The 45058-nt window shown below is 41.2% G+C and carries 33 protein-coding genes; 12 read left to right on the forward strand and 21 right to left on the reverse strand.

The annotated features are described in order from the left end of the window. Positions 1-331: 331 nt before the first annotated feature. The 4 genes from BV372_RS19140 to BV372_RS19150 all read right to left on the reverse strand — a co-directional run bounded on the left by BV372_RS19140 (position 332) and on the right by BV372_RS19150 (position 3490). Entirely contained in the window at positions 332-778 is a 447-nt protein-coding gene (locus tag BV372_RS19140) for a tellurite resistance TerB family protein (RefSeq protein WP_086688084.1), read from the reverse strand. 177 nt (positions 779-955) lie between these two features. Beyond that, positions 956-1093 (reverse strand): hypothetical protein, encoded by a 138-nt coding sequence (locus BV372_RS36455; protein ID WP_166507518.1) that lies wholly within the window; start codon positions 1091-1093, stop codon positions 956-958. Between the two features lie 703 nt (positions 1094-1796). Continuing rightward, positions 1797-2717, reverse strand: a complete 921-nt coding sequence (locus BV372_RS19145) for a histone deacetylase (protein ID WP_086688085.1) — start codon at positions 2715-2717, stop codon at positions 1797-1799. A gap of 278 nt (positions 2718-2995) precedes the next feature. Then, entirely contained in the window at positions 2996-3490 is a 495-nt protein-coding gene (locus tag BV372_RS19150) for a hypothetical protein (protein WP_086688086.1), read from the reverse strand. A 164-nt stretch (positions 3491-3654) separates the two neighbouring features. Between BV372_RS19150 and BV372_RS19155 the strand changes: the two genes are divergently transcribed. The 3 genes from BV372_RS19155 (at position 3655) to BV372_RS19165 (ending at position 11267) form a co-directional block, all read left to right on the forward strand. After that, positions 3655-5586, forward strand: a complete 1932-nt coding sequence (locus BV372_RS19155) for a serine/threonine protein kinase (protein ID WP_086688087.1) — start codon at positions 3655-3657, stop codon at positions 5584-5586. A 282-nt stretch (positions 5587-5868) separates the two neighbouring features. Beyond that, entirely contained in the window at positions 5869-7560 is a 1692-nt protein-coding gene (locus tag BV372_RS19160) for an adenylate/guanylate cyclase domain-containing protein (protein WP_086688088.1), read from the forward strand. Between the two features lie 437 nt (positions 7561-7997). After that, positions 7998-11267, forward strand: a complete 3270-nt coding sequence (locus BV372_RS19165) for an EAL domain-containing protein (protein WP_143845197.1) — start codon at positions 7998-8000, stop codon at positions 11265-11267. Positions 11268-11331: 64 nt separating this feature from the next. On the opposite strand, the gene BV372_RS19170 is transcribed toward BV372_RS19165, so the two are convergent. From BV372_RS19170 to BV372_RS19185, 4 genes are all read right to left on the reverse strand, one after another. Further along, positions 11332-14169 (reverse strand): collagen binding domain-containing protein, encoded by a 2838-nt coding sequence (locus BV372_RS19170; RefSeq protein ID WP_086688089.1) that lies wholly within the window; start codon positions 14167-14169, stop codon positions 11332-11334. Positions 14170-14333: 164 nt separating this feature from the next. Then, a complete protein-coding gene (locus BV372_RS19175) occupies positions 14334-16715 on the reverse strand; it encodes an OmpA family protein (protein WP_256973320.1) in 2382 nt (793 codons plus the stop codon). A gap of 74 nt (positions 16716-16789) precedes the next feature. Beyond that, positions 16790-20608 carry a hypothetical protein gene (locus tag BV372_RS19180; RefSeq protein WP_256973321.1) on the reverse strand — a complete coding sequence of 1273 codons (3819 nt, stop codon included), beginning with the start codon at positions 20606-20608 and terminating at the stop codon, positions 16790-16792. Then, positions 20605-21531, reverse strand: coding sequence for a DUF11 domain-containing protein (locus BV372_RS19185; protein WP_086688090.1), 927 nt, complete (start codon positions 21529-21531; stop codon positions 20605-20607). The genes BV372_RS19180 and BV372_RS19185 overlap by 4 nt, the downstream gene beginning before the upstream one ends. A 1336-nt stretch (positions 21532-22867) precedes the next feature. Here BV372_RS19185 and BV372_RS19190 point away from each other — a divergent pair. After that, on the forward strand, positions 22868-23140 hold the full coding sequence (locus BV372_RS19190) for a hypothetical protein (RefSeq protein WP_086688091.1): 273 nt from the start codon (positions 22868-22870) through the stop codon (positions 23138-23140). A gap of 48 nt (positions 23141-23188) precedes the next feature. Here BV372_RS19190 and speD read toward each other — a convergent pair whose 3' ends face one another. Beyond that, entirely contained in the window at positions 23189-23548 is a 360-nt protein-coding gene (gene speD / locus BV372_RS19195; protein WP_086688092.1) for an S-adenosylmethionine decarboxylase, read from the reverse strand. 172 nt (positions 23549-23720) lie between these two features. Between speD and BV372_RS19200 the strand changes: the two genes are divergently transcribed. Beyond that, on the forward strand, positions 23721-24536 hold the full coding sequence (locus BV372_RS19200) for a DUF1838 domain-containing protein (RefSeq protein ID WP_086688093.1): 816 nt from the start codon (positions 23721-23723) through the stop codon (positions 24534-24536). A 32-nt stretch (positions 24537-24568) separates the two neighbouring features. On the opposite strand, the gene BV372_RS36460 is transcribed toward BV372_RS19200, so the two are convergent. The 5 genes from BV372_RS36460 to BV372_RS37750 all read right to left on the reverse strand — a co-directional run bounded on the left by BV372_RS36460 (position 24569) and on the right by BV372_RS37750 (position 29826). Next, positions 24569-24718 carry a hypothetical protein gene (locus BV372_RS36460; RefSeq protein ID WP_179198148.1) on the reverse strand — a complete coding sequence of 50 codons (150 nt, stop codon included), beginning with the start codon at positions 24716-24718 and terminating at the stop codon, positions 24569-24571. Continuing rightward, complete coding sequence (locus BV372_RS19205) at positions 24719-25507, reverse strand: SDR family oxidoreductase (protein WP_086688094.1); 789 nt, start codon at positions 25505-25507, stop codon at positions 24719-24721. A 101-nt stretch (positions 25508-25608) separates the two neighbouring features. Further along, positions 25609-26391: a class II aldolase/adducin family protein gene (locus tag BV372_RS19210; protein WP_256973322.1), complete on the reverse strand. Its 783-nt coding sequence runs from the start codon at positions 26389-26391 to the stop codon at positions 25609-25611. Between the two features lie 160 nt (positions 26392-26551). After that, a complete protein-coding gene (locus BV372_RS19215) occupies positions 26552-26770 on the reverse strand; it encodes an RRXRR domain-containing protein (RefSeq protein WP_086688096.1) in 219 nt (72 codons plus the stop codon). Between the two features lie 989 nt (positions 26771-27759). Beyond that, the gene (locus BV372_RS37750) at positions 27760-29826 is read right to left on the reverse strand and encodes a pentapeptide repeat-containing protein (protein WP_086688097.1); all 2067 of its coding nucleotides are present in this window, start codon (positions 29824-29826) and stop codon (positions 27760-27762) included. A gap of 667 nt (positions 29827-30493) precedes the next feature. Between BV372_RS37750 and BV372_RS19225 the strand changes: the two genes are divergently transcribed. Continuing rightward, positions 30494-30688 carry a hypothetical protein gene (locus BV372_RS19225; RefSeq protein WP_086688098.1) on the forward strand — a complete coding sequence of 65 codons (195 nt, stop codon included), beginning with the start codon at positions 30494-30496 and terminating at the stop codon, positions 30686-30688. A 177-nt stretch (positions 30689-30865) separates the two neighbouring features. On the opposite strand, the gene BV372_RS36465 is transcribed toward BV372_RS19225, so the two are convergent. Further along, complete coding sequence (locus BV372_RS36465) at positions 30866-31027, reverse strand: hypothetical protein (RefSeq protein ID WP_179198149.1); 162 nt, start codon at positions 31025-31027, stop codon at positions 30866-30868. On the opposite strand from BV372_RS36465, the gene BV372_RS19230 reads away from it, so the two are divergent. The 5 genes from BV372_RS19230 to BV372_RS19250 all read left to right on the forward strand — a co-directional run bounded on the left by BV372_RS19230 (position 31026) and on the right by BV372_RS19250 (position 37598). Then, complete coding sequence (locus BV372_RS19230) at positions 31026-32885, forward strand: NAD(P)H-quinone oxidoreductase subunit F (protein ID WP_086688099.1); 1860 nt, start codon at positions 31026-31028, stop codon at positions 32883-32885. The genes BV372_RS36465 and BV372_RS19230 overlap by 2 nt on opposite strands. A gap of 183 nt (positions 32886-33068) precedes the next feature. Beyond that, positions 33069-33788: a carbonic anhydrase gene (locus BV372_RS19235; RefSeq protein ID WP_086688100.1), complete on the forward strand. Its 720-nt coding sequence runs from the start codon at positions 33069-33071 to the stop codon at positions 33786-33788. A 102-nt stretch (positions 33789-33890) separates the two neighbouring features. Next, positions 33891-35390 carry an NADH-quinone oxidoreductase subunit M gene (locus BV372_RS19240; RefSeq protein ID WP_086688101.1) on the forward strand — a complete coding sequence of 500 codons (1500 nt, stop codon included), beginning with the start codon at positions 33891-33893 and terminating at the stop codon, positions 35388-35390. A gap of 192 nt (positions 35391-35582) precedes the next feature. Then, positions 35583-36194 carry a CDP-alcohol phosphatidyltransferase family protein gene (locus BV372_RS19245; protein WP_086688102.1) on the forward strand — a complete coding sequence of 204 codons (612 nt, stop codon included), beginning with the start codon at positions 35583-35585 and terminating at the stop codon, positions 36192-36194. Between the two features lie 84 nt (positions 36195-36278). Then, positions 36279-37598 carry a CO2 hydration protein gene (locus BV372_RS19250; RefSeq protein ID WP_086688103.1) on the forward strand — a complete coding sequence of 440 codons (1320 nt, stop codon included), beginning with the start codon at positions 36279-36281 and terminating at the stop codon, positions 37596-37598. A gap of 347 nt (positions 37599-37945) precedes the next feature. Here BV372_RS19250 and BV372_RS19260 read toward each other — a convergent pair whose 3' ends face one another. From BV372_RS19260 to BV372_RS19285, 6 genes are all read right to left on the reverse strand, one after another. Continuing rightward, positions 37946-39127 carry an AbrB family transcriptional regulator gene (locus BV372_RS19260; RefSeq protein WP_086688105.1) on the reverse strand — a complete coding sequence of 394 codons (1182 nt, stop codon included), beginning with the start codon at positions 39125-39127 and terminating at the stop codon, positions 37946-37948. A gap of 295 nt (positions 39128-39422) precedes the next feature. Then, the gene (locus tag BV372_RS19265; protein ID WP_086688106.1) at positions 39423-39761 is read right to left on the reverse strand and encodes a hypothetical protein; all 339 of its coding nucleotides are present in this window, start codon (positions 39759-39761) and stop codon (positions 39423-39425) included. Positions 39762-39883: 122 nt separating this feature from the next. After that, a complete protein-coding gene (locus BV372_RS19270) occupies positions 39884-40270 on the reverse strand; it encodes a nuclear transport factor 2 family protein (RefSeq protein ID WP_086688107.1) in 387 nt (128 codons plus the stop codon). A 244-nt stretch (positions 40271-40514) separates the two neighbouring features. Then, positions 40515-41354 carry a formate dehydrogenase accessory sulfurtransferase FdhD gene (gene fdhD / locus BV372_RS19275; protein WP_086688108.1) on the reverse strand — a complete coding sequence of 280 codons (840 nt, stop codon included), beginning with the start codon at positions 41352-41354 and terminating at the stop codon, positions 40515-40517. Between the two features lie 42 nt (positions 41355-41396). Then, a complete protein-coding gene (locus BV372_RS19280; RefSeq protein WP_086688109.1) occupies positions 41397-42095 on the reverse strand; it encodes a Uma2 family endonuclease in 699 nt (232 codons plus the stop codon). A gap of 53 nt (positions 42096-42148) precedes the next feature. Further along, positions 42149-44371, reverse strand: coding sequence for an FdhF/YdeP family oxidoreductase (locus BV372_RS19285; protein WP_086688110.1), 2223 nt, complete (start codon positions 44369-44371; stop codon positions 42149-42151). 304 nt (positions 44372-44675) lie between these two features. Here BV372_RS19285 and BV372_RS35300 point away from each other — a divergent pair, with 304 nt between their 5' ends. Beyond that, entirely contained in the window at positions 44676-44933 is a 258-nt protein-coding gene (locus BV372_RS35300) for a hypothetical protein (RefSeq protein WP_143845199.1), read from the forward strand. Positions 44934-45058: the final 125 nt, after the last annotated feature.

Here is a 45058-nt window from a genome sequence, read left to right on the forward strand (position 1 = left end):
GATTTGTTACTGGGATTCAATCATTTAATTGCCGCAATGAATCAATTTAAACCCTGTTATACTTCTGGATGATTTAGCTTCTTTACTACTTGCTTATTCCGGAAAGTGACAGAAGAGGGCTAAGCGTTTAAGGTAAATTTAGTATTAGATGGATTGAAAGAACTTCTAGGTGAGCGCTAAAAAGAGTTACACTTAAAGTATTTATATTATTTGTTAATAAATTGCATAATATGTAATTTTTTAAACTAATTACATTTAACAAACCGAGTTTAAATTCTTCTTTAATGATGAATTCACTTAGTTATTACGATAAGATGAATAAGAATTTATATTATACACAGTTTTTTATTACAATTACTTGTACTATTTGTATTGCCAGATCTCTGGGAATTTCTAAGGCTTGATACAGATCATTTAAAAAATTTGTTTCTTCGTCTGTAACCATACCCTTAGATAGTAACAAATCTGTAGCTACTGCGAATGCTGCTTCACGTAAGTCTTGAGTTAAGGATTCTTTGGCTGTATTGAATAAAACATTTAAACCATCCTGGCGCAGGATGCTGAGGATTTTTTCCAATAGTCTGGTTATCAGATCATTGGTATAATTTCTAAAAAGCTTCAACCGAGATAGAACTGAGGAGATACAACGCGCTTCATCATCTGAGAGATAACCATCTACAGATGTTGCAGCCAGTGTGAGAGCGGCAAAAGCTTCCGCTGGACTTAGTGTCGCTTGAGCCTGACTGTTTGTACCCAATACCGTGTCTAATGAACCCATTGTAGTTGCTCCTTGATTAAGGCCTCAATAGCGGTACAGTTGCTTGCACGTTCTATAACTTTCACGTGATTCTGCAACGCCGTGAGACTTTCATAGTTTAGTGTTCCCAGGATTTCTGGACAGCGAACACATACACTCAATAGGTTTTGAGTCAAAAGTAAAACGCCAAGTTGAAACTTAGCGTTCTCCTGTCTTTTCAATCGTTTCTATTACTGCCAAACCTATACCAGAAGCTGCTATTAGGACTATTGCTGATATCAAATAGGCGTTGGTCAGCATCTGGAGGGCATCATTGAAGAAAATGTAGGTGGTCATTACACTTCACCTCTATAACTCTGTGTTGCTAATGCTGTTTAATCTCTTCACACCCTGATTGGTGTATTTCGTTGAGAATTTACTAGCATTTGCATCTTAACAAAACTTTAGCTATTTAAAAACACATCTCAAACTTTTTCTTTTTGAAGTTTCTATAAATTTCCTTGGGATTTTGTTCAATACGTTACTGAAATAAATTAATGTCAAAAATAAATTAATACTAGCTATGTATTTATACTTAGATTGCATAGTAGCTGTAAATTATTATTTAAATTTTATTTAATTAAGATGTAAAGACAGATTTTTGAATCAATTCCTTACATAACCTATAGATGGAAAAAAGAAAAAGAAAAATTTTATAAGCAATGTTAGTAAATTTATTGGTTATTTATGTGCTTTTTTATCATTTACAAAATAAATTATAAAATTATTAGGAATCAGGTGTCAAAGCGGCAATATTGTCCTGCCAAACAGCCAACTTTCCAACTGTCATAGGCTAATCGGTGGCAATTTCCCTACTTTTATGCTTGTTTGAGTCATAGCTATGTCGCTAGGCTGAAATAAAACTTCACAGTGCTATAGTTAAGAGCTTTGAGATCCACCAGTTCCTTTCTAATAAACATTATTACTGGATGGCTGTTACTTGTATTAAGCTCCTAGACTTTAGATACTTTATAGGTCTAACTAGAAGAAAGAAGAAATTTTAAACTAAGCAGCGTCCGATTGTAGCCATTACTGATTGGGAAAGTGCTGGTAAATCATAACCACCTTCTAAACCAAAAAGAATTTTTCGAGTTAGCTCTAAACAATAATCCATGAATAAACCATAGTCTGCTGGTTGTAAATTAATACTTGCTAAAGGATCTGCGGCATTGCCATCGTAACCAGCGCTAATAATTAATAAATCTGCTTGGAACTTGGCTAAAAAAGGTACTACTATCTTCTCAAATAGCGGCTGATATACTTCTATATTGCTACCAGGAGGTACAGGCAAATTCAATATATTATTATGAAAACCACGTTCGGAGGCTTTACCCGTACCAGGATAGCAGGGATACTGATGTAGAGAACAGTAGGCAATTTGCGGCTGAGTTTCCACGATCGCCTGAGTACCATTACCATGATGTACATCCCAGTCGAGGATGGCTACACGGCTAATTCCAGGTTGTTGTAGAGCATAAAAAGCTGCGATCGCAGCATTAGAAAATAAACAAAACCCCATACCTGTATCGCTTTCTGCATGGTGTCCAGGGGGGCGAGCTAGCACAAAAGCCGGATTCTCTGTTGCCAAAACCGTATCAACTCCATCTAGCCAAGCACTCACTGCCAACAATGCCACATCATAACTGCGTGGAGAAACTGGCGTATCTCCATCCAAGTAACCCCCGCCAGTAGAAGCAATTTCCTTGACTTTGTTGATGTAATTTAAAGTATGAGCTTGTCCTAGTACAGACATTAGTAATGGCTTTTCAGATACTTGTGTGGGCGATTGCCAAGCAATTTTTTCTGCAAACTCAGCTTCCTTTAAAGCGTTGACGATCGCAGTCAAACGTTCTGGTCTTTCTGGATGGTAGTTTCCAGTCTTGTGATCCAGAAACTCATCGGAATAGATGATCGGTAGCATAGGGCGAAAAAATTGGGCAGCAATATCCTGAATGCCATTGTATCTTGACCAGTCTACCTACTTTTGGGCAAACTATGCTTGACTCAACTCAAGAATTTTTATAGCCTTACTAAATCAAGATTTTAAGCCTGTGATCGCCAGTTGTTACCGCAGGCCAACGGAGAAATCATCACTAAAGCTGGGATAGCTCCAAAACTAATGCCTTATCGTAGGCTATGAAATCTTGGCTCCCATAGTTTTTGATTACAGTCACACTACTAGAATTTTTACTGTGTACTTTACTCAGGTAAATTAGCAAATACCTGCACAACCAGATCTTTGGTTTTAGTTTCTAAATGCTGCCAATCGACTTCTCCCATCTCATCAATTAAACTAGTGTCAATCTCAGAGAAATCGGCATTAAAGATATCTGGGCTGTAGTTAATAAAACATACTTGGTAACACAGCTCCCACAAATCGATAGTTATCTGCTGCTCTTGACGCTGCAAACGTAGATGATATCCTGGATGGGGCATTGGCAGACGGGAAAGCGTTTCTCTGATTTCATCTGCTTGTTCGGGGGTTGCGGTTTCCATGTCTTGCAACAGCTGAGTCACAGTTGCTTTGGTTTCATCGGTGGTACTGGCAGGCCAAATCAATACATCATGATAAGTTCCTGTCCAAGAAGACACATCTAGTTGCTTGCGAATATTATCAACCACACGGATGAAAGCAGGCTGCATCAGGATTTCAGCCTGCTGCCAGGTGACAGAGTTGTTTATTTTGGGTGGCATTGCTAATCAAAAAAGATGTTGAAACAAAAATTAACAATCTATGTTTATTAAAAAAATTACATTTTTAGTTCAAATCTTTTCTCAAGATAGCGGATTTCATGGAGGAAAATTTGGAGATATTGATTAGCATCTGGAAAATTGGGTGTTAACACTGGGGAAAGAATATGATCGGCAAGCTACTAGACCATCGTTACCAAGTAATTAGAGTCTTAGCTCTAGGAGGATTTGGTCAAACCTACATCGCTCAAGATACTAGGCGGCCAGGCAATCCTATTTGCGTTGTCAAGCACCTGAAACCCACTAGTTCCGACCCCAGGATTTTTGACACAGCCAAGCGCCTGTTCAGCAGTGAGGCGGAAACATTAGAGCTTCTGGGCAAGCACGATCAAATACCTCGGCTTTTGGCTTATTTTGACGAAAATCAAGAATTCTATTTAGTACAAGAATTTATTGAAGGAAATACCCTGAGTGAAGAACTCTTACCAGGTAAGAGCTGGAGTGAAACTCAGGTTGTTCAACTGTTGCAAGAAGTGCTGGGTATTTTAGAATTTGTACACAGTCAAGGCGTAATTCACCGCGACATCAAGCCAGATAATATTATCCGTCGGGCTTCTGACAATAAATTAGTTTTAGTAGACTTTGGGGCAGTTAAACAACTACGTACACAATTGGTTGCGTCTGGGGGACAACCTACTGCTACGGTAGTTATTGGTACTCCCGGTTATATGCCTACAGAACAAGGGCAAGGCAAACCCCGTCCAAATAGCGATATCTATTCTTTAGGTATAATTGCTATTCAAGCTATAACAGGACTAACAGCGACAGCATTACAAGAAGATCCAAATACAGGCGAACTTCTCTGGCAGCATTTAGTAACTGTAAATTCCAAATTGGCAGCAGTTTTGAGCAAAATGGTGCGTTATCACTTTAAAGACCGCTACCAAAATGCAACAGAAGCACTGCAAGCTTGTAGAGAGTTGATGACTCCTGTTGCTGTCGCCTCTAAGCTAGAGGAATTTCGCCAAAATTCTAGCTCTCAGCAAAATCAAACTCCTACTCAAGTTTCTCGGCAGCAAACTGTCGCAGTTGCACCAGCGAATAAAGTGGTTGCTAAACCTGTCCGTCAAGACTCTAACAAACCTGACCCATTACCTTTAATAGTTGGGCTTTTATTAGCAGGCGGTGCTGCTGCTTTAGTCACAAATTTCTATCCAAGTGTGAAGAATTTAGCAGCTAATTTAACAGGTAATGATACTACTTTGGCTAATAACTGTTTAGCTGTTGTCGTGGGGAATTCTAATATTCGTTCTGAACCTAGTGACATCAATTCTGATAGTATTGTGCAAACAGTTAACAAGAATACTAAGTTTGAGGTCACTGGTAAACAAACAAAACTGGGTTGGGTAGAAGTAAAACTTAACTCAGGAAAATTGGCTTGGGCACACTCGGCTGTGATAGGAAATAATGAACAATGGAAGTCTTGTTTACGAGACAGAGGTATTGCAATTAGGACAGTAGATGATAATACTCTAATTGCTAACCGACCGCTGCCGAAACCAAAACCTAAATCTAGTAAGGTAGCAACTTCATCACCCAATAGTTCAGAGCCATTCCGGTCAGAACCATTTACTTCTGACTCGGAAAAATCAGAGCGATCGCAATCTACTGATAATAGCGCTCAGGTTTTGGAGGAAGCCAAGAAAAAATATGAATCAGGAGATTTACCAGGAGCGATCGCGCTGCTAAAATCGGTACCGAAAACGGCTTCTTTTAGTTTCAAAGAAACTGCTGTGATGATTGCCCAGTGGCAGCAAGATTGGGCTAAAGCAGATGCTTTATTTAATGACATTAATACGGCAGTAGCACAAGGTCAATGGGATAAAGTTTTGGATTATCAAAAACACCCAGAAAAGTTGCCTAACATTAAATATTGGCAAAATAAATTAGAACCATTATTTAAACAAGCTGCGGAAAATATAGCCAAGCAAGGACTATCTCAAATCGAGAAATATGGTAACAAGCATTTACCAAACCAGGAAAAACCAAATACGATGAATAACTCAGTCCCCCAAAAAACCGATAATAATAATTTGTAAGATTTTTTATATTGTTAAAGTTGGTCCATCATGTTCCAAAGCCAGGGAGTATTCTCTAGCAAGGTTGCTAGCTAACTTGTGGTAAGCCCTATTCAGCTTATATAAATTCATCGTGAACTTGCATAATTCTCTCCCAACTTTCTGAGATATTTAAATATATATATGGTTTAGTGCGAAATTTTTATTGGGCACAGTGAATCTTATAGTATCTAATGGTCGTGGGGTGTATCCTTTGATTCAGCAAAGCAATTTTCAAGATAAGTGGAAAGGTGAGGGTGGAACATGCCATATTTAATCTACGCCCCTAACACTCCTCAAGAAAGACCTCATCAATTGAAGTTTGGTCTTAACACTATCGGACGTAGCGGTGATAACACCATTGTGCTTACAGATGAGAGCTTATCTCGTTATCATGCAGAAATTATAATTGCTGAGGATCGGATCGCCATTAAGGATCTGCAAAGCCTTAATCACACTTTTGTCAATAATGCCAAAATTGATCAATACGAACTTAAGGACGGAGATTTAATTAATTGTGGCAACGTGGAGTTAAAATTTGTTGACAAAATTAACGCTACACCCACACCTTCTAGTATTAACTCTAAACAAGCATCTATAAGCGAACAAGACTGTCAAATAACTATTCCTGAGACGATTGTTAAACAATTCTCCACTGAGCAAAGCCGCTTTAAAATGCAGGACTTACTGGATTCTCCAGGGAGAGGAGATTCACTTCTACGGCTTTCACATCGGGGTAGTAATCAGCGGACAGTAGATAAATTAAAAATCTTGCTAGAGGTGAGCAAACAGCTTTCTTCTCCTGAGGAGCCTGACCGACTGTTAGAGAAGATTCTCGATTTACTATTTGAGATTATCAATGTAGACCGAGCGGTAATCTTGATGGTGAATGAAACAACAAAGCAGCTCGAACACAAAGCTGTAAAGTTGCGCTCAGGAATTTCTAGTGAGAATCAATTTTATAGTAAAAATATTACAAATTATGTATATAAAAATGGCACTGCAATTTTAACTACTGATGCCTGTCTCGATCAACGGTTTAATGATTCAGAGTCTGTTTTTGTACAAACCATTCGTGCTTCAATGTGCATTCCTCTCAAACCAAGAGAGGAAGTGATTGGGGTATTATACGTTGATAATTTGTCTTTGTCGGATGTTTACTCTGACGAAGATGTGGAATTTCTGACTGCTTTAGCTAACCAGGCTGCGATCGCTATTGACAACGCCAATCTTTACAAGAAAATTGAAGCTGAAGCAGTCATGCGTAATAAGCTAGAGCGATTCTTTCCCGAAGCTGTTAGGAAAAAGCTTAAGGAAGAAGTTAACTTGGGAATTGTCGACACAGAAGTAACAGCTCTGTTTGCTGATATTACTAATTTCACAAAAATGTCTTCTACAATGCAGCCGCGTCAAGTGATTGCGATGCTGAATGAGTACTTCGAGGTCATGGTAGAGGAGATTGTCTTTCAATATGAAGGCACTTTGGAGAAATATATTGGAGATGCCTTATTCGCTATTTGGGGTGCTCCTTATCGTAAGCCCGATGATGCAGAAAGAGCCATACAAGCAGCAATTGATATGCAGTGGGCAGTACAGCGGCTCAATCAACAATGGGTGCAGCAGGGTAAGCAACCGATTCAAATCCACATTGGGCTGAATACGGGAAAAGTAGCAGCAGGCAATATCGGCTCAGACAAACTTATTCAGTACGCTACTATTGGTGATACAACAAATGTCACCAGTAGAATATGTAATGTTGCCCAAGCTGGAGAGATAGTTATATCTCAAACAACATTTGATCGTTTGAGGGCGATGAATTTGCCTTTTGAAAAAATGCCCCTTGTTCAAGTTAAAGGTCAAGATCAGCCTTTACAACTCTATCGCCTGCTCTGGAATTTATTGCCATCAAAGTATTCTCAAGGTGTAGGAGTTGTAAATATAGCTGTGTCAAGGTAGTCCAGCCTTTGCAGTCTAGTAGGAGGCATTAGCGTGTTTAGTAAAGAACGGTTGTATAAATCCTTGCTTAACTGCCTCTTCAAATATAAATTGCTTATGAAGAATATTTAAATCAGCACCGCTAATTTGAGTAGGATCGTCCCAAGAAAAACATATAGCGGATTTCAAGGAATGTGAAGTACAGATACTCAGTCTTAAACCCAAGCATAAAGACTGTTTTACTTCTGAATTCTGGATTTTGATACCTTTATTTTGCTATAAGTAATTCTCCTGAAAAAAGAAAACCTTGACAAGGTTTACTCATATTTAAGTTATTCATAGCTAGCTTCTTCATATTCTCTGAATTAAAAGTTTGGCAAATGTACTGTTTTAAGTACAGTGATGCAACGCGCATGATTGAAGTGAAAGTTTAAGAAATTCTAAATACCCTTGCACGAATGTTCATACCTTCTACTGCTTTGACAGAAGTTGAGCTGGAGTCAGCAATTATTCGCAACCCGCTGATAGTTTCGCCAGATACATCTGTGATGGCAGGGATCGCCCAGATGAGTGGTATTCGTGCGATGTGTTCATCTTCAAAAGAGGTAGATAGCGAAATTGAAGCTTTGCACCTTGAGGCACGGTCAAGCTGTGTATTGATAGTTGAGAATAATCAAATATTAGGCATTTTTACTGAACGAGACGTGGTTCGTCTCAGTTGTCAAAAGCGATCGCTAGAGAATTTGGCAATCGGGGATGTAATGACACATCCAGTTATTACTTTGCAGCAATCAGCATTTACCAATCTCTTCTTTGCTGTCAATCTGCTCCAGCAGTATCACATTCGGCACTTACCTCTGCTCAATGAGCAAAACCAAATCGTGGGGCTACTGACTCATGAAAGCTTGCGACAATTATCGCGTCCCATAGACTTGCTACAACTACGCCTAGTAGCAGATGTGATGTCTCCTCAAGTGATTTATGCTGCTCCCAATGTTTCTATGCTTGCTGTGACTCGTTTGATGGCAGAACATCAGGTAAGTTCAGTGGTGCTTGTGGAAGAACGAGTTCAGAAGACACAAGAAAAAGTTCTACAAATCCCACTCGGCATTGTCACAGAGCGAGATATTGTTCAATTTCACGCACTAGAACTAGATTTTGAACGTCTCCAAGCCCATGACGTCATGAGTACGCCAGTTTTCTCGGTTAGCCCAGAGGAATCGCTGTGGATTGTTCAACAAATAATGCAGCAATACCTAGTTAAACGGATAGTAGTAGTTGGAACTCAAGGAGAGTTATTAGGGATTGTTACTCAGACTAGTATTCTCAAAGTACTTAATCCTTTGGAGTTAACTTACTTAGTCGAAGTATTAGAACATCGAGTGTCTCGATTAGAAGCAGAGAAACTAGAACTGCTGCAAAATCGCAACGCCGAATTAGAGCAGCAAGTTCTTGAGCGTACAGCTATACTCAAAACAAAAGCGGAGCGAGAGCGGTTAATTACCACTATTGCTACTCAAATCCGTTCTTCACTTAATCTACAGAATATTCTCGAAACAACAGTTCAAGAAGTGCGATCGCTTTTAAACTGCGATCGCGCTGCTATCTGGCAATTCCAACCCGACTGGAGCGTAGTTGTAGTTGCAGAATCCGTAGCTGAAGGTTATTTATCTTACCAAGGTAGAAAAATTTACGATTCTTGTTATGCACCTGATTGGGTAACGAGCGATCGCAAAGAACGGACTCGCGTTGTCTGTGATATCTACACAACACAGATGAGTGATTGCCATCGCCAGCTACTGGAATCATTACAAACTCGGGCAAAAATTTTGGTGCCAATTATCGAAGGCGAAAATCTGTGGGGACTGCTGAACGTTACTGAAAGCCAAACTCCTAGGCAATGGCAAGCTGAAGAGATTACTCTTATACAACAGCTTTCAACTCAGTTGGCGATCGCTATCCAGCAGGCTACTGCTTATGAGCAATTGCAAACAGAACTAGCAGAACGACAACGAACAGAAGCACATCTACGGCAAAGCGAACAACGCTATGCTTCTTTAGCAGCCGCAGCGCCAGTTGGTATTTTCCGAACTGATGCTCAAGGAAACTGTCTTTACGTTAATGAACGCTGGTGCAAAATTACCGGACTAACTTCACAAGAAGCAGCCGAAGCTGGATGGGTTAAAGGACTTCACCCTAACGATCAAGAAAAAGTTTTAGCTGAGTGGTATTGTGCTGTTAAAGAAAATCGTTCTTTCCAGCTAGAATATCGATTTCAACAGCCTGATGGTACGGTGGCTTGGGTATTTGGGCAAGCTGTTGCAGAGCATGATTTAGTAGGACAGATTACAGGGTATATTGGCACAATCACTGATATTAGCGATCGCAAATATGCAGAAGAACAGCTAATTTACAACGCACTACATGATGCTCTAACTGACTTACCCAATCGGAATCTGCTGATGGAAAGGCTGGAATTAGCCATTAATCGAGCCAAACGAATTGAAAATTATCATTTTGCTGTGTTGTTTCTCGATATGGATCGGTTCAAAATCATTAATGACAGCTTGGGACATTTAGCTGGAGATCAACTATTAACTATCATTGCTCAGAGGCTAAAATCCAAAATTCGGGCAATGGATTTAGCGGCTCGCTTAGGTGGTGATGAATTTGTAATTTTGCTGGAAAACCTGGAAGGAATTGAAGAAGCAATTAGAGTTGCCGAGCGGATACTAGGAGATTTTCAAGCTCCATTAATGCTCAATGGATATAAAGTATTTATTACCACGAGTATTGGTATTGTTTTAGGCACAGAAAATTATCGCCAAGCCTCCGATTTGCTTCGAGATTCAGATATTGCAATGTATCAAGCAAAAACTCAAGGAAAAAGCTGCTATAAGATATTTGATGCCGAGATGCATACTCAAGCACTAATCCGTCTAAATTTAGAAAATGATCTTTGTAAGGCTTTGGAACGGCAAGAGTTTCTCGTTTACTATCAGCCCATTTTTGATATAAATAGTAATCATTTGATTGGTTTTGAAGCACTGGTGCGCTGGCAACACCCGATTCGGGGATTTGTGTCTCCCGGAGAATTTATTCCCCTAGCTGAAGAAACAGGGCTGATTGTGCCTTTAGATAGCTGGATACTTGACACTGCCTGTCAGCAACTTGCACTTTGGCAACCTCATTTCGCTAATCAATTTCCGTTGAAAGTGAGTGTTAATCTCTCAGTTCAAGACCTTCGTAAAACCACATTGGTTAAGGACATAGAACGCATTTTGGTTCAAACAGGTTTAGATGGTCACTGTTTAACTTTAGAAATTACAGAGAGTATGCTCATTGATAATATAAATGAGGCACTCATTGTATTAGAGCAGTTAAAAAAACTGGGAATTGAAATTAGCATTGATGATTTTGGCACTGGATATTCATCGCTCAATTATCTGTATCGCTTACCTGCTGACTTCTTGAAAATTGATCGTTCCTTTATTAATCAAATGCAAGAGGATAGCCGAAATTATCAACTTGTCAAAACTATAATCACACTCAGCAATCAACTTGGACTAGCAGTTATGGCAGAAGGTATTGAAACACAACAGCAGCTTCAATGGTTAAAGCAACTTGGATGTGAATTTGGTCAAGGTTACTTATTTTCTCAACCTCTACCTGCTCATGAAATTGAGAGACTATTTATCAGGGAATATTTGAACTCATCCTGTGGCTGAAGTTTGGGGAATTTTATCTTAGCTGCCAGTAGTCAGTGGTAAAAACAACTGACAGCTAACAGTACTAATCGATTTTGACACGGAAGCTAACAGACCCAGATTGGCCGCTAGGAACATTACCTAGCTTGACAATTACTGTACCGTTGGGATTATTACGATTTTCACAAACATTACTTTCAGGAACTTGTTCTAAAGATGTCAGGGGTGAGAAAAATCTTCCACGATCCGCACCAGAACCGCCGCCATTCACGGCAATACTGTTGGGTACATAAGTTGTTCCCGCAGGAATTAAGTCACAGAAATTAAGATTCTCCAGTAATTGGCCAGCGCGGAAATAAACTGTGTACTCTACTTCATCACCACTTTCCACAGGTGTCTGGAGTTCATATTGACCAAGAGGCGCAGGCCTTAGGACATTATCATTTTGATCGTTGGGGTCATCTACAAACGTATTGTAGGGAGTACGCTGACCATTTATTCTGGCGATCGCAGTAATTCGTTTGACTAACTGCAAACTAGTTCCGCTAGTGCTAGCGTTACCAGGTGCGAAACCAAAGTCAACATTAATATTATCTGGATTGGCGGAAGTTAAATTTGCTGAGGCGGTTGTTGAAGTTGTTGGTGTAAAGTTTTGGGGTGAGGTAACATCTACAGTATAATTACCCAGCGGCAAGCCTGTAAAAATATAGTTACCGTTGTTATTGCTCGTAGTAGTATCAACTATCTCACCATTGGCATTTCTGAGAGTCAGGTTGACATTGGGAATTCCTGTTTCGCCTGAGTCTTGTCTGCCATTGCTATTGTTATCGTTGAAGATCAAGTCACCAATAGAACCGCCAGGGGGTCGCCGCAACCCAAAGTCAACGTTAGTCAGCGATTGGCCTGGTTGAAGATTGACATTTACTTGAGAACTACCAGTGGTAATTTGCGGAAAGTTGAAGGGAGGATTGACTGTAACTCTGTAGTTACCTGTTGGTAGATTATTGAAATTGTAGATACCGTTGCCATTAGTGGTAGTTGTTTGGGTGGTATCATCGCCAGTTCCCAATATGCCATCATTGCCAGGAAGAGTCAGGGTAATAGGAACATTGGAAATTCCCGATTCGCCTGAGTCTTGTATACCGTTGCCATTTGTATCGTTGAATACGGTATCACCAATAGAACCGCGATCGCCAGTAAATGCATTGGGACGAAAACCAAAGTCAGCACTATCTAATTTTTGACTAGGTAAGAGGTTAATGTTAAAGGGGTTGATACCAGTGGTCAGAATATTACCTTGAGGCGGATTGGCACTTACTTGGTAATTACCTGGAGCCAAATTAGGGAAGCTGTATTTACCATTACCATCGGTGGTAGCAGTTCGCGTAGTACCATTTGGCAGTGTTAATGTAACTGTGACATTTGGGTTACCTGGTTCATTATTATCTTGAGTACCATTACCGTTAGTATCAGTGAAAACGGTATCGCCAATCGACCCATCAGTAGGCGGACGAAAACCAAAATCAACGGTATCGATATTTTGATTGGCAACGAGGTTGACAGCGCCAGGTTGTAGAGTTGGAGTAAAGCCAGCAGGCGGATTGGTAACTGCTACTGTGTAATTGCCAGCCGGGACATTAATAAATCTGTAGACACCGTTGGTATCAGTTTTAGTAGTGGTAATTACGTTTCCATTGGCATCTCTGAGTACAAGATTGAGGTTAGCAATTCCTGGTTCTCCAGGTTCAGCAACGCCGTTGCCATTAGTATCGCTAAATACAAAATCTCCAATCGAACCCGTACCTTGTGCCTGTGGAGTAAAACCAAAATCAGCTTGATCGTAATTCTGTCCAGAAATTAGAGCAATGGGATTGGGTTGGGTAAGAGTGGGTGTAAACCCATTAGGTGGTTTGGAGACGGCAACTGTATATTGACCCGCAGCTAAATTAGGAAAGCTGTATTTACCATTATTATCAGTAGTTGTAGTGCCAACTACGTTACCGTTGCGATCTTTGACATTTAGTTCAACACCGCTGATTCCAGTTTCACCAGGGTCTTGACGATTGTTAGCGTTGGTGTCATTGAAGACAGTATCACCTATTGTACCTGGAAGTACACATATACTGATTTTATTCAGACCCACAGTCTCATCTTGCCTGGGTTCACCGAATTCTCTTCCGGCTTCGTAAAGCACCCGGATTTGGTTGATAGCACCAGATGGTGTAATCTCAACGTTGGCATCGCTAGTGTTGGGGAAAGCATTTTCTCTAATCCCTTCTGCAAGGACGCTGTTACCGTTATTAGTCACTCTCGTATTTGGACCGATCGCTCTACCAGTTAAGGGAACAGATGCAGTTCCATTAACTGCTGTTACTGTAATTCGATCTTGAAATATTCTCTGAATTTGTGATGGAGGATCGAAATCTCGTGCACCATCTCGGTCAACATCCATAAAAAGTAGCGGAGTTGCCAAGGTGACTGGTTGAGAGAAGGTAATGATGAGTGTGGAATTACCTTGTGTTGGGTTTTTGCCCAAACCGATATTCCAGCGCAGATGCGATCCTAAGATTCCACCGTAGATATCTGTAGGTGAAGGTGTATCAATTCTTGTTACTTGATTATCGGAGTTAACATTAAAATTTTGGGTATCGGTGACTGTTCCCAGAGGAGCAGGGTTATCGGTAAACTGAAAAGTAGCTCTAACTCCATTAGCGCTAAGGTTTTGAGCTAAAAATTCTGCCAGATTAGTAGTAGGACTCCACTCAAAAGTTGCTGGTTGTGTACCACCTGGACAGCTATTTGCTTGCGCTAGCACCTTTTTACTGGAAAGGCTGCCTACAAGAGGAACCTGAGGCACAGTAAACAGTAGTGTCAGGAATGTACCTCTTAAAGGTTTAAGTAGATTTTTAAATAAAGGTTTCATTACTGGCTTCCTAAACAAGATGTAGATTTTTGACCAAAAAAATACTGAAATGAGGCTTTTAAAGGAAGATTTTGTAGATTTTGGGTTTTGCCTGAGGCGCAGAGCAGAAATTTGCAGGAGAAAATCTGCTTAGAAGGGGAAATTCTGATTCCCCTACTCAGTTCCTACCTTCTGTTCCTATCTGGTTCTAATTGCAGGTCTTGTTCTTGGCCTTCAATGATGATGTCAATCCCTCTGACATCTTTGTAGATAATTTCGGCACGGCGATCGCGTGCGTAATCTAGGCGGCTACTACCTTCACTGACTCTTTGACTTTCACCCAAGGTGCGGATGGTCATCCGTTCTGGGGGAATACCTTGGCGTAATAAGTAATTTCTCGTAGCTAAGGCCCTTCTTCTACCCAATGCCAAGTTATAATCATTGCTGGCGCGGGGGTCAGTGTGACCTTGAATTTCGATGACAATGAGGGGATTCTGCTGCAATACTTGCGCCACGCGATCAAGGACAATCGCACTTGCCGGACTAATAAAAGATTTATCTAAGGCGAAGTGAACATTCCGTGGTGCCCGTATCCGCAGAGGAGCGGGTGGTATAACCGTTGGTGGTGTGGGTGGTGTGGGTGGCTGTGGTGGCGCAGGTCGGGAAGTACATTGAGGGATGGGGTTTTGCTTACCTGCGGGTGGAAGACTGGGTGTAGCGCCTCTGGGGCCAATAAAGGCAGCGATCGCAGGTTCCGATGTGCCGTATTTGGGATCTGTAGCGATCGCACTGACTATATCCCCCGCCCGTAGATTTACAACTGTGATGCTAAAATTCCCCTTCTCATCCACAGGTGTGTTGGCTAATGGCTGGCTAAGTGCTCCATAACCTGGTTGATAGAGTGCTTGCTTACCTTGTTGATAATCTCCTAAGCGATAAATAGTCACCTCAGAACCAGGATCGGCTTTACCTTGTAAGGTGACACTATTACCACTAGGTAAAAATTCTCGTGTTTTAAATTCTGGGGCATTAATTGCACCGTTGCCTGTATCTAAGCGGCGATTGCCAGAATTGCGTTTGGGATTTGGTCCGTCTCCTCTTTGCCAATCACTTACGTCTAAATCTCTTTGGGCATTTAGGTCAATACTCAAACCTTCTAATGCTGCAAACGAGTTATTTTGAATAATGTTGCGTTCACTTTGGGGAAAAGCTGTTACCACTACCCCAGGCCCAGTTTGATAGGAAATTTCGTTACCTGTCACCTGATGGTCACTGCCCATCAAGTAAACTGCTGCCCGTCGCAAACGTCTACCATTGTAAGTGATGCGGTTATCACGGATTTGTACATCACCTTGTGGTTTAAATAAATACACCCCTGCGCCATCATTGGCACAAATTAAGTTACTCGTAATTCGGGATTTGCTCACCACACCTTCTATTCGCAAGGCATCAGGCATCCCAGCAATCCCATTACCGACAATAATATTTTCTTGAACTAAGGTATTTTCCCCTCGCACTGAGGTAATAATAGCGCTGCCATCATGGTAGTAAATTCGGTTGCGGCGAATTGTTGCACCTTGGGAGTTGAATACGTAAATCCCGAATGCAGATGTTTTTTCTGGTAATGTTTCAGTAGTAGTCAGTCCTAACCAGTTATTCTCGATGACCACATTTTTTGGTGGCACATCCTTGTCATAGAAAGGAAAGTTGCTGTTAGGTGGTTGCTGTTGGCTGGTATTGGGAGGCGGTAGACGGTGGGCAATGACAATATCCCCAGGTGGCGTAGTCAAAGTTACGGGTTTAGGGACACCATCGTAAACTAAAAGATTTCCTAATTGCTGCTTAATTGGGCTGGCATTGAATCCGTAAAGACTTAAACCGCGAATCGTCACACCATCGGCGACAACAGTTAAACCGCGAAATATTTCTTTGTCAGGTGCAGGTGTGATCGCTACTACAGGAATTGGAATGGCAATTTCTGCTGTGGCTGAAGTTGAAGCGTTATATCCAGGTTGAGTAGCGCCATCTATAACTAGTCCTGGGCTTGCTAGATCTGGCAGTTGTGACTGTAAAAGAATGGTGGTTGCGTTTGTAGGTAGACTAAACTCAATCCGTGAACCACCACCAGTTAGGGGTTGCACTAGCGCTTTTTCTGCACTGCTAAGTTGAGCAAGTGATAATGTACCATTTACCAGTTGGATGGCTTCGCGTAAAGTTAGCTGGTCATCAGGTTGAACATTACCATCTTGGTTGCTGTTAACTACTACTCGTAGAGAAGTGGGAAAGGGAAGTTGTGGTGATGGCGTAGGTGTTTGGCTGAGTGCGGCTTCGGAAGTTAAGAGGTAGAAGATAAGAGGAGAAACGAACCGCAGAGGGCGCAGAGGACACGGAGAAAGAAGAGTTTTAGAGAGATTTTGCGTTAGTGCTGAGATAGTCTTTTTTTGAGTTTGGGGGCTGACGCAGAAGAAGTTGTTTCTGAATAAGCTGGATTTTGTCTGTTTTTCTTTGTCATCTTTGAGTTTCCACCAAGGGAAATCTTGTAGCCATCGGACTTTCAAACTGGACATCACTCACTCCTATACACCTTGAACCTGGGCTGCTACTTCATTGCTTGTGGCTGATATCGAACCACAGATAAATATCAGTGTTTATCTGTGTTCATCTGTGGTTCCTTTTTGATGCGGATTTTTGCTAGAAGTTTAGAAATTTCACTGTTTGATGTATCTGGCTTAACCGCTTGTTGCTGTGATTGCTTGAGGGAATTAATCAGCTCACTCTTAGACGCATTGGGCTGTACCTGGGCTGTCGGTTGGACTTCCGATTCCTCCTGCTGCTTGGGTACGGGTTTTTGTAATCCAAAGCCGCCTAAAAGTTCGTTCAGCTTCAAGCTGATGTTCAAATAAATACCACCTTCAGAACGGTAGCCAGTAAAATCTCGGTCATCAACGCTGCCAAAGCTGTAGCCTAAACCCACTCGTAAATCGGGGGTTAAATAATACCCAGACTCTACAGCGATACCGAATTCGTTGTAGTTGGTGCCGCTATTGGAGGTTTGTCCAATCCAGCGTCCTTCTACTGCTAAATCGGTACGATAACCGAGTCTGTAAGTGGCTCTTAGCTGGGCCAAGTTGACATCAGCATCGTAGCGATCGCCATCAAAGAAAGTCACACCATTGCGGAGGGCATATTTGCCATAAAACTCCCAGCGCCAGTCAGGGGCATAAATGGCTTCTGCGGAGAAGATATGTCCTGTAGCTGTACTACCTGTTAATTGAGTTTCGGGAATTGAATCATAGTTTTGCCGCCACTCATATTTCAGTAAGGCGTTGAATTTATCGCTACTCGGATCGCGATAGGCTAAACCGAGTTTCAAATTGGAGGTGTCTCCCAGTTCTTGGAATCTGACGCCTTCTGCTATCACACCAACAGTAGAGGGAAGAAAGACGTTAGCCTCTCCTGCTTGTTGATAGCGAACTAATGCTGTCAAAGCTGGTGAAAGTTTCCCCGCAGCAGCGGCGGAAATTACGAGATTGTTGCCTTCATCCCCATCACGATACTCAAACCTCGTGCTGGCTTGGAATTGGGGATTATCGGTATACTCTAGCCCCACACTATAGACGGAACCAGAAAATAGGCCCAACGAGGAAGCTGTTTGACCAACTGCATAATATTGACCAAATTGAGAACCAGCAGCCGTGCCATTAAAGATGTTCTTGAATATGTATTCGTAACCAACGTTAACGCGTAATCCTGGCGCAACGGCCCAGCGATGATTCAGTCCGACAGCACCCTGTCCTTGCAGTCCGTTAAAAGCTGATAGCACTGAATAACGACCAATCAAACTGGTATCTTCAGACAACTTGCGATCAAGGATTGTGTCTAAGGTAGTGATGGAGTTACCAGGAATTAAGCTGCTGTCATCATAGAATTGGTGAGCTAATCGTAGTGTCACTCCCGGATAGGCTTTCCAATCCAGACCTAAAGTAGTGCGGTTGGGATATAGAGGATCGCTATTACCTAAATTCAGTTCATTTTGCCCTTGAAAGGTCAAAGATTGTGTTAATGGGAATTTGAGACGAGAAACTAACTGATCGGCATCGCCACTAAAACGATTGCTGATTCGGTCTTCTCGAGAACGATTGACATACTCTAAACTCATATCCGCAGTTCCAAATCTTTGCAATATTCCAGCGCGGAAGGTTTTGAGAGTATTGTTAACTGTCTCTCCCGGACGGGCTTGTGGTTGCGGATCGAATAAGTCAAAAAAGCCCAACAAACTATTCAGACCGACAGCAGTAGTCCCATAGTTTTCTTCAAAGTCGTAGCCAACAGTAAAGCTAGTGGTGTTAGTCAACTTAGCGAGAACTGATGCTCCGTAGCGTGTTTGCCCTGGTGTGAAGCTAAAGGTGGAGTTATTGGTGAAGTTGGGTTCTACTGCTCTGTAGTAGGCTTGACCTAATAAACTATCGCCTAGTTTGCCAAAGGCTTCTAAGCGGTAAGCAGAACCGTTAAAATCTTGACCATTGACGAGGGTGCCATTAGAACGGGCATATTCCCCGACAATCTTACCGACATTGCCTAAAGATACTAAAAAGTCTGTACCAAACAGTTGAAAATCTTGGCTACCTTGGTCTTCTTGGAGGAAACTTGCACCGACAAAAGATTTGTTTTCCAACTCTTGGGAAATGTTATATTGCAGCCGCCCACCGTAGAGTGTTGAATCCTGTCCGCCTTCATTTTGGTAGGTAATGACAATACGTCTGACTAAGGTGGCTCCAAAAGGATTGAGTTCTGTGGCTAGGATGGGACGGCGAAATAAAAGTGTGCCGCGATCGTAGTCAATTTCATAATCTGGCCCGCGAAACAACTGTTGACGCTCAATTACTGTACCGGGGCGATTAATTTCCTCTGCTTCTAAATAAACGGTTTCACTTCCTGGAACTAACAGCCGCTTGGAAAGGAAGTAATTACCACTCAGACCGTTGGGGACGATAGTATCTCGTTGGAAGCCCTCAATATTGTTGGCATACAAGCCAGTTATTTGAAAGGGACCGAAGTTGTAGTTAGCTTTAAAACCGTGTAACTGACGGGATGTAGCTGTATAGAGTTGGGAAGCTCTAGCAAATTCTTGGGTGTTGTAGTCACCCCACATTACATAGTCTGGATCTGCTCCGGGTATGGAGGAACTGCGCTCGAAGCGAGCATAGAAACTATCAATAGAGGGGGTAGTGGATGTAAATGTGGAACTATCGCCGTAGACGGGATATTGTTGTTCGCAAAACTGAATTCCCCCAAATAGGCGGTTTCTGCCTTCGCAGTCTTGGTTAATTGGACGTTCGCTATTAAATGCGCCCGTAAATAGCCAATCTCCAACTTTACCTGTGGCAAAGACTGCGGCTGTCAAATCAACTTGGGTTCCCCCTAGTTTGTCGGGGTTGAGAAAGTCCCGAAAACTTCCCCAATAATCAGTGCCACCAGGCCCAATGCGTAAATTGACTATCCCTGTTGCGAGTGAAGGACGTAGATAGGTGGTGAATTCTACTTGGGTGTAGGCTTCTATGGGTGATTCCCCAACCTTGTCAAGCAGTGAGGTATCTGTTTGTTGGGGAAATGATAAATTGCCTGGTTTGATTTGGGGCGATAGCGAAGCGCTGCCGCCTACGGCAGATCGCGTTTTTATTTTCTCTACTGCTGCCCGAATCTTTACTTGTTGGGGTTTGATATCTGATTGCAGAGTTGCAGTAAATTCTCCACCGATGGCACGTACCTGAAATCCGCCTTGGTCTTTATCTTGATCTGCTCCCACGAATTTCCCAGCACTGCTGGTTAAAGTTACCATCAAATCCTCAAGAAGCAGTTGACCTTTGTCGTCGGTAATTTGCCCTTGTAGCTTGATGGTTGAGCGTCCATCGGCTTGGACTCGGGGGTCGCCTACTGGTGTAACTTCAATTCGGACTTTACTGTTGGAATTCTGCGGCAGACTCGTTGGTCTACCGTTCTCTATTGGCGCTGCTGGTTGTGTAGGAATTGCTTGTGGAGCAACAGGAGAGGCAGGATTTTGCTGAAATTGGATTGCTGGATCTTGTGGAAATATCGAGCCTGGATCTGTTGTAGAAGGTGTGGTTACTGATGGCAAGGTTTGAGCGACTATCCGATCAACCTCTTTTTGCTCCTCTTCTTTGACTGTTTCTGAGGAAGCAACAGTTTGTGCATCGCTTTTATCTGTTTCTGTGGCAAAGGCTTGGTTGCTAGTTGCGGTTGCCTTCATCCCAAAAAAAGAAGGTGCGATGAATGCCAAAAAAGCAAATAATATAACTTTTTTACCTTTACTTTGCAGAGCCAAGCGCAAAATAGATAACTGTTGCGTCTGGACACTATCCCTATGTGGGAAGCCTAATCTGATTTTGGAAATATTACCTAATTCTTTGGTAAATATCACTCCTAGCTTTCTATTGTTCATCGCTTACCCCCTGAAAACGCAGGCGTAACCCCAAAATTGACCCGTGCCAGACTACTCGGTGCTAATTTCACCATGCGTGACTGGCTATTTCTTTCGATGAAGTAGTTATTAGGTGCCAGCGCATAGCCTGGTAAGCTAGTCAAGTCCAGCGTTGCTGACCGATAACCCGATATAACATTTGCCAAGGAAAATAATCCATTGGCATCAGTGACGATGCGATTGCCATCATCCATATAAATTACGGCGTTCGGCACTCCTGGTTCGTTTGGTTGCTGTTCGCCGTCAAAGTTTTTATCAACAAATACTCGCCCAATTATGGTGCCACAATCAGATACAATCCCTGGTCTAATTCGCAAAAGATGGCTCGATTGGTTACTTGTCAACGTACCTGCTTGGGCTTGCGCCAAGTTTCTGCCAGTTCCCCGAACCGCATCTGGCGTTACTTCAACTGCATACGCTACATTCAAAGTTTGATTTGGTTGTAGTTCTGTAGCTGGGTTTAGTGAAATTGTCACCGCCCGATTGGCACTAGAGTTAGCAGTTATGGAAACAGATGTATTTCCAATAGAACCTTTCAGCGATTTAGAAATAAATCGCAATCCTAAAGGCAGCCTATCTGTAACCGTGAGATTTCTTGCAGGCGATCTGCCAGTATTTCTAATAGCAAGGCGATAAATTACTGTATCACCCGGTTCTGCGGCTGATCTGTCACCTGTTTTGATAATTTCTAAAGCAGCTTGAGAAGCTGTTAATCTTACCTCATTAGAGCTGCGTCTCGGGAGACTATTTGCACCCGCGCCAGCAGTATTTCTGATAACAGATACTTGAGCAAAAGCTGGGATGCTTGCATAAGCAAGTACACCCAAAGAAAAAAAAGTACAAAAGAGGCTCTTATGCCTCAACCATGAGAAGGTAGATGTCATTGGAAGGCATCAAGCAACAACAAAGGTTTTTCTGAAATTTAAGCGTTTTTAATTAAACAAAGTTTATTTTTTTATGTTTAAATTTCTCAAAATTGGAATCATGGTGTTACTGAAAACTCTATTTTTCTATGGTTTTCAAATTTTTGGAGAACTCAAAGCACGAGTTTACTAAAAGACATTAAGGCTGTATAGCCTTTCACAAAACTCTAGTTAATAGTAGCCTCTTTACAAAATCTTTAATTACTTGGTCACTACAGCATCTTATCAGAGTGTGTAACTTTTAAAAAAAAGATATTGATTTTATGAGATTTAATTTCCTAGAGATTTCAATTCTCAAGGCTCAACGTTTTTTATTTACAACGATGATGCTTCTAAGTTTTTTAATCAACAAATTATATACAAAAAGATTGACATGGAATTAATGTATGCAAATTACACAATAAAAATGCATACATCATCCTAAATCTATAAAATAAACATATACATGCTGCCTATTAGCTCTCTGATGACTAAGAGGGTAATATTGAGCACAGGCTTTTAATCACTAGCATCTGTAGCCTTCAAAGCAAGAAATAAAATTGATATTTCTTCTTGAAGACCAAAGGCTATTTTATTGCTTAGCTAAGGTTTATACCTTCTTAAGCTCATTAAAATACTTTACTACTTCTTTGTCATTAGCTTTTATTTTTTAATAGAAAATGTATTTACAAATTCAAACACACATTAGGTTGCTATGTTAACAGCAATACGGCATATAACAAGATATAGATCTATACATCAAAATACAGAAGTTGTTATTTACTGTCTTCATAGCCACACCAGTTATAAAACTGTCATATTAAAGTAACGCAAATAAGCACGATAGTGCTCTAAGTAGAGCTAGAATGTCTAACTTAGATAGCTGCTGTTTATTAGCCAGCTACTTAACTATTACTAAAGAAATAACTATTCCTCATTTATAACTCTAGGAAGATAACAATCAAGGTCAAATAATGTACTTAAGATGTAGTCAATATTAATGCATCCAAACTAATAGAAACTTATCAACGTAACTCTATAGGTCAAACTTATCTGAATAAGGGTAGCCGTTTTTACCCTGGCGAGAATCATCAAAGATAGCTATGCTGTGAACTGACTCTGAAGGAATTTTGTCGGGTAGTGGCGATAAGCCTAACGGCATAGGCGATCGCTTACCGCACTCTCAGCAGTGTTACTCTGCAAATAGAGTGACAAAGGCGATTGAGCGTAAAACAGCAACAAGTTAAATTGAAAATCAAGTATCATGCAAGCTGTCTACTTTATTTAGTAGATTTGCCTACACACGGGAGAGAAAAAAATGAGGGTTTGGCTTGCTTGCTTTTTTGTATTGTTTGCCTTGGCAGAACTGTTTGACTGGGTAAAGGAATTTACTCTGCCATTACCTATTTATATTTTGGGCGGGGCTTTTTTAGCCGTTGCTTCTAACTACGACAAGATTGTTGGATCTTACTTCAATGATGGAACTATCGAGCGATCACCTGAACCACCGCAGTTAGATTCATCACCTCAATCCCTTAGTCCGATTTCTTTACCTGAGCCACAGAACAGAAAGCAAGAGGTAGAAGGCTAAAAGTGAAAATGGGAAACAGAGGAAGCACAAATGACCAATGACAACCGATCAACCACTGATATATAAATAATTCCAGCCATGCATACTTTCTGATTCACTAATTTGGATTGTTAATATTTTGGCTAACAGCCTAGCCTTTGCTTGATTATCTTTTTGATAGTCACATATATGAATATCAATTGTGACCTTTGCTTCCTCTGGCCAAAAGTGTAATGCTACATGAGATTCTGCAAGTAAAATGACTGCTGAAACTCCCTGTGGCTGAAATGCATAAGCAAGCTCACCAATAACAGTTAAATTCGCTGTCTTGGCAGCATTTTTGATAACTCTGATAAAATCTGCTGTATCCCAATGGAAAACACTCTGTGAAGCTGGCAGAATTGCGTAAAAATGATGGGACTGAATCACTTATGCAAGTTTTTAATTCTAAATAAGAGTTTTGAGCGTAGGAAATTTTAACCTACTATGGTTACCTAGAACTAGCATAGCGATCGCACTACTTAAACAAGCCCCCTATTTCGGTAAGGCTAATTTATTCTCAATCTGCTTGCCATGTGATTTCTATATAAGGATGCTGTAAATGGTTGCCCAAATTCAAGAATTGGATGCCCAGCAGTGGGTAAAAACACGTTCTTCCCTCGATTCTAGCCAATCCACCTTCCTGATTTGGACAGGGAAAATTTACGCATTTATCCCCGGGGAAAAGCGAAAACTTCTATTTAAAATAGTCGGGATGAGCGCGAGTAGATGCATCGCAACAGAAGAGGGTAAGTGGGATTTTACTTCTAGAGAACTGACATACTACCTTAACCCAGAGACAGGGGAGATATTGCACAAATGGGAAAATCCTTGGACAGGCGAGACAGTTACGGTAATGCACGTAGCGAATAATCCCGTGCAAGGTGAATTTAAGGGTAAATTTCCTGCCCAAGTAGAAGGTGACAGCACAACTTTTGTTTTTGATATCTTTCCCACTTACCCTAACCCCTTAGCAGCAGACTCTAAATTTGCCGAATACTGCCCACAACAAATTTATCAGGCAGCAGAATTATTTAAGCTCACCGTGCCCACCGCAGATTTAGAAAACTCAGAACTTGCTTCAGTTTCGCAACTTAAATTGAGTTGGGATCGAATTGGTCAGTGGCTTCCTTGGATGAAAATGGGCGATCGCCCTGGTCAACTAATCTATAGTGCTATTGGGAGTAAGGTAAATGGTTTTACTGAGTTACCCCAATTGCTACAAGATGAAATCAATACTCGTGTCCCTCTGTACAAAAATGCCCCAAAATCATTTCTTGATGGTGAAGATATGACTTCTTGGCTATACTTCCAACAACACTTTGATGCTTACTTAGCTGGTGAAATCTTTCCCAAGCCGATAGCAGAGGAATTTTAGCAACAAAGCTTGCGATCGTTCGAGAAGCACAGTTAGCCGATGTACCTGCTAGACGCTGGATGGTCGGCAGGTAAATCAAAAACAAGTCGAGATTGGTGGAGTGCAACTGATTGAATTTGCATACGGTTGGACAGATATGCGATCGCTTCTATCTCCACTATCAGATGTGTAGATTGGCTCAATCAAAATATTCCTTGGTTGCTGCCGCCATCAACTTGCAGCATAACTCCATTCACAAACGAGGCTGCGGGTGAACAAAGAAATACAGCTACATTGGCAAACTCCTCCGGAGTACCCATGCGACCAGCAGGGATATTTGCATTGATAGCTGCAATTTCTGCTTCTTTGGTTGTGCCACTTTTAGCAATGCGGGCGCTGATTAATTCTTCTACTCGCTCTGTATATGTCCAGCCTGGTAAGATGCTGTTGACACGGATGCGATCGCTACCTAATTCTTGGCTAAGTGTTTTAGTTAAACCGATTACCGCTAGACGAATTGAATTCGACAAAACGAGATTTTGGACTGGTTGTTTAGTCGAGGTTGAAGTGATGGTGAGAATCGCCGCAGCGCTAGATTGGCGTAGGTGCGGCAAGGCAGATTTTACCAAGTGAACTGCACTGAGCAAATTTAGATTGATTGCGGCTTCCCAAGCTGCAACATCAATATCGTCAAACGTGCCAGCAGGTGGCCCTCCAGCATTAGTAACCAGGATATCTAACCTGCCAAATTTCTCTACTGTTGTATTAATTACCCGCTCAATGTCTGCTGCTTGAGTTACATCTGCACGCATAGCCAGCACTTCTGTACCTGTTTCGCTTTCGATCTCCACAGCAGCTTTGTCAACTAGTTCACTGCGGGCACAAATAGCCACTTTTGTACCCTCGCGGGCAAATTGCCTTGCTGTGGCTTTACCCAGCCCTTTGCTCCCAGCTGTGACTAAAGCTACTTTGCCATTAAGTTGTAAATCCATAATCTTTAGTTTTCTAAATTGATTAATAAAAATAGCTATAAGTAGTATTGTTTAAGCTGACTGAAACTTATTGATAAGGATTTTTAATTCCAAATCTCAAACTACTCAAGTAAATCTGGTTCTTCGCGCACAATTCTGTTATAAAGTGGCTGAAAGCAGCACCAGCCATTGAAATGTGTGCCAACTTGGGTTTGTGTTAAACGAGCCGTATTGTGCTCGAGGATACTGGGTCTTCCCGCAGCTTCAGCTAGAAGTTGTGCTTGGCTTGAGCGTTCTAGGTTAAGAAACCACCACGCAGCTTCATCTACTGAATGACCGATGGTAAGCATACCGTGGTTACGTAAAATTACAGCTTTATGATTCCCCAAGGTTTCAGCAATTTGTTTACCTACGGATGGATCTAGTACATCACCTGTACAGTCATGAAATACACTGTGGTCTTCGTAGAAAGCGCAGGAATCTTGGTTGAGAGGGTCAAGCGGGCGACCTAAGCTAGACCAAGCTTTACCATAAATTGAATGGGCGTAAACTGTAGCGATCGCATCGGGTCTAGCTTCATAAATATGGGAGTGAATGGCAAAGGCTTCTCGATTCACAGGCTGATCGCCTTTGACAACATCTCCATCTTTATTCACCAATATCAAATTGGAAACTCGGATCTCACTGAAATCTATCCCTAGGGGGTTGATCCAAAAATGATCTGTAAATTCTGGATCGCGAGTTGTAATATGACCATCTGTACCCTCATTCAAATCATACCGATCAAACAAGCGAATCGCCGCAGCTAGGCGTTGTTTGCGGTGCAAGCGTTCATCTTCAACGCACTCAAATACAGGAGGTTTAGGTTTATCTAATTTAGGCATATTATTTTTCCTAACTCTCAAGTAACTAAATTTTCTTTTAGCAATATCTATATTCTTCAGTTTGCAAAGCGATCGGCATCAATACTGATTCTCTAGCTGTTGGTGACAACAATGCTATGACCGATCGCAACATTCAAAAAATGTTTATTTTAAGCTATTGTACTGTTGTGCATGAACATGTTTATCGACGCTGCACGCTCCTAGTTTGGTTGACATTTAGGTCAATCTTAAAGCCCAGTTGCTCAAGCCTTGAATGGGTTAGGGGTTCCTTCAGGATGATGGTAAATGGGTATCGCCGGAATACAGCAGCTTCTCCTTGTGACAACAGCTTTCTGGCATAGCTGATGTGTATTGGGTATAAAGGTTGTTTGTCAGCATCAAGGATAAAAACTTTAGTCATTATGGATAAATTTAGCCTAAGCAATAGTTACAAGGTTTTTCATTGAACTAAGCAACCATAGATAGCTGTCCTGTTGCCGTTGCACTTTTGCTCGTACTGTTAAAAAATTACGTCATGAATGTAGGCGATCGCATTTTCTACGAGCTTTAATTTTCAAATCAGTATAGTATTTACTCCAATGTCGTAGTAATTTACAAGAAATTTTGCTACCTATTTTATGACTAATAACCAGGGTAGACTCAATCGGAGTACCATAACGCCACACTTGGTAAAAAATTTCTCAGTAATTATCTAGAAAGCGATCGCGAATATCTTGTCTGGCATAGCCTAAGAGGAATATGGCAATAGATTAATGAGATGTTAAGTTTTGTAGACTTGTAATTGCTGACTGCAAAATAACCTAGTTTGCTAAGTTTTGTTTAGTTGCGGTTTTAACAGCCCTGTTCAAGTTATGGCGGTTTGCTGTTGAGTGCAATACAACTTTTCGAGTTGGGGAAATATAATTAGAAGTCCACAGCATGAGGATTTAGCTTTAGTTGAGTGCAATAAAAATTTTTAAGTCCGGGGAATGAGTAAAAGTTTTGTTCTTTGTTATCTATTTTCCATCCCTCTGAGGAAGTAACAATTATCTGTTTTCCGTTAAAAACTCCTGATATTAAAATTTCTGTACTTTATCTAAGCGGAAACTGCAATATCTTGTAATTATGCACCTGTGGTCTACTCAAGTAAAAATCGCTGTAATCAGAATCATCGAAACTGCATGAACAACAACTTCTTCTCCATAATGAAAATGAGAGCCTAGAGTTTACCTCTAGTACTCTCGTCGTACCGCCCATTTAGCTTTGATATCAGTTGCTCTAAAACTACGGTAATCCACTAGAGTAACAGTAGTTTCAGTTTACAAGGAAAATTTATCACAGGCGCAATTAAAAAGCAAGCCTTGCCAAGAGTTGTGAGATTCTTCGTGAAAGTGGTCTTTTAATGCAAGATTATCCCAGACCGAATAATTTAGAAATTAGCGGCAATAATTTATTACCAGCTTCCACCAATGAAGCGACAGCAGGTAAGCCTGTAAATATTCCTTTCAACATTGTGATTGCAGTCTTTGCAGTCTTCTTCGTGGCATTCTCTTGGGGATTTTTCGCCGCTTCTGCCAAAGTTTGCACTTGTTCTAACGCCTCAGCTTTGTCGTCTGCGGATAACTCTGGTGACTGAGAAATTGCTGCTTGCAATTGCGTCAACAATTCTTTGATTCCGGGTTTTTCTGCTTCGGGTGCATCGGGTAACTGATTGAGGGCAATACTCACATTACCGCTAATTGTTCCTAGGTTGGCGACAGAACCACCCCCAGCAATACCGCTAACATTACTACTACCTTGAATATTGATGCCGCTGATATCAGACACTTTGTTATCTCCTTGTATATAATATTTTGACTGCCCAAGCGCAGTCGTGAGCATATTTTTTAAATCATGAATATAACTATCTTTTTCTATAAGCAATAATTGCTGACTTTGGGACAAAGCCTTGAGTTGATTATAATCATCAAAATATTCGGCGCTGAGTTGGGATTTATCACTCCCTGGCGCGGTTTTAGCTTTGAGTAAGAATTTATCATTGCCGCGTTTCTCCATTGCCACAATTTCTAACTCTGCTTCTGGGTGATTTTCTGCTAGGTTTTTGAACGCGATCGCAATGGCGCGGGGGTCAACACTTTGACTGTGGTAAAGGTCGAGGGTGTCAAAAATTGGCTTGATGAAGTCGCCAAAGTCCCCATCTTTAAATACTTCTTGTTTATTATCAGGTTTGCGATGAGGGTCGGGGTTTTCTTTGGTGGGTAAGCGCATGAAGATATACTCACACCTCACCCCATGCAATTTAGTTTCACTGGTAATGCCCCAATCTTCAATGAATGCACCTGTGAGAGTTGCACCTGTTAAATCGGTTGCGTCTAGTTGGGTTTGCTTGAGTTTTGCTCTGGATAAATCGGCATCTTGCAAATTAGCTTCACTGAGGTCAGCACCGATGAAGCTAGCATCTGCTAAGTTTGCACTACAAAGATTCACACCTCGTAGCGATAAACCATCAAAGTTTTTATCTTGTCCTTTTCTTGTAGTTAGTAACTTTTGAACTAATAATTTTTCCAAATAAGTTGTCCCAATAAGGGCCATATTCAGCTTTTGGGCTTGGAACCAGCAGGTGTGAGTCAAATTAGCATTTCTAAAATCTGTGCTTTTAAGTTTTGCATGAGTGAAATTAGCATCTGTTAGATTGGCGTTACGAAAACTGGTGCCACCTGTGGCAATGACAATCGCTACAGTCTGTTGAATCAATGTAAACTTCTGATTTTTCGATAAAATTAACCAACCAAAGTAATTGGCTAACAATCCCCCACCCAAAGCAAAACCTCCAGTCCAAGCTACAGCCAAAAACCCAGTCCCAATTTTCGACCCAATGATCAAGCACACTAAAAAGAAAGTCCCAGATCCAAACCAAGACAAAGCTACAGCCTGAACCACAGCCCAATCATCAGCCCAAATAACAGCCCCACCTACAGAAGCAATTAAAGCTACAAACATAGCTATAATCACAACTCCAATACCAATTGAAACTACGAACGAAGCTTTATCCCCGCTAATAGCAACAGTACCAACTCCAGCCACAGCAAAAGCTAAAGCTGTAGCCCCGAAAGTTGTCTCCATACCTCGGTGAACTGTAATGATTGCAAAAATTAGCAATAGTATGTATACAATCACACCAGGAAAAACACTATATTTTTGAATGCCTTCAACACTCAAATAGTATTCTTCTGCCTGACGGATAGTAAGTGCTGTTATAAATCCCAGTATTACTATTAGAACTAATGTGATAAATACTAAGTTAAAGATCCAATGTTTTTGTAATCCAGCTTTGGTATGGCTGAAGTTTGCGCCTGTTAAATTAGCATTGGTGAAGTTTGTTCCTCGGATATCGGCATAGCTAAAGTTTGCGCCCGCAAGATCTTGTTGTTTGAAGTTGCGTCCTCGGAGATTTTGCCCTGAGAAGTCTAAAGCCATGTTCCACAGCACGCAGATGAGCAAATTTTACTACACGCTTCAGCCTGTATATTCAGCAATGGTGAAATATTTTGTATGATTCTGGCTTAAAGGCGCGACGTTGAGGGTAAAAGCCGCAATTTCGAGGATAAAAGCTGCAACTTCGGGGATAAAAGCCGCAACGTTGAGGATAAAAGCTGCAACGTTGAGAGTAAAAGGTGCAACTTCGAGGATAAAAGCCGCAACGTTGAGGATAAAAGGCTCATCGTTGAGGATAAAAGGTGCAACGTTGAGGATAAAAGGCTCATCGTTGAGGTTAGTTGATCAAATAAAATCTCCGCTTCGCTGCTAACCCGCCTTGGAATGAATTCCAAGTCTAATAGATCAAGTCTACTGAAGTAGACTCAACTGCATAATTCAGTCCACTTGAGTGGACTTACGCTATTAGCCCGGAACTTCAGTTCTGGGCGGGATGGCGGTTAGGGCGATACTTTCTTCTTTAATAGCCTACCGCAGTGATATATATCAGTAAATGAGTGGTCTGTGGCAATGTGGATATATAGCGGTTCTCGTGTGGATGCAATATACAATCGGGCACAGCAGTACTATGCTCCTACGAATGGTATGTATTCTATACAATAAAGAACGCTATCGGCACAGTATAAACATTCACTTACAGGAAAGACTAATGGAACGCTCGAAAATAATTGCCATTGTTACAGGTGCGATTTCTGTGGTTTTAGCGATCGCCTACCTAATCATAGTCCAGATCCTCGACTACCGCGATATGAAACCCGCCCCCATCAGCCAACTTAACCAACCGCCAGTAATTGTGGCTGGTGATTTCAATAATAAAGTTACTCAAGTGTCAACCCTGATTTAACAAATTTGTAGAGACGCCATCAACTGCGTCTCTTGTCATTTATGTCCATTGAAAAAATCAATGATAAGTATTTATTCTTAGCAAGGATTATCTATAGATAGAAATTAATAGTTATGATTCGTTAATCAAATAAAACCCTTATATAAGAATTAATTAGAGGAAGTATCGATGATTTATTTATTTTAAGTATTTCCTTTTTGTCATAGATAAAGGTAAGCTATTTCTAACAAGATTAAGCAAAGATAAAATCAAATTATCGGTAATGGCCGGGTTAGCTGCAATCAAAGCTCTTTGATTCACAACCCCAAAGTTTTGCTGCAAGTTAAGAGGTAAGTTCATGGCTCAGTTTCTCTTAGAGACTGTTTGGCTAGTTCCGTGCTATGCCTTAATAGGTGGGCTTTTGGCCGTTCCTTGGTCGCCGGGAGTAATTCGCCGTACTGGCCCGAGACCGGCGGGTTATGTCAATTTAGTAATGACATTTTTAGCGTTGATGCACAGTGCGATCGCATTTTTCGCTACTTGGAATCAGCCACCAATAGAAGTATTTATACCTTGGCTCTCTACAGCTGGTTTAAATCTTACCATCGCTATCGAAATTTCTTCAATCAGTGTGGGGGCTTTAATTGTAATCACAGGCTTAAATTTTTTAGCGCAAATTTATGCTATTGGTTACATGGAAATGGATTGGGGTTGGGGACGCTTCTATTCTCTATTAGGATTATTTGAAGCGGGATTGTGTGCCCTGGCTTTGTGTAATAACCTGTTTTTTAGTTATGTAATTCTGGAAGTTCTGACTTTAGGAACCTATTTGCTAGTTGGCTTATGGTTCAGTCAGCCATTGGTAGTCAGCGGTGCAAGAGATGCTTTCCTTACCAAACGGGTGGGTGACTTATTCCTACTGATGGGTGTGTTAGGACTATGGCCTATAGCCGGAACTTGGAATTATACAGAATTAGCTCAATGGGCAACAACCGCAAATGTTGATCCGACAATCATGGCGCTAGTGGGTTTAGCCTTAATTGCAGGGCCAATGGGTAAATGTGCTCAATTCCCTCTGCATTTGTGGTTGGATGAAGCGATGGAAGGCCCTGTTCCCAGTACAATTTTGCGGAACTCGGTGGTGGTTGCGAGTGGTGCGTGGGTGCTGATTAAACTCCAACCTGTGTTAACTTTGTCGCCCATCGTTTCCTCAGCCCTGGTAGCAATTGGTGCAGTTACAGCCATTGGTGCTTCCTTAATTGCGATCGCGCAAATTGATATTAAACGCTGTCAATCCTATTCTGTCAGTGCTTACATGGGGTTGGTGTTCATCGCTGTCGGCACGAAACAAGATGAAGCAGCACTATTATTAGTACTGGCTCATGCTGTATCAGCTGCACTGTTGGTTATGAGTACCGGCGGAATTATCTGGAACAGCATCACCCAAAATGTTAGCCAATTGGGTGGACTATGGTCACGTCGTCCAATATCTGCAATAGCGTTTATTGTTGGGACTTTAGGGTTAATTGGGTTTCCTCCCCTAGGCGGCTTTTGGGCGTTGATGGAATTAACAGATGGACTGTGGGGAAATCAACCTTGGTTAGTAGGTGTAGTTATAGCCGTGAACGCTTTAACAGCCGTAAGTTTAACCAGAGAATTCGGTTTGATTTTTGCTGGTAAACCCAAACAGATGAGTGAGCGATCGCCTGAAGTTCATTGGCCGATGGTATTGCCAATGGTGATTTTACTAGGCTTCGTCTTACATCTTCCCTTAGTGTTGCAAAGCTTATCATTACTACCAAATTGGGTAATTCTCAATAAAGATGTTGCACTGTTGTTAATTTGGTCAAGTATTTTTGGTTGTGGCATTACTGGCGTAATTTATTTAGGTAATATTCCTAAACCAATTCGCTTACCTTGGCAGCCTTTACAAGACTTGTTCGCATACGATTTTTACACCCCAAAAATCTATCGGATGACGATTATTTTCAGCGTCGCCCAACTTTCTAAATTTGCCGATATGCTTGACCGTTTTGTAGTCGATGGCATTGTAAATTTGGTTGGTTTGTTCTCGCTATTAACTGGCGAAGGTCTTAAATATAGTACATCTGGACAAACCCAATTTTATGCCTTCACTGTGCTTTTGGGCGTTGGCGTATTGGGAATGTGGGTAACCTGGCCATTTTGGGGAGTACAGTTTTTAGATTTGATGTTTTAGGAATTAGAAATTAGGAACTAGGGGCTAGAAGAAATAAAATTTTTCGTGATTGACTAATTTAAACAGTGCTGAATGACGAATAAAAATACTAGCCTCTAACCTAACTACTCCTTTCTCATCTGTGATTAGAAAACTTTTCAAGACATTTAGAAGCAGACAAATTTAACGTGTGAGGAGAAGAAAATGAAAAAACAATCTCGCCAAACAAATGTTTCTCGCAGAAATTTACTCAAGCTAAGTGCAGGGGCAATTAGTGCAGGAGTATTAGCAGCCGGAGTTGGAGGAAATTTAGTTGCACCAGGAAAAGCCGCAGCCCAAAGCAAAAAAGATATCACTTCCGATGAAGCATTAAAAGAATTATTGGATGGAAATGATAGGTTTGTAAAAGCAAAAAGACGCAACCCCCACCAAAACCAATCACGTTTACGCGAAGTTGCAAAAGGTCAAAAACCATTTGCTTCGATTCTAAGTTGTGCAGATTCACGAGTACCTTCAGAAATTGTTTTCGATCAGGGACTTGGCGATTTATTTGTCTGTCGTGTTGCTGGTAATATTGCTACGCCAGAGGAAATTGGTAGCCTAGAATTTGGCAGCTTAGTGCTAGGTACCAAAGTCATTATGGTACTAGGTCATGAAAGATGTGGCGCTGTAGATGCAACTATCAAAGGTGCCTCAGTACCAGGGCAAATAGGTAGTTTATTAGTTGCAATTCAACCTGCTGTAGAAAAATCTAAAGGGCAACCAGGAGATAAATTAGAAAATGCTTGTAAAGCTAACGTTTTAGGACAAATTGACAAGTTAAAATCATCCCCTGTTCTCTCTGAGTTAATCAAAGACGGCAAACTGAAAATAGTTGGTGGTTATTACGATTTAGATACTGGCAAAGTCAGCTTAGTTAGTTAAGTTCATTAGTCATTGGTCATTGGTCATTTGTCCCTTAACTATTGACTATTGACCTTGACTCCTTTGAATATTGCTCCTTTTTAGTAACTTACACAAATTGCCATGTTAAGTGTTTTGATTTGGCTCCCGATTTTAGCAGCAGCTATTATCACAGTAATACCTAAAAATCTGCCTACCAATACTGTGCGGTTAAGCGCATTATACTTTGCTGCTATAGTTTTGCTCTGGAATATTTTTATCCTGTTCAAATTTGATATCAGCAATCCGAGTATGCAATTTCAAGAGAATATACCTTGGAATGAAACTCTCGGGTTAACCTATCAATTAGGTGTTGACGGGCTTTCTATATTGATGTTGGTGTTAAATAGCCTGCTTACCTGGATTGCTATTTACAGCAGCAGCAAAGAAACTCAAAGACCTCGGCTTTTTTACTCGCTAATTTTATTAGTTAGTGGTGGGGTAGCAGGTGCATTTTTAGCTGAAAATTTACTGCTATTCTTCCTGTTCTACGAACTAGAATTAATCCCCTTCTATTTACTAATTTCGATTTGGGGAGGGGAAAAACGGGGTTATGCAGGGATAAAATTCCTAATTTACACTGCTGTTTCCGGGGCATTAATTCTGGCAACTTTCTTGGGTATGGTGTGGCTGACTGGTTCTACCAGTTTCGCCTTTGATGCAGTCTCTACCCAAACCCTATCGGCTGGAATGCAAATAATTCTTTTAGCCGGAATAGTATTAGGTTTTGGTATCAAAATTCCCTTGGTTCCCTTTCATACCTGGTTACCTGATGCTTACGTAGAAGCTTCAGCACCGATTGCGATTCTTTTAGGTGGGGTGTTGGCAAAGCTGGGAACCTACGGACTGTTAAGATTTGGCATGGGTATGTTTCCCCAAGCTTGGAGTACCATTGCACCTACTTTAGCAACTTGGGGCGCAGTGAGTGCAATTTATGGGGCAGTAGTTGCGATCGCCCAAAAAGATATCAAGCGCATGGTAGCATACAGTTCCATCGGTCACATGGGTTATATCTTGTTGGCTGGTGCTGCTAGTACTTCCCTGGCGCTGGTTGGTGCTGTTGCCCAAATGTTTAGCCACGGTTTGATTCTGGCTATCTTGTTCCATTTGGTGGGAGTCGTGGAAACCAAAGTTGGAACTCGTGAGTTAGATAAACTCAATGGCTTAATGAGTCCAATTCGGGGTTTACCATTAATTAGTGCTTTGCTGGTATTAAGTGGAATGGCGAGTGCTGGTATTCCCGGTTTAACAGGATTCGTTGCAGAATTTATTGTCTTTCAAGGTAGTTTCTCGGCGTTTCCTATCCCCACAATATTGTGTGTAGTTGCTAGTGGTTTAACCGCCGTTTATTTTGTCATCCTTCTCAACCGCACGTGTTTTGGTAGACTCGACAATTTAGCCTACTATCCTAAAATTGAATGGTTTGAGAGAACACCAGCGTTAATTTTGGCAGCTTTAATCATCTTTTTGGGAGTTCAACCAACTTGGTTAGTACGTTGGAGTGAACCAACAACTACAGCAATGGTAGCTGCAATTCCTACGTTGGAAAAAACCGTCAACTCTGAAATTGCTTTAAAACCATAAATAAGTCACAACTTAGGTAATTTATCAAACTGCCAAGTCGGGTGGGCATTGCCCACCAAAAACTAAACGAACCGCCTTCGCGCAGCGTCTCGCAGAGAAGACACAAAGTACACGAAGAAAAGGAAAGTAAGAGACTTTCTCAAATGATTTAAGATTGCTAAGAAGAGATATTTAGCAATATTAGGAGGAAGGATGAATCTTAAATTAATTCCCAGTGGACTTGTAATATTTCGCTTTTTAATTTCTCCATTTCTCCTCTGGGATGCCCTTGATGGCAAAACAAGTATTTGGTTCATTGTTGGTTTTGTCGCTGCCTTCCTCTCTGATATTTTTGATGGAATTATTGCCCGAAGGCTTGGTGTCAGTACTGCCGAATTAAGACAAGCTGATAGTTGGGCTGATGTCTGCCTTTTTAGTTGCATATTTGTGAGTGCTTGGTTGGTATATAAAGATGTTTTAATTGCTGATCGCATACCATTACTCACAGTTGTTTTCGCACAATTGATATGGTGGATAGTGAATTTAGTTAAATATGGTAAACCTGCTAGCTATCACACCTACTCAGCTAAGTTTTGGGGAATTACTCTTTGTATTGCGATTATTTCTCTGTTTGGCTTTAACTACGCAGGAATTGCCTTATGGCTGACTTGTATTGCTGGCGTAGTCTACAGTATTGAGGAAATAGCCATGACAATCATTCTGCCAGTATGGACACATGATGTTTTGAGTATTTTCCATGCCCTGAAAATTCGGGAAAATTTATTAATCCAAAATAACCAAATTCAAGAAGAGCCATCATTATAGTAGTTTTAAAATAATTATCAGAAACTACTAATGATAAATGACAGCCTTTACAAAAAATCAGAGAACTAAAAGAGGATTTATATTATGACAACAACTGTTGATAAAGTAACTAAATTACCTCCTTCCCATCATGAGTTTGCAGAAGTAATTCATCGCTTAGAAGCTGGCGGTTCGATGCTACCCGATACTCCAGAAAACCTAATGCAAATTATCGGCTTGTATAAAGCTTATGCAGTGCCGATGGATTTTTACTGGCGCGATTTACTTTATATTGCTGAACGCGAATTTTTAAATCCCTTTCCTTTCTTTAAATACTTCTTACCTAAAGAGTATTTAGACCGACATAATCATTATGCTGGTGATGATGCCGATTTACGCATTTGGCGCGGACAAGCTACAGCCCATCCAGAATTATTGGCATTTATCGAAAAAGGTGAAACTGGCAAAATGCCCAAATTATTTCACCATCTATTCCACGATCGCATTAACATGGAGTTTGCTGAAGCTTGTATGCGGGCTATGCTTTGGCATCGTCAAATGTATGCGCCAGTGAACCAGTTTGACGCTTACCTCGACTCGGAAGAATATAAAGCTAATGCTGATAGGGCAATTAAAGCTTATTTCAAAGGTAATCCAGTAATGTTGACACTGCACAAGTTGTTCCCGAATATGTTTTTGGAACAGTGTCGCCAGATGTCTTACTACTCTAACTTAGGCTTATTCTGGGAAGTCATGGCACCTGTGTTCTTTGAAATGTCGGATATCTACGACGAAGGTGGGTTTAAAGGTGTCCCCGATGCGATGAACTTTTTGGTGAATGGCATTTTTGCGATCGCAGGTCGTCCGATTTACCATCATGTATATATTGATGGGGAGTGCTATGAAATTATTCCCAAATCTAAAGGTTTTACCTGGCTATACGAAGCCGCCTTACCCTATGTAGAAGCAGTTTTCTACCGCACAGCCCCTTTCCGGGGGACAAAATCTTATAATGCTCAAGCAGGTCAAGTACCTGACGAGCAAAAAGATTTCCACTATGGCATTCTCTACGCTGATGTGTTTCCTGTAGGTACTGCTGGTATTCCGCCAACACTGTTGATGCAAGATATGTTACACTTCTTACCCCAATATCTTGTTGATTATTACAAAAAATATTGCCGTGGCGAAGAAGATATGTTGATTCAGTTAGGAATTAGTTTCCAACGCTCAATGTACAATGTAACTTCGGCGGTAATTCAAGCATTACGAACTGCACTTTTATATCCTTTAGATGACACAAATCCCAAACATTTACAAGCAAATCGAGAATTCTTTGAAATGCAGCTAAATCGCTTTACTCGCGCTGATTACAATATGCGTGATGCTGCACGTTTACGGGATATTCAACGCCAGGATTACAGGTAATTTGTAATTACTTCGTAGGGTGTGTTATGCCGTAGGCTAACGCACCTTGAATTGTTAATGGCGCGTCGGTGTGTTGTCGCGTAGCGCAACACACCCTACATTAAAACAGCAGCCTGAAGCAACTTCAGGGTTCCCAGAATTAACTTCAGGGTTGACGTTTGCGTGTTTCGCGTACCCAGAATCAACTTCAGGGTTGACGTTTGCGTGTTTCGCGTACCCAGAATCAACTTCAGGGTTAACGTTTGCGTGTTTCGCGTACCCAGAATCAATTTCAGGGTTGACGTTTGCGTGTTTCGCGTACCCAGAATCAACTTCAGGGTTCCCGGAATCAATTTCAGGGTTGACTGTCAAGTAGATAAGTTCCCATCAAGACGGCGAAACAGAAATATCCAAATTGGCAAAGAACTATTAATTGCAATCAACCTGACTAAATGACCAGTTGTGACAACTTCAACATTATGATTCAATACTAAGGAAACTAGAATCATTTCTGCTGAACCTCCTGGTGCGGTAACTAATAGACAAGTTAACCAATCCCAAGAAGTTAATTGCATAGCCAGCATAGCAGCGATCGCACCAGCAATTAAAGTCATTGCTACAGACATCACAGCATAGGCTACTGTGCGTTTCCCAAAAGTAGGTTTATCTCCCCAATACTCACCAATGGTAATTCCTAATAGCATTTGACCAACTATATTAATCAGTGATGGTGGAGTAAAGTGAAGATTATGTACAAAAGGCAGCAAATTTAGCACGGGATTAAATCCTATACCAATTAACAATGCACCAAAAAAATCGCCTGCGGGAATCTTAAATAATATCGATAAATAAACTGCAAATCCAGTTACCCCCAGTGCTAACAAGAGTAATCCTAATTGTGATGGCTCGAAACTCAGTAGATTACTTTGAATAGAGATTGTTTGTGGATTCCAAGAATTACCAACTGTGGTTCTAGCGATAAAAGGAATAAGAAAAACCACAGAAGTGACGCGCAAGGCTTGAACTAATGCCACTAAGGTGACATTTCTGCCATAATCGGCGGCAATAGCTGCCATAATTCCCACACCACCGGGAACTGTAGCTAGCATTGCTGTTAACAAATTAGTTTTGCTCAGGCGGGAATAAATGTAGCCAATACCACTACCACAAAGTAGAAGAAAAAATGTTAGTAAAACAAAAATCGGAATACCAGAAGTTACAGTAGCTAAATCGCTATGGCTACTTGCGGCTCCAACTGTTAATCCTACTAATCCCATGCCAACCTTTCTAGCAGTTCGGTTAGGTTTGGGAGAATATTGATAGAAAATTCGGCATCCCTGTAAAATTACAGTACCAGCAGCGATACCCCCAAATATCCAAGCAATTCCCCCAATGTGGAACCTTGCTAAACTTAAACCTAAAGGCAATGCTAGCAGCATTTCTAAAATTAGGACAGCTAGTTGCTTGACAAATAGGTTTTGTGGAGCAACGGTAGGATTTTCAGCAGTGGAGTCCTCCACGATGGGAGCAATGCTAAAGCTATGATTCATTGATAAAGCGCATTTTTAATTAGTTTAACTTTGCCTATAAGCTAATGCGCTCGCGCAATACCTCAGATAATGTTTAAATTCAAATGTTCTAACCAATGACATAGAATTTTTATATAAATAATGTAACCACAGCATTATCAAAAGCAGTTTCTAAATAATTTTTGTAGTTAATCATACAGTAAGGACACAACATAAGTTGTGCCCCTACGTACAAACTGTATTTTTTCTAGAGTCTAGTTGTTTACTATTTCAGCTATCTTGGCATCAATCCATTTTTCATCTCGCTGACTAAAGCCTAGTCTTCATCAAGAGCCGGGAAAGCTTCCTCTAACTGCCACAACTCATCTTTATGTTCCATGAACCAAATACGAGTTTCTAGAGTCAATTGACTCCAAATGTTTTCTACAGGAATATGAGGAGATGCATATCGATACTGCTCACCAAGTAATTTGAGATTTTCCGCCACATCAAGGGGAATACCGAACTCTCGCCAGTCAACGTTTACATTTCTGCCAGAAAGTCCTGCTGCGGGGTCGAAAATTAATTGTGCGGCTCTAACTAAATCAGCAAAGTGATTTGCTTTCAGTCCGATTATTTGCTGAATTTGGGGTGATTCATTATGCTGTTGAGACATTGTCGCTGGAGTGGTGAAGATTAGTCGTTGGTTGAACTTACTGCCAGAGATTTTGCTCCCAATGCCTTTAGTCTAACGCACAGCGGCTAATCTGGATAGTTTGAACTACCAAAAAAGTAATTCTAAGCGCGCAGTTGAGCCACCATTGCTGCTGGATTCCAGTAAGCGCGAATAGTTTGAATCTTATCTGCTTCGTTAATCTCAAAAATCGTAATTCCTTCAAAATTTACTGATTTACCAGTTTTGCTCACTCCTTGCATTTTCCACTTAACTGCTGCCTCATTACCAGCTATAAAAATGTGCTCGGTTGTTGGTTCTAGTTTTTCAAAGACCGCTTGCAACTGCCCTATAAATTGACGAAATCCCTCATGCACTTTTGTAGGTGGTTCACCGACTGGATCGTAACTTAATGCATCTTCGGCAAAGTTTTCTACCCAGCCTTCGGGATTCATGGTTGCAATATTTGCAAAGTAAGCAGCAACAATTTTTTCAATGGTTACAGTTGACATAGGATTAGTTTCCTTAATTATCAATATTTTTACTGGTAATTAATTATGTATTACAAAAGCTAGCTTTTATTTATTGCCGATGAGATATTTCTCAAATCAATAACTAAAAGGGTATGAAATAGCTATATATTTTATAGAAAACAGCTTGGTAAAAATTAATGATTCATAGTTGAGTCTTAATTTTTATAATCATCATTAAACTTGCCATAAGCCAGGTTAGTAAATTGGCTTGCACCCACGACGATCAAATAGCATTTATTCTTTCCCAACCAGTGTAGATATTGAAACGTTCTCCCCGCAGAAATCCAATTAAAGTAATCCCGAATTCTTTAGCAACAGAAACAGCTAAACTGCTAGGAGCCGAAATAGAACAGACAATAGGTATCCCAGCAGCAGTAGATTTTTGTAAAATCTCAAAGCTAGAGCGTCCACTAACCATGACAATATGATTATTTAAAGGCAACTCATCATTAAGTAAAGCTAAACCAATCAATTTATCTAAAGCATTATGACGGCCGATGTCTTCTTGCAAATTTAACATTTGTCCTTGGGCATCGAACACAGCCGCAGCGTGCAAGCCGCCTGTAGCAGTAAAGATACCTTGAGCAGATCTGAGCTGTTCTGGTAGGCTGTAAATAATTTCTGGTGTAACCATAGGGCCTAGGGGAATTATTGGACAACCCCGCAAACGTAAAGCTTCAAGGCTAGCTTTACCGCACACCCCACAAGCGCTATTAGTATAAAAGTGTCGCTCCAACGGTTGTAAATCTGGAATCAACCCTTCTCGGAGTTCTATATTTACTATGTTGTAACGCTGCTCACCATCTACAGATTCATCGACGCAATAACTCATGCGTTGAATATCTTTTTTAGAGTTAATGACTCCTTCACCGTATAAAAAACCAGCGGCTAATTCAAAATCTGCCCCTGGTGTTCGCATAGTAACAGCTATAGTGCGATTCTGAGAAACTAGCCGAATCTCTAATGGCTCTTCAGTGGTGAGATGATCAAAGCGAGTACGCATTTTGCCATTTTCTACCACCCAGACAGTAGCTTTTGTCTTGCTTCCCAAAGGTTTAATCATTAGTAGGATTTAGTGCATTTGGCTTTCTCTTCCGTACCACTGTTATAAATTCTCTGGATCAATACCTAATTCTCGCAGTTTTGCTGCTAGGCGTTCAGCTTTTTGCTTTTCTTGTTCGGCGCGTTGCTTTTCTTGTTGAGCAAATTCTTCTGGTGTAGGAATTAGCTGTCCTTCCGCAGTAATATAGCGCAATTTATTTTCATGCACACCCAAGTACAAACTTAGCTGCTGACTCCATAACAAACCTTGAGGATTAGGTTCTATGGGATGGTATGTACCACCAACTAAGATAAACCCGGCAAATTCTAAATTCTTGGGGTCAAACCAGAAGTATTCTGGAGTGCGGAAAATATCTTGATAAATTTGTTTTTTTAAGCCCTTGTCAACCGATGCCGTTGTTGGAGAAAGTAATTCTATAATTAAGTTTGGATATTTGCCGTCTTCTTCCCACACAACCCAAGTGTCACGAGGTTGGTTTTCAGTGTTGAGTACAACAAAAAAATCAGGGCCGCGAAAATCTTCTGACTTACGCTGACGTTGACTGTAATAAATAGTAAGATTGCCAGCAGCAAAAAAATCATTAAAATGCTGCTGGTCTCGCCACCACCATTCCAGGCATTTTAATAACAGCAACATCTGCTGTAAATGTAGATAGCTTTCCAAAGGCGGTTCGTCACTGTATAAATCACTGTCTGGAAATATAACACCTTCTGGGGTAGGTAAATCTTTGGCGACGGACATGGCTGCAAGTGTTTGGATGATATAAGTTTTAGTGTAGCTGGATGAAACTAAATTCAGATTTTTTCCAAATGTACGATCGCATTGTAATCGGGTACTCCTTCTACAGAACGCTTACTTTTATCTAGGAGTATGTTTCCTTCAGGCCAATGTACTTGTAAGTTTCCCGGTTGAATCGGTGCTAAATAAACTTGTCCTTGTAACTCGCCTAAATCATTTTTAAGAATTACGCGATCACCATTTTTTAAACTTAATATTTCCGCATCAGAGGCATTGATTAATACTGCTTCTCTTACTGCCCCAGTAATCGCATCTTTGCGTTCTTGTACCATACTATTAAACTGCTTACCCCGCCGCGTTGCTACAAAGAAACAACCTGCTGGTAATTGTTTTTGAGGTGGAGATAAAGGCGTAAAGTGTGCTTTGCCATTGGGTGTAGAAAAGCTCCAGCCAAAACACAGATGGGAACCACCATACTGAAATTGATCTCCCTGTTGCTGTAAGTGTTGAATTCCAGCGTATTGGGAAACAACTTGGGCAATTTCCTGGCGCATTATAGCTGTATTTTCAAAACTCAGCTTGTCTTTTAAATCTGGCCTTACCCGTTTTGCCAATTCCATAAATACTTGCCATTCTGGACGCGCTTCTCCAACGCGCGGCCCTGGAATTTCGGGGTTGAAAATTACTCGCCGTTCGGTGCTAGTTTCTGTTACTCCTCCTGGGATTTCGTAGCGAGTTGTAGCAGGTAAAAGCACTACTGTATCCGCAGGTTCCACTAACATTTGGCTAGAAAGCACAATATCCATATGCACCCGCAGTGGTATCCGCTTTAGTGCAGCTTCGACATAATCCGGTTCTGGCAATACTTCTAGAAAATTACCTCCCACAGAAAATAACACATCTAGCTGTCCCTGATGCGCTGCATTAATCATTTCTGGAGCAATTAAACCTTGAGTTGCAGGTACTTCAAAACCCCACATCTGACTTAATTGGGTAGCATTTTCTGAAGTGATGGGCTTACCACCAGGAAACACTGTAGCGTAACATCCCATTTCTGCACCACCCTGCACTCCAGAGTGACCGCGAATTGGCATTAAACCGCAGCCTTCCCGACCGACAAAACCTTTGGTGAGTGCTAAGTTGATGATACTGCGCACATTATCTTCACCACATTCATGCTGGGTGATTCCCATGCTCCAGACAAATACAGCTTTGTTGGCTTTACCAACCATTTTGGCAAAGGCATACATTTCATCGCGGGTGCTTCCAGAAAGCCGTTCTAATTCTTCCCACGATTGGCTGGACAGCAATGCCTTGAGTTCCTCAAAACCGCTTGTATAACGCTCAATAAACGACTGATCTAGCCAGTTGTTGGCAATCATGTGCTTAATTGTGCCATTCAAAAATGCCATGTCTCCGCCCAAGCTGACCAGAAAGAAATCTTCGGCAAACTTGGTGCCAAATAAAGCACTTTCTACAATTGAAGGCACCCAATAGCGCTCCATTCCAGGCTCGCGGTAAGTGTTAATCACTACAATTTTTGTACCAGCTTTCTTCGCATAGTGGAGATACTTCACAGTGACAGGCTGATTGTTAGCAACATTAGAGCCAATGAAGACCAATAAATCAGTACCAATCCAGTCTTTATAAGAACAAGTAGTAGCTCCCACACCAAGAGCAGACTTCAGACCTGCGGTGCTGGGGGAATGACAGATCCGGGCAGCATTATCAATATTGTTACATCCCATTGCCCGCACAGCTTTCTGGGTGGCGTAGTAGGTTTCGTTAACAGTGCCGCGACTGGTAATGTAAAAACTGAGGCGGTTTGGTGAAGTAGCGCGAATACGACTGGCAATAACTTCTAGGGCTTGGTCCCAACTTACACGCTGAAAACCTTTTTCTCCCCGTTGACGGATCATTGGATAGGGAAGCCTTCCCAAATCACGCAATTGAGCACTTTTTTGAGTTTGCAACAGTGAAATATCCTTCAGCAGCGCTGGGTCCAAAGCTGGCATAGTATTCATTTGTAACAGCCGCAGCCTCACATTGCAGAGATGAATACCATCAAGCGTCCAATCCTTCATCCCGGTGGTTCCTAAAGCGCAACCATCACAGACACCCTTATTTAAAATATTCCATGCATAAGGCAGCTGCTTACGTGACAACCACATGGCCCGAAAAACTTCCCAGTAGTTATTCGGGTACTGTTCGCCAATGCCAAAGGGCTTCCAACTTGCCCAGTGTGAAGGTGTCCAATATTTCTTGGGTTTAGGCAACATGATGGGTATATGCAAGTGAACAACCGCCACTTCCAGGCTACCTTTTTAAGTAGTAAATGAGCAGTACGGTAATAAATCTGGATATTCAAGGCTTACACAAAATTTCTCTTAGGTAGGATTTACTCATAAGGTGTCTGTAGTTTATGAAGATTGTTAATTAAATCTGGGTTAAGTCACGTATAAGGGAAATACTGATTGGCTAAAAGTCTTGCAGTCTATGCTTTGGAGCAATTTTAGCTAGATTTCAGAAATTCTTGTATTTACAGGTGTAGTAAGTAATATCGATTTTCTAAGCTTACTACTTATGAATCGCTTTACATCTTTTATTCTTGCAGGCTCAATAGCATCTATAGCAACTTTAGCGATCGCTCAAACTACTGACGCAACTACATGCGCACTTTACCGTAATTGCTACTATCATACCTCTCGTACCTATAAACCTCAGATTGAGAATGATGTAAATAAGAACCTCTACAAAAGTGGTATTTTGAGCATGTTCATTATTTTTGTGACAACGAGAATAGCAAAAACTGCCTTAGAGTCGTGGCTGACTAAAGCGTAAAATTTTCTAAAACTCTTTGTATATTGGGGGCAATGGTTGAGATGATGTTGCAATGACTCGATTAATTACAGCAGAATTCAGGAGTTAGAATTCAGAATTCAGAAGTAAAACAGTCTTTATGCTTG

The organism is Nostoc sp. T09, from assembly GCF_002154695.1.
In the GTDB taxonomy this organism is placed as follows: Bacteria; Cyanobacteriota; Cyanobacteriia; order Cyanobacteriales; family Nostocaceae; genus Aulosira.

Bases quoted from the DNA above. Each gene is read 5' to 3' on its own strand.
- BV372_RS19140 (WP_086688084.1), bottom strand. From the start codon at position 778: ATGGGTTCATTAGACACGGTATTGGGTACAAACAGTCAGGCTCAAGCG.
- BV372_RS36455 (WP_166507518.1), bottom strand. From the start codon at position 1,093: ATGACCACCTACATTTTCTTCAATGATGCCCTCCAGATGCTGACCAAC.
- BV372_RS19145 (WP_086688085.1), bottom strand. From the start codon at position 2,717: ATGCTACCGATCATCTATTCCGATGAGTTTCTGGATCACAAGACTGGA.
- BV372_RS19150 (WP_086688086.1), bottom strand. From the start codon at position 3,490: ATGCCACCCAAAATAAACAACTCTGTCACCTGGCAGCAGGCTGAAATC.
- BV372_RS19155 (WP_086688087.1), top strand. From the start codon at position 3,655: ATGATCGGCAAGCTACTAGACCATCGTTACCAAGTAATTAGAGTCTTA.
- BV372_RS19160 (WP_086688088.1), top strand. From the start codon at position 5,869: ATGCCATATTTAATCTACGCCCCTAACACTCCTCAAGAAAGACCTCAT.
- BV372_RS19165 (WP_143845197.1), top strand. From the start codon at position 7,998: ATGTTCATACCTTCTACTGCTTTGACAGAAGTTGAGCTGGAGTCAGCA.
- BV372_RS19170 (WP_086688089.1), bottom strand. From the start codon at position 14,169: ATGAAACCTTTATTTAAAAATCTACTTAAACCTTTAAGAGGTACATTC.
- BV372_RS19175 (WP_256973320.1), bottom strand. From the start codon at position 16,715: ATGTCCAGTTTGAAAGTCCGATGGCTACAAGATTTCCCTTGGTGGAAA.
- BV372_RS19180 (WP_256973321.1), bottom strand. From the start codon at position 20,608: ATGAACAATAGAAAGCTAGGAGTGATATTTACCAAAGAATTAGGTAAT.
- BV372_RS19185 (WP_086688090.1), bottom strand. From the start codon at position 21,531: ATGACATCTACCTTCTCATGGTTGAGGCATAAGAGCCTCTTTTGTACT.
- BV372_RS19190 (WP_086688091.1), top strand. From the start codon at position 22,868: ATGAGGGTTTGGCTTGCTTGCTTTTTTGTATTGTTTGCCTTGGCAGAA.
- BV372_RS19200 (WP_086688093.1), top strand. From the start codon at position 23,721: ATGGTTGCCCAAATTCAAGAATTGGATGCCCAGCAGTGGGTAAAAACA.
- BV372_RS19205 (WP_086688094.1), bottom strand. From the start codon at position 25,507: ATGGATTTACAACTTAATGGCAAAGTAGCTTTAGTCACAGCTGGGAGC.
- BV372_RS19215 (WP_086688096.1), bottom strand. From the start codon at position 26,770: ATGACTAAAGTTTTTATCCTTGATGCTGACAAACAACCTTTATACCCA.
- BV372_RS37750 (WP_086688097.1), bottom strand. From the start codon at position 29,826: ATGGCTTTAGACTTCTCAGGGCAAAATCTCCGAGGACGCAACTTCAAA.
- BV372_RS19225 (WP_086688098.1), top strand. From the start codon at position 30,494: ATGGAACGCTCGAAAATAATTGCCATTGTTACAGGTGCGATTTCTGTG.
- BV372_RS19230 (WP_086688099.1), top strand. From the start codon at position 31,026: ATGGCTCAGTTTCTCTTAGAGACTGTTTGGCTAGTTCCGTGCTATGCC.
- BV372_RS36465 (WP_179198149.1), bottom strand. From the start codon at position 31,027: ATGAACTTACCTCTTAACTTGCAGCAAAACTTTGGGGTTGTGAATCAA.
- BV372_RS19235 (WP_086688100.1), top strand. From the start codon at position 33,069: ATGAAAAAACAATCTCGCCAAACAAATGTTTCTCGCAGAAATTTACTC.
- BV372_RS19240 (WP_086688101.1), top strand. From the start codon at position 33,891: ATGTTAAGTGTTTTGATTTGGCTCCCGATTTTAGCAGCAGCTATTATC.
- BV372_RS19245 (WP_086688102.1), top strand. From the start codon at position 35,583: ATGAATCTTAAATTAATTCCCAGTGGACTTGTAATATTTCGCTTTTTA.
- BV372_RS19250 (WP_086688103.1), top strand. From the start codon at position 36,279: ATGACAACAACTGTTGATAAAGTAACTAAATTACCTCCTTCCCATCAT.
- BV372_RS19260 (WP_086688105.1), bottom strand. From the start codon at position 39,127: ATGAATCATAGCTTTAGCATTGCTCCCATCGTGGAGGACTCCACTGCT.
- BV372_RS19265 (WP_086688106.1), bottom strand. From the start codon at position 39,761: ATGTCTCAACAGCATAATGAATCACCCCAAATTCAGCAAATAATCGGA.
- BV372_RS19270 (WP_086688107.1), bottom strand. From the start codon at position 40,270: ATGTCAACTGTAACCATTGAAAAAATTGTTGCTGCTTACTTTGCAAAT.
- fdhD (WP_086688108.1), bottom strand. From the start codon at position 41,354: ATGATTAAACCTTTGGGAAGCAAGACAAAAGCTACTGTCTGGGTGGTA.
- BV372_RS19280 (WP_086688109.1), bottom strand. From the start codon at position 42,095: ATGTCCGTCGCCAAAGATTTACCTACCCCAGAAGGTGTTATATTTCCA.
- BV372_RS19285 (WP_086688110.1), bottom strand. From the start codon at position 44,371: ATGTTGCCTAAACCCAAGAAATATTGGACACCTTCACACTGGGCAAGT.
- BV372_RS35300 (WP_143845199.1), top strand. From the start codon at position 44,676: ATGAATCGCTTTACATCTTTTATTCTTGCAGGCTCAATAGCATCTATA.